Below are 57,671 nucleotides of genomic sequence, written 5' to 3' on the forward strand. Positions count from 1 at the left end.
CCACACTTATTTCTTGTTGCAAAGCCTTACAAAAAGAACACACTATAAAAATCTCTATTATTACTATTGCTTACGCGATTTAATTATCATAAAAAATCAGTTTCTTTGTACCAGATATGATGAAAAAAACAGCCGCATTTATTTTATTGATACTCGTAACAAAACTAACGAGTTGTGCAAGAGTTGGAAGTCCTGACGGAGGTCCCAAAGACAGTATTCCTCCCGTTATGGCCTTTGCCAAACCAATGAACAAAACGACATCTTTCAAAGAGAAAAAAATTACCATTCTTTTTGATGAATACATACGTTTTGAAAAATTAACAACACAGCTGATTATCTCTCCTCCTATGGAGAAAAAGCCTCAAATAAGACCTACTACTGAAGTTTCTAAGAAAATTACTATTGAGTTTTTAGAAGAATTGATGCCAAATACTACATATACAATCAATTTTGGAAACAGCATTGTAGACAACAATGAAGGAAATGAGTTGGGTAGATTTTCTTACGTATTTAGCACAGGTCCTGAATTAGATTCTTTAAGCGTTGCAGGAAATATTTTTGATCCTTTGGATGAAAAAGAATTGGAAAGTATTAGCGTAATGGCCTATAAAAATGCTAATGACACTTTGGTTGGGCACTACACACCAAATTACTTAACCAATACGCTAAAAGCAATTGATTATAGCTTGGAGAATTTAGCTGAAGCAACCTACAAAGTAATTGCCCTTGAAGATTTAAATAGCAATTACAAATATGATAAGGGCTTGGAAAGAATTGGTTTTTTAAACGAATCTATTGACTTAAAAAAACCAATTGATTCTATAGATTTTACGATTTTTTTAGAAGACAAAGACCCTAAAATTTTTAGACCTACACAAACCAAAGGAAATCAAATTATTTTTGGGTTTAACGGAAAAAAAGAACCTTTATTAACAGTAGAAGGGCTAAATAAAAACGATTATTACATCAGTAAAGAAGCAGACAAAGATTCACTGTACTTCTGGTTTAAAGAAATTCCCGCAGATACGTTACGTTTGACTTTGGAATTAGACACTCTAAAACAAGAATTTGCTCTAAAGCCTAGAACTTTAGAAAAGGATTCTATTAAGATTTCTAGCAAAATAAACTCAACATTGCACCCAAGAGATACGCTGACCTTATACACAAACATACCTGTAGACTACATTAACAACGACAGTATTGTAATGTTAGAAAAAGATTCTATACCCATTCCTTTCAACATTATTTCGGACAAAAGAAATCATCGTTTGATGGTTAATTTTGAGAGACAAATTAAAACCAACTATTCTTTAATTTTAAAAGAACATGCTTTTACAGATTTCTTAAATTTCAACAGTCACGCTAAGAAAATTTCTTTCAACACCTTGGATCCTGAAGAATATGGAGAAATAATCTTAGCCATTTCCAACCCAAACAACATCAATCTTATTGTAGAATTGATAGAAACTACTAAGAAAGAAAAAATTACCAAGATCATTAAAGGTTCAGACAAAATACACTTTAAAGATTTGGTAGCCAACAAATACCAAATCCGAATTATTAAAGACGAGAACAACAACAACATCTATGACAATGGTGACTTTGAAAAACGCAGACAACCTGAAAAAGTCATCAACTTTAATAAAATTATTACATTAAGAGCCAACTCAGAAATTAACGAAAATATTACCGTTGAATAAAAAAGGAGAATCACTATGATTCTCCTTTTTTATTTTGTTTGTGTCAGTTTACACCTTACACCAATTTTCTCAATGCTAGAATAGCTCCTAAGTGAATTCCTTCATGAAAATTATTGAAATCAATCGCTTTTTCCACGCTATCTAACACAACTCCAACACTTGTTTCGTATTCATTGTAAGAAACAAAAACTCCTTTTCCATAGTCCTCCTCTGTAGAATTTGGCAACTCTAAAAACAGTTTTTTAATTAAATCCCACTCACGCTCTTCTATAACCTGTTCTTTTGGATCTGTTCCCTTTCTATATTTAGAAATCATTTCTTCAGACACTCCATTTTCTAATCCAGAAAACTTGTAACACAACAATTGCTGAGTTACTACCAAATGACCAACATTCCACCCTATATTGTTGTTAAATCCTTCTGGAATCTGATTGATCTGCTCTAAAGAAAAGTTTTCAATCAATCTTAAAATCAATGCTCTTCCTTTTTTTAATATATCAATTTGTTTTTCAATTGCCATCTGTTCGTTTTTTATATTTTTGGTCTTGTAAAGATAGAAAGACATTATACTATGAAAAAAATTTATCATTTAAAAACTTGTGACACTTGCAAACGAATTTTGGCTCAATTAAACCTTGATGGATTTGACATACAAGAAATAAAAAGCAGTCCTGTTACAGAAAATCAACTAGAAGAAATGTATGCTTTTACTCAATCTTACGAAGCTTTGTTTAACAAAAGAGCTAGACTATACAAAGAGCAGGGATTGAAAGATAAAAACTTAAAAGAAGAAGACTACAAACAATTTATTTTATCTGAATACACCTTTTTAAAAAGACCCGTAGCCATTGTTGACAATGAAATTTTTGTTGGAAATAGCAAAAAAACAGTAGTAAATTTGATTGCCAAAACTGCATAAAAAACCGAGACAATTGTCTCGGTTTTTTCTATTTACTTTTCAACTTCCACGTTCTTACCCAATCTACTCTCATCGTATTGATTGAATCGTCCAACAATTCTTCCTTTTCGGGCAAACCTCCAACCCACGGAGAATCTTGCGTCCATAAATCCCAAATTAAAAATTGTTCCAAAGTAAAGGGTTGTGTTGTTGTGATATTACCAGATGGTTCACCATCCAAATAAAATTGAACATTGTAAGCGTCTTTCCACCAAGCACCTACCACATGATAAGCTTCATTCCATTTTACTCCTTTTAAAGTATTTCCTTCCGATAAATTTTTATTACTAGAATTTCCTTTAGCTCTTTCTGTTTCTCCATTTTTCACAATAAAGTATTGTGAATTCATTTGCCACGGGTATTCATCTAACGCAAAACTAGTAGTTGGAGACAACGTTGGTTTAGAGTTGTTTTCTATAATATCAATTTCATCTCTATTATTACTATCTCCGTTATTTAGCCAAAAAGTGTTGAATGCAGAAATATGTGCTGTTTTAATGCTGCACTCTGTATACATCGGGAATTTTATTTTTGCTTTAGAACGTATTCTAGAAGTTTTAAACCACTGCTCTTCACTTGAATCATCCAACGTAGCTTTGATCCATAAATTACCATCAGCAACACCTGAATTGGTGTTTACCATATTTACAGGTGTCCCCCCGTAATTCCAATTTGTTTTTTGCCACTTGGCATCGTTCCAAGTATCAAATTCATCAGACAATTCTACTACCTTTTCCCAAACCATTCCCTCTGGAGTTGTATCTTCAAAAGACACGAACGTAGGAAGATTTGAATCCGCTTGAGTTACATCAATTACTTTTACTTCTTCTACTGTTTCTTTTTCTATAGGATCATCTTCTGTAATTGGAGGATCAAAATTTGCAGAATCACTTCCACAACTTCCTATTACCACAAACAAAGAAAACAACATCACCGATCCTTTTTTCAACACATTAACTCTAGCCATAATTCTCTAATTTTTAATATCCTAAAATTAAATCAAAGGCATTCTATTAGTTACAACATATGTTTAAATCTCTACAACATACAAACCGTTCAGAAAATATCTAGACCTCTAAAACAAAAAAGGCTACACAATGTGTAACCTTTTTGCAAAACTAAAATAGCTCTTATTATAACAAATCTCTTAATCTTTGCGCTGCTCCTTCTGCAGTAATGTCTCTCTGTGGAGTTCCAAACATTTCGTAACCTACCATAAATTTCTTAACGGTTGCACTTCTTAACAACGGTGGATAAAAACTCATATGCCAGTGCCAGTGAGCATTATCACCTCCGTCTGTGGGAGCTTGGTGAATTCCACTAGAATACGGGAAAGAAGTATTGAACAACTTATCGTAAACTTTTGTCAAAACAGAAATTGCCTCTGCATACAACACTTCTTCTTCTTCTGTCATATCCAAAATAGAATTTTGTTGATTTTTTGGAGCAATCATCGCTTCAAAAGGCCAAATAGCCCAAAAAGGAATCAAAACTACAAAAGCATCATTTTCAAAAATGATACGCTCTCTATCTCCATTTAATTCTTGTGCCAAGTAATCACCTAACAAACTAGATTTTTTATCGTCAAAATATGCTTTTTGAGTTCCATCTTTTTTAGATACCTCGTTTGGCAAACTAGACTGAGACCAAATTTGTCCGTGTGGATGAGGATTACTACATCCCATTACTGCTCCTTTGTTTTCAAAAATCTGAACATATTTAATAGCATCGTTTGCACCAATTTCTTTGTACTCACGTTGCCAAGTTTTTACAACTTCTGTAATTCCAGGAACATCCATATCTGCCAAACTTTTAGAGTGGTCTGGACTAAAACAAATTACTTTACAAATACCTGTTTCGCTTTGCGCTTGCAACAAACCGTCGTTTACTTCAAAAGAAGGCGAATCTTTTTGCAATGCAGCAAAATCATTTGTAAAAACATAAGTTCCGGTGTATTTTGGATTTACATCACCAGAAATTCTTGTATTTCCAGCACACAAATAACAAGACTCATCATATTCAGGTCTTTTTTCGTTATTTACAGCTTCGTTTTGTCCTTGCCAAGGACGTTTAGATCTATGAGGAGAAACTAAAACCCATTCTCCTGTTAAAATATTCAGTCTTTTGTGTGAGTAATCTTCTAAATTCTTATCCATTTTATTGAATGTATTTCTAAGTTAAGTTTTAAATTTTGTGAGTTCCGTCAGACAATGCTACTTCATAAGGAGAACATGCATGTCCAAATTTTTCTGTATATGTTGTAACTGCTGTTTTCTTAAATTCTTCTACCGCCGTTTTCTTAATCAAGTTGATGGTACAACCACCAAAACCTCCACCCATCATTCTAGCTCCTAAAATGTCTGAATTTTCTTTTGCCAAGTCTACCAAGAAATCCAACTCTTCACAACTTACTTTGTACTGATGTTGCAACCCGTTATGAGAACCATAAATTAATTGCCCTAATTCAACCAAATCTCCTTCTTTCATAGCTACGGCAGCAGCTTGAGCTCGGTTATTTTCTTGCACTACATACACTACTTTTTGAAAATCTTCTGCTGACAATTGATCTTTTACTTTTTCTAAATCCACTTCTGTAGCATCTCTCAAAGCATCAATCCCTAACAATTCTGCTGTTTTTTCACACACAGCTCTTCTATCATTGTAAGCACTGTCAGACAATTTGTGTTTTACGTTGGTATTGAACAACAACAATTGATAATCTTTAAAATCTATTGCAAAAGGTTCTGCTTTTGCTGTTCTACAATCTAACAACAAAGCACTATTTTCTATTCCAAACATAGATGCATATTGGTCCATAATTCCACATTTCACACCTACATAATTGTGTTCTGCTGCTTGAGAAATTAAAATCATTTCATATTTAGTCAACCCTAAACCAAACAATTCATTGATTCCAAAAACCACACTATTTTCTAATGCTGCAGAAGATGACATTCCAGCTCCATCAGGAATATTCCCTCCAAAAACAATGTCAAAATTTCCTACAGTTTTTCCTAATTTTTGCGTTTCTGCAACCACTCCTACTACATAACTTGCCCAGCCTGACAAATTAGAAGTATCCAAATTATCTGTATCAAACTGAATGGTTTCGTCCATATCTATTGCTGTAGCAGTAGAAACAGACCCTTCTGCTTTTTGAATAGCAGCTACAATTCCTTTATCTATTGCTGCAGGAAACACAAACCCAGCATTGTAATCTGTATGTTCTCCAATAATGTTGATACGTCCTGGTGAAAAAATTAACACAGGCTCTGATGAAAAGCTTTTTGCAAAACTTTCTGAAACTTTTTGAATTAAATTAGTATCCATATGATGAATTTATTTTATGGTTTTTATTAATTAAGAACATAATGACGTTTAAATAGTCACTGTCCATGTGATTTCATAACTAGCTCCAGCAGACAATTCTTGTACACCCATTTGGTTGTTCAAACTATTTGAAACACCTGTTACAGGTTCTAAAGCGATAGTATTTGCTTTTGGTGGAGTATACATTTGAAAGAAATTTTCTTTTGCTGTAGAATCAATTGTCATTTTATATTTAGGTGTTGCAAAAACAACGGCACTTTTATCTAACGCATAACAATTATCCAACTGTTTGTCTTTAATTTCAAGCGGCATAGCCACTTCACCTTCAACAATATTTTTGGTAATCATTCTTTCATCAAATTCCACGGATTTATTACTAGAAAAAATCAAACTACTGTTATACAAATCATCACTTAAAAAATAAGGATGCCACCCCAAAGTAAAAGGAAAACTCGTAACATCATTATTCTCTACCCCTAACTGTAAAGCCAAACCGTTCTGAGTTAACGTATATGTTACTGTTACAGTAAACAAATAAGGAAAACCAACCGCTTTGTTTGTTTCTACATATTCCAGAATTACCGAAGCACTATTCTCTGATGTTTTAGAATTTTTAACGGTAAACAACTTGTCATACACCAAACCATGCAACGCATTGTTTAAATTGGCTTCGTTACAATCTAACTGAAAAGTTTTTCCTTTGTAATCATATTTCCCATCTTTAATTCTATTGGCAAATGGAAACAAAATAGACGAAGCATACGTATCTTTATACTCTAACGGATTTAAATCTACGATAACTGGAATTTGGTTCAATACCAATTCTTCCAAAGCCACACCCCTGTCTAAACAAATTTTTGCGCTAGCATTAGCCCCAACTATTTGAACATAGTTTAAGCCATTTTCTTGTGTTTGATTGATTGTATACAATTGTTTCTATTTTTAACTTATAATGATTTTCGCAAAATAAGATGGTTAGTATTTTCTATTTGTACATGCTCATTTTCATTAATCATTTGAGCCAAACGTTTTCCCATTTCTTTAAAATCGGTTGAAATGGTGGTAATTCCTCCCTCTACAATTTCCTTCAACAAAGTATCGTTGTAAGAAATAATTCCTAAATCTTCTGACAAAACAAAACCTTGTTCTTTGATTTTTTTCACCACACGAATCAAATTTCTATCATCTGGAATCACATAAATTTCACCTTTGGTCAATTCACGATCTTCTACGGAATCTAACACTTCAAAGTCTAAATGATTTTCTTGACAAAACAGTTCAAAACCTTTTTTCATCCCTAAAGGTTGTGTGCGTTCTGAAAACAATAAAACAAGTTTGGCATATTTTTGAATTAGCGACAAACCTTCTGTTAAGTTGGTATAAATGTCTCTTTCAAAATTCTGATAAATGGCCGCGTACGAAGTGAATTCTTCGTGCATTTGATCTAAGATGTATACTTTTTCTTTTGGCAACTTCTCCACCACACCTAATGTGTTTTCCAAATTAGCCGTCATAATAACATAAGAACTATAATTCCCTATATTTTCATAGATCAATTTACTAAACACTGAAGGATTAAAATGATGAAAATAAATATCCACTTCTGTATTCACATCTAAATTCTTTAAAAAAGTATTGTATAAATCCTCTTTAAAAGCATTCAGTTCATCAAATAATAAAAAGACTTTTTTTTCAGTTCCTACATCTTCGCTCAACACATAATATCCTTTTCCAGCAATGGATTGGATAATTCCACGGGTTTTCAATTCACTCAACGCATTTAAAACTGTATCTCTTGAAACCTTATTGTCTTTTTGAATACTACTAATAGAAGGCAACTTATCACCTTTCTTTAATTTTTCATCAACAATAGCCTCCTCCACAGCACTAATAATCTGCTTGTACTTAGGAGTTCCTAGTTTTTTTATGATTGGATTTAAAGTCATACCTCAAATATAAATAAAAAACTAGTACGAACTGGTATGGTTTTGATAAAAATGTATTTTTTAAGACATCAATTAGTTGGTTGATGATTTTTATACCTCATTTTTAAATAATTATAATATTTTAAGCAATTCTCAAAAAAAGGATTGTAAAACAGTCAATTACGATTACTGCAAATTAGACCAAACTAAAAAACCTCAGCAATTGCTGAGGTTTTTTAGTTTGTAAAAGATCAAACCTTTATTCTACTACTGGGTTTTTGATAGCATCAATAATTTTAGCTTCCAATTCATCTGCCAATTCAGGATTGTCTTTAATCAATGCTTTTACAGCATCTCTACCTTGTCCTAACTTGGTATCACCATAGCTAAACCAAGAACCACTCTTTTTTATAATTCCGTAGTTCACACCAATATCTAAAATTTCTCCAACTTTAGAAATTCCTTCACCATACATAATATCAAATTCTGCTTGTTGAAATGGTGGTGCAACTTTGTTTTTAACAATTTTAACTTTGGTAGCGTTACCAATAACTTGGTCACCATCTTTTAACTGAGTTCTTCTTCTGATATCTACACGAATAGATGCATAAAATTTTAAAGCGTTACCTCCTGTTGTAGTCTCTGGGTTCCCAAACATAACTCCAATTTTATCACGCAACTGGTTGATAAATATAACCGTACATTTAGTTTTACTAATAGTTCCTGTTAATTTACGCAGAGCTTGAGACATCAAACGAGCATGCAATCCCATTTTGGAATCTCCCATTTCTCCTTCTATTTCACTTTTTGGAGTCAAAGCAGCAACCGAGTCAATAACAACAATGTCAATTGCACCAGAACGAATCAAGTTTTCGGCAATCTCCAACGCTTGTTCTCCATGATCTGGCTGAGAAATAATTAAATTATCTATATCAACACCTAAGTTTTCAGCATAAAAACGATCAAAAGCATGTTCTGCATCAATAAAAGCAGCAATACCTCCTGCTTTTTGAGCTTCAGCAATAGCATGAAGCGTAAGCGTTGTTTTACCTGAAGATTCAGGTCCAAAAATTTCAATAATACGACCTCTTGGATATCCACCCACACCCAAAGCTAAATCCACACCTAACGATCCTGAAGAAATAACTTCTACATCTTGCACAGCCATATCTCCCATTTTCATTACGGAACCTTTACCATAAGTTTTATCTAATTTATCTAAGGTTAGTTGTAATGCCTTTAACTTATCTTCTTTTTCATTCTTCTCTTTTGCCATATCGAGTTGGTGTTTTTGTGTTTTGATTGAGAGCTAAAATACGAATTTATAGATGATAATTGAGGTTCTTTTATTTTTTGATTCACAGAGCAAAAAAAACAACTAACAGCATCATTACGATGCACTTAACTAACGAATCACTATTGTTTTTTAAATTTTTAAAAAAGTGTGTGTGGAAACAGAACACATATTGACTTCTATTTTGACGAAAACACTTTTAAATACCAAACTTTAGCCCTACAAAAAAAGTTCTAGGTCGTTGAGGTCCGTAAATATAAGTAACATCTCTATCAGCTCCTTGATCAAAATCTTCTTGATACGCATTGAATATATTTTGAATTCCTAGCGCAAGTTCAAAATATGAATGTTCGTGATCGTCCATATAAAACTTATATGCTGATTTCCAATTCAGTTCAAAAAAAGAAGGAGATTTTTCTAGCGTATCTGTAGGAATATACCCTGCTAAATGCTGTACATGCATAGGTCCTGTAAACACTCCAGAAAAATTATTCTGAAAAGCTTTGATCGGAGCATAAGTAACCACAAAATTCGCATATACATTTGGAGTTTTGTTAAACTCTTTAGTAGCTTGATCCAATTCATCTTCTGACCACTCCACTTTGTCATTATACAAAGCACGTTGTAGTGTAGCACCAGCTTGGAATAACCACTTTTCATCAGGTGCATATTTTGTTTCTATGTTTACTCCATACACTTTTGCCCCAGAAGTATTCACCCTAATCCATTCAAAAATACCTGAATCTGGAGCCGTTTCTGTCCCTTGTTCCAAAGCAAAAGCATCGTTTAGTTGGGTATAAAACAATTCTGAAACCAACGAAAAATCTCCATTAGCCAATTCTTTATTCCAATCTAAAGAAGTTAAAAAACTATGAGACGTCTCCGAGGTCAAACCATCCGAATTTCTAATTCTACTAATTTCACCTGCAGCCAACCCCGCATGCACGTCTTCTCCATAAATTTGAGGAGCTCTAAATCCTTTGGCATAACTAGTTCTCCAACGTAAATTCTCACTAATACTATACAAAATGTTTGCTCTTGGATTGACAACAACAAACTCATCAACCAAATTGTGAAAATCTGCCCTAACACCTCCTAAAACCCTAAGTTTATCACTTAACACCCACTCTTGCTGGGCATAAACACCTAAAATATGTGTGGTTTGTAAAATAGGTTCAAAATCTGGATTCTCTTTTCGATCATCAATGTCATTGTATTTGTATTCCAAACCTCCAGTAAATGTTCCTTTATTATTTAAGAATTTCTTAAAGGAATGCACCCATTGTCCACCGGTAACGAAAGTAAGATCTTTTGATTTTCCAAACCCCTTTATGCTTTCTTTAATATTACTTTCAGTCGCTTGGTCTCCTGCCAAACCTCCATAAAAATTTTTATTTTTAGAAACTGAAGTAGAAAAATAACTTGAAAAAGTATTGTTTCTATTTGGATTTATATAATCATAAGTTACCCCTCCAGAAACTACTGTAGATTCAATTTGTTCTGTAACATCTGCTAAAAAAGGCAACAGGTTTAAATTATTCCCACCACGTCTAAATTCATTATTGGCATTAAACTCGGCTGTAATTTTTTTTCTATCATTAACTCTTGTAAAAGCTTTTAAACCAAAAGAAGTATTTTCCATTTTAGTAATTTCGGTAAAACCATCATTATCGGCATCATAATCATCTCTTAAGCGTTTCATTCCAAAAAGAGCAATTCCAGTATCTAAATTTTCGTTAATTACAGTTCCGTTAAAATTGATTGTTTTGTCTTGAGACATTCCATCTATCAATGCCAAATTACTTCCTACACTAAAGCTATTTTTTGTTGGGTCTTTGGTAATGATGTTTATCGTTCCCGCAATAGCATTAGAACCGTACAATGCAGAACCTCCACCTCTAACAACTTCTATTTGCTTGATGATATTCGCTGGAATTTGATCCAAACCATAAACACTATTTAATGCACTAAAAATAGGCCTACTATCAATCAATATTTGTGAATAAGAACCTCCTAGTCCATTCATTTTTACTTCGGAAGTACCACAATTTTGACAATTGGTTTCCATTCTTAATCCTGGCTGAAAATTTAGTCCCTCAGACAAACTCACAGCTTGAGTTGCTTCTAAAACTTTGGCATCTGTAACCGTTACAATTACAGGTGTTTTTTTACGATTTAAATATCCTCTAGTAGCAGTCACAACTACTTTGTCTAATCCTAAAACATCTTCTTTCAATTCAATATTTAAAATTTTAATGTTTTTAGAGTTAAGAATAATATTTATTTCTTTGGGTTTATACCCAACAGCACTAACACTTAAGGTATAATTTCCATCAAACGTTTTTAAAACGTAGTTACCATTTATGTCTGTGCTGGTACTGTTGTTATTTTTTTTAATAACAATATCTGCTAATACAGGAAATCCCTTGCAGGTAATTTGTCCTTTTAACACAGCCTGTTGCGAATACGCAATAAAGTTGATTAATAAGCCAATAGAAAGTAATAAAGTTTTCATAAGAACTAAAATAAGGTTTTGTTAAAAATAATTTTACACAAAGCTACATAATTTTTTAGACAAGTCTAAAAAATATTTTAAAGTTATATTTCAAAAATGTTTACCTTTGACTCAATGGAAATAGATTTATCACAAGCAGAAGAAAATTACCTAAAAGCTATTTATAGTTTGTTTGTAGTGGCAAACAAAGCGGTAAGCACTAATAAAATTGCAGAAAAATTAAACACCAAAGCTTCATCTGTTACCGATATGGTAAAAAAGCTATCGGAAAAGGAATTGGTGAATTATGTAAAATACCAAGGAGTTTCTCTAACTACTGAGGGAAAAAATTTGGCTGTGCATGTAATTAGAAAACACCGTTTGTGGGAAGTTTTTTTGGTTCGTCATTTGGGTTTTAAATGGGATGAAGTACACGAAGTAGCCGAGCAGTTGGAGCATGTAAAATCTGTAAAACTGACAAATGGTCTAGATGCTTTTTTAGACTTTCCAAAATACGATCCACATGGAGACCCCATTCCGGATAAAGAAGGAAATTTCATCAAAAGAAATATTACAATTTTATCTTCTTTAAAAATAAATGAAGAAAGTAAAATTGTAGGTGTAAAAGATAGCTCTAGCGCTTTTTTAAAATATTTAGACAATGCTGACATCAAATTGGGAGCAGAAATTAAAGTAATACACAAAGAAAATTTTGACAACTCTATGATGTTGTTGATTGAAGGACAAAAAATATCCATTTCACAACAGATTTCTAGCAATTTGTATGTAAAACAAAACGACTAAAAGAACATGAAAAAAATAATTACACTGTTAATGTTGATGGCTTTAGTGGCTTGTAAGCCTTCTGTAAAAAAAGAAAACTCAAAGTTTACAGTAGTTACCACCACCACTATGATTACCGATTTGGTAAAAGTATTAGGAGGTGATGCTATAGAAGTAAAAGGAATTATGGGTGCTGGAGTAGATCCGCATTTGTACAAAGCTTCTGAAGGAGATGTCACCAAATTATCTAGTGCTGATTTGATTATTTACAACGGTTTGCATTTGGAAGGAAAATTGGTTGATGTGTTCGAAAAAATGAACCAAATAGGAAAAGAAACCATTGCCTTGGGAGATTTTTTAGCCCATGACCAGATCATAAATTCTGAATTATTTGCTAGTTCTCACGATCCACATATTTGGTTTTCTATCAACAATTGGCAAACAATTACAGAAAAATTAATGCTGTCATTGATTAAGGCCGATCCAGAAAACACAGCTATTTATCAAAAAAACGGAAAGTCATATTTGGAAGAATTAGAAACATTAAAAATAGAAATGAATACAATAATAACCACACTGCCCAAAGAAAAAAGAATTTTGGTTACTGCACACGATGCTTTTTCTTATTTTGGAAAAGAGTTTGGTTTTGAGGTTGTTGGACTACAAGGCTTGTCAACAGCAACAGAAGCTGGTGTAAAAGATGTACAACGTATTTCTGAATTTATCATAACTAATAAAATTAAAGCCATTTTTGTAGAAAGTTCCGTGCCTAAAAGAACGGTTGAAGCGCTACAGGCTTCGGTACAATCAAAAGGACATCAAGTAAATATTGGAGGACAATTGTTCTCGGATGCTTTGGGAGATCCTTTAAAAGAAACAGGAAAATACATAGGCATGTATCGTTACAATGTAAACACCATTGTACATGCTTTAAAGTAGTCTTTGACTAAAATTAATAAGGATTGAATAATGTTATAAAAGAGACAAGTTTCTCAAAAAAATATGGAACAAAAAATAGCAATATCAATAGATGATTTAACGGTAGCTTACAATTATAAACCTGTATTATGGGACATCGATTTGCAAATTCCAGAAGGAGTTTTAATGGCTATTGTAGGACCTAACGGTGCGGGTAAATCTACACTGTTAAAATCTGTTCTAGACATCATCAAACCATTAGCAGGTTCTGTTACCGTCTACGGAAAACCTTATAAAAAACAAAGACATTTAGTAGCATATGTTCCACAAAAAGGAAGTGTTGATTGGGATTTTCCGACAACAGCTTTGGATGTTGTAATGATGGGAACTTATGGTGCTTTGGGCTGGATTAAAAGACCAGGACAAGCTCAGAAAAAACAAGCATTAGAGGCATTGGAAAAAGTAGGAATGTTGCCTTTCCAAAACCGACAAATTTCTCAATTATCAGGAGGACAACAGCAACGTATTTTTTTAGCCAGAGCTTTGGTGCAAAATGCCGCTATTTATTTTATGGATGAACCTTTCCAAGGAGTAGATGCAACTACAGAAAAAGCAATTATTCAAATTTTAAAAGAATTGAGGAAAGCAGGAAAAACAGTGATTGTAGTACACCACGATTTGCAAACTGTGCCAGAATATTTTGATTGGGTTACTTTTTTAAACGTTAAAAAAATTGCTACAGGTCCTGTTGCCCAGATTTTTAATGATGATAATTTGACCAAAACTTACGGAATTAATTACAAAACAAGTATTGTAGAATAATGATGACACAATATTTAGACTTATTAATGACGGATTACACCTTGCAAATCATCACACTTGGAACTGCTGTTTTGGGTGCCTTGTGTGGTATGTTAGGGAGTTTTGCCGTATTGAGAAAACAAAGTTTGTTAGGAGACGCTATTTCTCATGCATCACTGCCAGGAATTGCAATTGTTTTTCTGGTTTTGGGTGTAAAAGACAATAATGGATTGTTGTTAGGTGCATTGCTAAGCGGTTTGGTAAGTGCTGTGTTTATCAAAGGAATTATTTCCAAAACACACTTAAAATCAGATACGGCTTTAGGAATTGTATTGTCAACTTTTTTTGGTTTTGGAATGTTGTTGTTAACCTATATTCAAAAATTACCCAATGCAAATCAATCGGGTTTAGAAAAATACCTGTTTGGACAAGCTGCAACTTTGCTCGCAAGTGACGTTTGGTTGATGTCTTCCATTGCAGGAATTGCTTTGCTCATTGTTTTGCTTTTTTGGAAAGAATTTAAAATTGTTTTGTTTGATGCGGATTATACTACAACTTTAGGATTTCATGTCAAATTTATAGACACATTAATGACATCGTTCATTGTAATTGCGATTGTCATGGGATTGCAAACCGTAGGAGTGGTTTTAATGAGTGCTATGTTGCTAGCTCCTGCTGCTGCTGCAAGACAATGGACCAATAGCTTATCCATAATGGTTTTTTTGGCCGGAATTTTTGGAGCTGTTTCTGGTATTTTAGGAACTGCTATCAGTGCAAGTGCCAACAATTTATCTACCGGCCCTGTAATTGTTTTGGTAGCTACCTTTTTTGTGATGATTTCATTTGTGTTTTCACCCATTAGAGGTTTGTTGTTTAAGCAAATCAAATTGTGGAAAAATAGAAATGATCTAAAACTGATGAAAACATTGATGTTCATGTACAATATTGTGGAAGATCATGATAACATTTCGCACCCACACAAAATACAATTGTTGAATAATTTTCAGGGATATACCAAAAAAAGCTTAAAAAGTTTACAAGCAGAAGAATTGATTTTATTAGAAAAAGACTCTTGGTCATTGACAGAGAAAGGATTTCAGGTTGCTAAAAATTTATACACCCAACAATCATGAGCAATGCGCAAATAGAAATACAATTAATTTTAAGTTTAGTGGCAGTTGCCTGTGCATTGCCAGGAGTGTTTTTAGTGCTTAGAAAAATGGCTTTGATTAGTGATGCTATCAGTCATTCCATTTTACCAGGAATTGTAGTTGGATTTTTTATAACACATGATTTAGCTTCTCCATTGTTGATTTTGATGGCTACTTTGACAGGAGTTTTAACTGTGGTATTAGTAGAATACATTCAGAAAACAGGTTTGGTAAAAGAAGACACCGCAATTGGGTTGGTTTTTCCATCGCTCTTTAGCTTGGGAGTCATATTAATTGCCCGAAATGCCGGAGACGTACATTTAGATGTTGATGCCGTTTTGTTAGGAGAAGTTGCTTTTGCTCCTTTTGACAGATGGATGTACAACGGAATGGATATGGGGCCAAAATCATTATGGATGATGGGTGGAATTTTAACCATGACCATTACCTTACTGTCTTTATTTTATAAAGAATTAAAAGTAGCAACGTTTGATGCTGGCTTGGCAGCTTCTTTGGGTTTTGCTCCCATGGCTATTCATTATGGATTGATGACAGTTTCGTCTGTTACTACCGTAGGAGCTTTTGATGCTATTGGAGCTATTCTAGTTGTTGCTTTTATGATTGTGCCTGCAGCTTGTGTGTATTTACTGACCAATAATTTAAAAAAGTTATTGATTTTTTCCTCTTTACTGGGGATTTTTGCTTCAATTTCAGGATATTGGTTAGCCCACGCAATGGACACTTCTATTGCAGGAACAATAGCCACCGTGTTAGGGTTGATTTTTTTCTTGGTTTATTTATTTGCTCCCAACAGAGGTTACATCTCTCAATGGTACAAAGAGAAACAACAAAAAACAGAGGTTGCATTGTTAGTCTTTTTATTGCATTTAGCAAATCATGAAGACGAAATGGAAAGGAACAGCAATCATTTGCAAGAGCACATCAATTGGAGCCATCAATTAGCCAGAAAGGTGCTAAAATTGGCAAATCAAAACAATATGATTGAAATAGAAAATGAAATTATCTCACTAACACCTAAAGGACTGGAATTTACAGAACAAGCAATATCTTACATTACAGACAATAAAAACTCAGAGTTAGAAGGGATTAAGCAAAATTACTTTTTGTTTAGAGGTTAAATTTTTCGGTATGTTATTTGAAGTTGTGTATTTGCATCTAAAATATTATATTTAAGTAGCAACCAATAAAATAAAAAGCCTATGTCAATTATGAATGTTTTTTTGAGCGGGACTCAAAGAAAAAATAGAGGTCACTTGGCCAATATTGTTAAAATAGCCCGTTCTAACGGAAAATTAAATAGAGATGAAATTAGATTGTTGAAGAAAATAAAAGAAGAGTTAAATATTAGTGATTTGGCTTTTAGAAAAATCATCAGAACTCCAGAATTATATCCTATCAATCCTCCTTCTAACTACGACGAAAGAATTGAACGTTTGTACATGTTGACTAATATGTTATTAGTAGACAAAGAATCTTTTGAGTTGTCTTTAAAATTATTAGAAAAACTAGCAGTGGGAATTGGTTTCCCTTTAAAAACTCATGAAGAAGTGGTTCGTTTGGCTGTAGAAATGGCACAAAAAAATATAGATCTAGATTCATTCACCAAAGAAATTAAAAGAGCGAATGGTAGTACGAAAGAGTAGCTTTTATTTGGTTCTTTATTAAAAGAGATTGTTTATTTTAGACAATCTCTTTTTTTGTATTATGATTTCAGAAAGTTTTTTTAAAGTTTACAATGCCTCCGCTGGTAGCGGTAAAACCTATACACTTGTTAAGGAGTATTTAAAGGTAGCATTAAGTAATGGCGAATTTGAGTTTCAAAAAATATTGGCGATCACTTTTACCAACAAAGCAGCTGCGGAAATGAAACAACGCGTGCTGAATACGTTGAAAGATGCCTCTAGAAAAAAAGAGAACCCTATAATTATTGATATTGCCACAGAAATAGGACTGAGTATAGAAGAGATTCAAAGGAAATCTCAAAAAGTACTAGAGAATATTTTACACAACTATGCTAGTTTTCACATTATTACTATTGATAGTTTTACCCACAAACTAATTAGAACTTTTTCTTTAGATTTAGGATTACCTTTGGATTTTGACGTAGAAATGGATGTTGATCCTCTTCTAAAAGAAACCATAGATTTGTTGGTCTCAAAAATAGGTGAAGACAAAGAATTGACAAAAGTTTTGGTAGACTATGCACTCCATCAAGTAAATGAAGACAAGTCATGGAACATTAATGATTCTTTGGTAGATGTAGCTAGATTACTGCTGAATGAAGAAAATGAAGTTGAAGTTTCTAAATTAATCAATACAAGTCTTTCAGATTTTCAAGCTTTAGAAAAAAGATTAAGAAAGTATGTAAAAGATACTGAAGAGGCATTTTACAAAGTTGGACACGAAGCATTATCTCTAATTCAAGAACACAATATTGAGCAAAGTACTTTTGCTTATGGAGATTTGCCTAAGTATTTTGAAAAATTGAAAAGCACTTGGTTCTTAAAAGAAGAATTACCCGCTAGTAATAGATTGGTTAAAAATATGGAGCAAGGTGTTTTGTATTCTAAATCCGTTCCTAAAGATGTTAAAAAAAGAGCTGATAGAGATGCAATTGATTCCATAAAAGAAGAGCTAATCACCTATTATCAATTTTCTCAACAAATATGCGATGCACATTTTGGATCGTATTTTTTGGTCAAGAAGATATTAAAATCCATTGTTCCATTAACCGTATTGAGTTATATACACAAAGAGTTTTCCAATTTAAAAGAAGAAAATAATTTTCGTTTGAATGCCGAATTCAATCGTGTGATTAGCAAACAAATTAAAAATGAGCCAGTTCCTTTTATTTACGAACGTTTAGGAGAGAAGTTTCAATACTTTTTCATTGATGAAATGCAAGACACTTCCGAATTACAGTGGCAGAATTTAATTCCACTAATTCACAATGCATTGTCTCAGAACAAAGGTGGTTTGATGTTGGTGGGAGATGCAAAACAGTCTATATATAGATGGAGAGGTGGAAAAGCATCACAATTTGTAGAATTATCAGATGAAAATGCAGAAAACGAATTTTTTATAAACAAAGAGGTTGTGACTCTAGGCACTAATTACAGAAGCTATAGCAATGTCATCAATTTTAACAACGATTTCTTTTCGTATCTCTCTGGTTTTTTAAAAGAACCTGCTTATCAAGAAATTTATGCAAGTGAAAAACATCAAAAAACCAATTCAAAAGAAGGTGGTTATGTATATGTAGACGTACACGAAAGAGACGATGATTTTGATACCTATACTTATTATTCAGAAAAAATCCATCAGCAGATTTTAGAAATAGAAACAAATGGTTTTGACAAAGGAGATATTTGCATATTAACTAGAAATAAAAAAGATGGTATTGCTATTGCCGATTATTTGGTGTCCCAAAAAATAGAAGTGATATCACCAGATAGTTTGTTGTTAAAAAATAATTCAGTAATTCAATTCCTAATTTATTTGTTAAGATGGATAGAAAATCCAGAAGACAAAGAGGTTTTGATGGAGGTGTTACACTTTTTATTCCAACATTTTGATATTCAAATAGATCAACATGAGTTCTATCAGAATTCGTTAGCATGTAAAGATGTAGCATTGTTTACAGATTATTTACAAATAGATTTTTCAGAATCTGAATTTTTCTCATTGTCCTTGTACGATGGATTGGAATATTTGATTAGAGTCTTTAGATTAGAAAAGGTGATGGATGTTTTTGGTCAAACCTTTCTCGATGTCGTACTTCAGTTCCAGTTAAAAGAATCAGGAGGACTACAGGCTTTTCTTGAATTTTGGGATCGAAAAAAAGAAAAGTTAAAAGTAGAAATAGCATCAAACAAAAATGCCGTCCAAATTATGACCATTCACAAGTCTAAAGGATTAGAATTTCCCGTGGTTATTTTTCCTTTTGATTTGAATACAGAAAATATTTCAAGAGAGTCAATCTGGTATCAAACGGACAACAAAAGTTTGTTTGGTAATTTTACTAGCTTTAGAATCAACGCTTCTAGCAAGTTAGATTTGTATGGGGAACAAGGAGGTGTGTATTTAAAAAAGGTAAACGAAGAAATTCAATTAGACAATATAAATTTATTATATGTTGCGTTAACAAGAGCCGAAGAACAATTGTATGTGTTTTCAGACTTTAAGAATTCCAAATCAGATGATTTGAAAAATTATTCTGATTATTTCAAACAATTTATAGCTGACAAAGGAGAAGATTTAATTTATGAAATAGGAACTCCAACAAGATTGTCTGAATACAAGAGACATGAAGATCATTTTGTTTTAGACAACTATTTTAGTGTTAACAAAGAAGATAATAAAATTCACGTAGTTGAGAATTTACAAAGCGATGAGGATCCAAGAATTTTTGGAAATATAATTCATAAAGCATTTGAAAAAATTATAACTTTTGAAGATGTTGCTTTAGCTATTGCATATATCAATCAACAAGGGTTGTCAGAAGAACTGAATCAAAAAGCTGTAAAAACTATAACTAATATCATAAACCATCCACTACTAAAAAAATATTATCAAAAAGAAATAAACGTGTATAATGAAAGATCTTTTTTAACAGAAAAAGGAGATGTTTTAATTTTAGACAGACTTGTTTTTATAGAAAATAAAGCGGTAATAATTGACTACAAAACAGGACATTTCAACAATTCTCACGAGTCACAAATAAGAAGCTACTCTACTCTTATTCAGAATCTAGGACTCAAAGTGTTACATGCTTTTCTAGTATATTGTAATGATGAAATAAATGTGAATTTAGTCACAATCTAACATTCAAAAACTACATTTATTAAAAAGGATGAAAAAAATCATAAAAAAAAAGACGTTTGTTGATAGATATCCAATACATCGACAAAAACATTGCTTTTTTTGAAATAAAAGTCTTCATTTACATTTTTATAACATAAAAATTAAAATGAGGCATGTTAATTTTATATATTTGTCACTAAATTGAATTAAATCTCGAAAAAAAAAAATAAAAAAATGAAAAAATTATTACTACTAGTTCTGGTATTGGTTTTTGTAAACTCCAATGCACAAGATAAAAATCGTCCATGGGCCATAGGAGTTGGTATTAACGGAATTGACTTAACTCACTATGGAATTGACAATGTAGGTCAGCAATTCAAAGACTACATAACTGTAAACGACTTAAATGTAATTCCTGTATTAAGTAGAATTTATGTAGCTAAATACATAGGAAAAGGATTTTCTTTAGACTTAGCAGGTTCTATTAACAAAATTGACAAAGGAGCTCATTATGAACCCTTAGAAGAAAAAACATACTATTCTTTAGATTTAGGTGTTAGATATGATGTAAACAATTTAATTGGAGAAACAGGATGGTTTGATCCTTATGTAAAATTTGCTGCTGGTACTGCATGGTTAGATGGTAACGCTTTGGCAGCTCTTTCTCCTGGTTTAGGTTTTAACACTTGGTTTAATGACAAGATTGGATTGAATTTTGAAACTGCTTACAAGTCAAGTGCTATCTTTAAAAATGATGGAGATAGTGATTTGGTATATGCATTTGATATTAAAAACTACCACTTCCAACACTCTATATCTTTAGTTTACAAGTTTGGAGCAAAAGACGCTGATAAAGATGGTGTTCCTGACAAAGAAGATTTATGTCCTGAGATTGCTGGATCTAAAGAATTCTTTGGTTGTCCTGATACAGATGGTGATGGTATTGTTGATAAAGATGATTCTTGTCCTGAATTAGCTGGAACTGCAAAAACAAAAGGTTGTCCTGATAGTGATGGTGATGGTGTTGCTGACAAAGACGATGCTTGTCCACAACTAGCTGGAAAAGCTACTTTAAAAGGTTGTCCTGATACTGACGGAGACGGTGTTGCTGATAAAGATGATGCTTGTCCTGGTACTGCAGGAGCAATTGACGGAGGAGGTTGCCCTGATAGTGATGGTGATGGTGTTGCTGACAAAGATGACAATTGTCCTAATGAAGTTGGACTTACATCTAACAACGGATGCCCTGAAAACTTATCATTAGACTCTGAAGGAGTAACTAAAGTAAAAGGTGATTTGATTAAAACTGTAGAATTCAACTTTGGAACTTATACTTTCAAAGCTGGTGTTGCAAAAAGATTAGATGAAGTAATTGCTCAATTAAATGAGTCTGACATCATTGGTTTGTTTGTAGAAGGTCATTCTGATAGTACTGGTCCTGCTGCTTACAATGTTAAATTATCTCAACAGAGAGCAGATGCTGTAGCAGATTACTTTATCTCTAAAGGTATCGAGAAATCTCGTTTGGTTATCATGGGATACGGTGAAACAAAACCATTAGAAAGCAACAATACCTCTAAAGGTAGAGCTGAAAATAGAAGAGTTGAAATTTCAATCTTAGAATTGAAAAAATAAAACTTATATAATTCAAAATCAAAACCCGCTCAATGAGCGGGTTTTTTTATACTTCATAATGTCCTGATTCTAAAAACATCATACACAGCTATTTAGGAACTAAAAAATAAACTCTACCAAGTAACATTTAGAGTTTCACAATAAATTTTGAATCAAAAAATAATACAATTGAGAAATCATGTTTTTTTCAAACGTAAAGATTTCACATTTTTCACATACACACATTGTATATTTTTAAAAAAACAATGATTTTATCATGAAATAAGAAGCAAAACTATCATTTAATTATTTTACTGATTTAAGAATTAAAATATAAAAAACAGGTAGTTTGTTTTTTATATTTATACAAGTAGAATCTAACTTTTAACTGAAATGAAACAAAAATTAACACTTCTTTTCTTGGTCATTATTTCTTTGCAAAACTATGCCCAAGACAAATTGAAACCATGGTCTGCTGGTATCGGTATCAACACCGTAGATATATCTCCGTATACTATTTCGCTATTTGGAGATCAGTTTGCTAATGATTATTTAAACCCTTTTACAGACACAAATACCTTCCCGTTTTTTAGTAGAGTCTTTATAACTCGTTATTTAAATAAGAACTTTACTTTAGATTTAGCTTTGGCTTACAATAAGTTAAAAAAACAATATGGAGATTCGGAAGTTTTGGATGATTTGAATTATTTATCTGGAGATCTTGGTGTAAGATATGACATCAACAACATTATAGGAAAAACAGGGTGGTTTGACCCCTATGCAAAGTTAGGTGCTGGTTTGTTATTGGTTGATGGGAATGACATGAGCATACCTTTACTAGGAGGTTTGGGATTCAATATTTGGTTTAATGATGTATTAGGATTAAATATTGAAACAAATTACAAGTCAAGCTCTCTATTTGGAACATCTAGTATTGCTACAGTAAAAGGTGTTGGAGATTACCATTTTCAACACGCTATTTCTTTGGTATACAAATTCGGAGCAAAAGACAAAGACAAAGATGGTGTTCCTGACAAAGAAGATGTATGCCCTGAAGAATCAGGTTCTGAAAAAATGAATGGTTGTCCTGATTTAGATGGCGACGAAGTTATTGATAAAGAAGACAAATGTCCCGAAACACCAGGTACTCAAGAATTATTTGGCTGTCCTGAAGAAAAAGATCAGGACAATGATGGTGTTCCTGATAAAATAGATAAATGCCTTGAGTTGGCAGGTTCTAGCAAAACTTTAGGATGCCCTGATTCAGATAACGATGGAATTGCTGATGACATTGATAAGTGTCCAACAATAGCAGGTCCTAAAGAAAATGAAGGATGCCCTGAACCAGAAGCATTAAGTTTGTCAGATTCTGATGCTGCTAATTATTTAAAATTAAAGGGAAAACAACTTCAAACTATTCAATTTAAATTTGGTGCAATTGCAATAGAACATAGTGTCCAAGAAAAACTAAATGATATTGTTAAAATGTTATTAGAAGATGAATCTAAAGTTGCCGGATTGTATGTAGAAGGACACACTGATAGTGTTGGAGCGGCTAGTTTCAATATGAAATTATCAAAACAAAGAGCTGAATCTATTGCTCAATACATCGTTGATCAAGGAATTGACAGGTCTAGATTATATGTTCTGTGTTTTGGAGAAACTATGCCTATAGCAACAAATACAACTACTGAGGGTAGGGCTAAAAACAGAAGGGTTGAAGTTTCTATACTTGTTCTGAAAAGAAATTAAAGAATCAATCTTACAACAATTAAAAACCCCGCAAAACTAGCGGGGTTTTTTATGCCCTAATGTTACTGTTGTAATAAATAGATAAGTTATATCTTTATCATTGCTATTAATAACCGCTAAAAGAGCAAGCGGTTTTCTTAAAAATCTATGGAAACTTTCTTACAAGAAACAGCACAAGCTATTATAAATAGGAATACAGATTTTAAAAATATTATTTGTGTACTCCCCAGTGAACGAGCTGGAATCTATTTAAAAGAAGCTTTAAAAAACAAGTCAATAGGAAAAGCTATTTTTTTACCTAAAATAATCAGTATTGAGAAGTTCATCAAAGAAATTTCAGAAATAGAAAGCATGGATCAAGTCTCCTTGGTTTTTGAATTGTTTCATGTATATAAAAAGCACTGTAAAAAGAATCAGTTAGATACTTTTGAGAGATTTATAGGCTGGGCAACAATTGCTATTCAAGATTTTAACGAAATAGATAGACACTTAGTAAAGGCTGATGAAATTTTTAGTTATTTAACAGACATCCAAAAAATAAAGGATTGGTCTCCAGAAAAAGATGAGACTACTCCCACCATTAAAAACTATATGAGTTTTGTGGAAGATTTGCACGTGTACTACCAAGAACTAAACAAGGTTTTACAACAAAAGAAATCAGGTTATCAAGGATTGATTTATCGTGAAGCTTATCATAAATGTGAAGAATATCTTAATAATCATGATGATGAAATTTTTTATTTTATAGGTTTCAATGCATTGAACAAAGCTGAAGAGAAGATTTTTAATCTTTTTTTAGACAAGGAACACAACCACATTTATTGGGATATTGATAGTTATTACTTTGACGGCAAACACGAAGCAGGTACTTTTGTTCGAATTTTTTTTAATGAATGGGATTGTTTAAAAAACGAAGACAGAAAAAACTGGATACATTCTAACTTCAAACAAAAAAAGAACATTCGGGTACTGGGTAGTTCCTTAAATGTTACAGGAATTAAGGCAGTTAGCTCTTTTTTAGGGAAAGATTTAGACCCTAAAGAAACTGCAATGGTATTGGCAGAAGAATCTTTGTTGCCTGTGGTGTTAAATTCAATTCCAGAAGAAGTAAAAAAAGTAAACATTACTATGGGGTATTCTCTTAGTAACATTCCACTTTCGGGCTTATTTCAATCTTTATTTGAGCTCCATTTAAACAAACAAAAATTAGGAAAAAATGCATTTTATTACAAAGATGTTTTATCTTTTTTAAGGCACCCTTACCTTAACAAGGTGACTGAAAACAAACTAAACTCTATAATCCAGAATATTGTTAAAAATAATTTGGTTTTTCTTTCTGAAGAAATGATGTCTACTTTTTTTAAAGACTCTAAGATTGAAATTTCTCTTTCAAATTTATTTTTGTTAAAAGATGATGTGTCTACTTTTCTCCAAAAAATTATTGAATTTCTAGATTTTTTAAATAAAAAATTAGAGGGAATTGAGTTATTATATGTTGAAGGATACAGAAAAGTTTTTCAAGAGATTATCAACTTAAACAATCAATATAGTTATATAGATACTTTTAAAGTTTTACACAAAGTATTTAAGAAACTGATTCCTTTAGAAACGGTTGATTTTAGAGGTGAAGCTTTAGAAGGGATGCAATTGATGGGAATGTTAGAAACTCGTTGTCTAGATTTTAAGAACGTAATTTTAACCTCTGTGAATGAGGGAGTTTTACCCTCTGGAAAAAGTGAAAGATCCTTCATCTCTTTTGAAGTAAAAAAACATTTTAAAATGCCTACTTATTTGGCCAAAGATGCTATTTTCTCATATCATTTTTACCGATTGATACAAAGAGCCGAAAACATTTATTTGTTATACAATACACAAACGGATGATTTTGGTGGTGGTGAAATGAGTCGTTTCTTAACCCAGTTGATGCTAGATAAAGAAGACGAAATTACATATCAGAATGTAGTTTCTAACACAAATGAAAATGATCATAGAACTAAAGAAATAGAAAAAACACCCAAAGTGATGGAAGCTCTTTTTACCTATTTTAAAAAAGGAGCCTCCCCTAGTAGAATTACAGAGTACATGAACGATCCCTGGGAATTTTATCAAAAAATGGTATTAAAAATTCGTGAAACAGACAAGGTTGAAGAAGAAGTTGCACACAACACTTTGGGAACTATTGTTCATGATTCTTTAGAGTTTTTATATCAACCCTATTTGAATAAAATATTGATTCCTAACGATATTCTAGACATGAAAACCAATGCTACTAAAATGGTTTCAGAAAAGTTTAGAGAACATTTTAAAGAAGGAGATATAACCACGGGAAAAAACAAATTGATTTTTGAAGTTGCCAAACAATTTGTATTGAACTTTTTAAATAATGAGTTGAATGAAATTCAAGCAGGTAAAGAAATCATCGTTAAAGAACTAGAAACAGATTGTAATGTTCAATTTACAACACCTAACGGACATCAAATAGCTTTGAGAGGAAAGATAGATAGAGTAGATGAAGTAAATGGAGTACGCAGAATTGTTGATTACAAAACAGGAAAAGTAGAAGCAAAAGATTTAAAACTAAGTGATATTTCTTTAGCAACCTCAGATTACAAATACCATAAAATAGTTCAAGTAATGACCTATATGTTGTTGTATAGTACTACTCAAAATTTGGAGGTTGATAAGATGGAGTTACAAGCGGGGATTTATTCCTTCAAAAACTTAAAAGCTGGATTTTTAGCTATGAATTTTTCAGAAACATACAAGAAAGAGCATTCAATCACAAAAGCACATATCGAATCGTTTAAAATGAGTTTGTTGACTATGATTGATGAGATTCTAGACAACAAACTTACTTTTGTAGAAAATATTGATCGAAAATTTAAAAAAGAAGCATAAATATGGTTCATAAAAATATTCAAATAGCAGGACTGCATCAAAAACCTATTTTAACGGACATACATTACACTAAAAATAATCAGAAAAAAGGAATTGTAATTTTTTGCCATGGCTACAAAGGTTACAAAGACTGGGGAGCTTGGAATTTGATGGCTACGGAATTTGCCAAACAAAATTTCTTTTTTGTAAAGTTTAGTTTTTCGCATAGTGGAGGTACCGTAAAACAACCAATAGATTTCCCTGATTTGAAAGCTTTTGGTCAAAATTCATACACCAAAGAACTGGATGATTTACAATCTGTAATAGATTTCATTGTCAACCAAGAAGAATTTGCTGATCAATTGGACACAGAAAATATCACATTGATTGGTCACTCTAGAGGAGGTGGGGTTGTTACACTAAAAACAGGAGAAGATTCCAGAATCAAGAATGTTGTTTCTTGGGCAGGTCTTTCAGATTTAGAAGCAAGATTTCCAAAAGGATTCAAACTTTGGTGGTGGAAAATTAGAGGTGTTGGTTATGTGGTAAATGGAAGGACAAAACAAAAAATGCCTCATTATATTTCATTTTACAAAGATTATGTTCAGAATAAAGAAAGATTCAATATTCAAAAAACAGCACAAAATTTAAATGCAAATCATTTGTTGATTCACGGAACCAATGACGAAGTTGTGCTACCTGTAGAGTCAGAAAATGTACACAAATGGAATCCTAAGAGTACATTGGTTTGGATAGAAAAAATGAATCATTCTTTAGGATGCTCTCAGCCTTATACAGAGAAAGAAATGCCAGAAGATTTGAAAAAAGTGGTTCAAAAAACAATTGATTTTATACATGCGCAATCCTAAGCTATCATTCAAGCATATCAATAGCATTGCTGTGCCTGCAATTATTTCGGGAGTTATAGAGCCCATACTTTCTTTAACGGACACTGCCGTGGTGGGTAATGTCTCTCTTAATGCCAAAGAGGCATTAGCTGCTGTGGGAATTGCAGGGTCTTTTATTGCCACTCTAGGCTGGGTTTTTACACAAAGTAAAGTTGCTATTGCCGCTTTGGTTGCTGAATATTTAGGGAAAAAAGAATTGGATAAGATTATGGGTTTGCCAGCGCAAATGATTGGAATTAACATTGTGCTAGGAACTTTGGTATATGCAATTACCTATTTTGCAACCGTATCTATTTTTAAATGGTACCATGCAGAAGATTTGGTGTTGGAATACACCATTTCGTATTACCGAATTAGGGCCTTAGGTTTTCCTTTTCTCTTGTTTATTGTGTCTGTATTTGCCATTTTCAGAGGCTTACAGAATACATTTTGGCCCATGGTGATTAGTGCTATTGGAGCAGTATTAAATATAGGATTGGATTTTATATTGGTTTACGGAATTGAAGGATGGATTCCAGCAATGCATGTTGAAGGAGCAGCTTGGGCTAGTTTGATAGCTCAACTTGTAATGTCTGTTTTAGCATTGATTTTATTGTTTCTAAAAACACCTTTCAGATTAAAAATTCAATGGAAAATTCATCCCGAATTAAAAAGAATGATCAGCATTTCACTAAACATGTTGGTGAGAACAATTGCGTTGAATACTAGCTTAATTCTATCCAACGCTTATGCAACAAAATACGGATCTAAATACATTGCTGCTTTCACCATTGCGTTCCAAATTTGGTTGTTTTTCGCTTTCTTTATTGATGGTTATGCTAGTGTATCTGCAATTATTGCAGGAAAATTTAAAGGAGAAAAAAACTACAAAGACTTGGCTCTTCTGGTAAAAATCATCACCAAATATGCGCTTGTAGTATCGGTGTCTTTAAGTTTTATCTTTTTCATCATGTACCCATATATAGGGCAAATATTTACAAACGATGTAGAGGTGATTGCTACTTTTGAAATGTTTTTTTGGATGGTTCTAATCATGCAACCACTAAACGCTATTGCTTTTGTTTATGACGATGTGTACAAAGGAATGGCAGAAGCTAAAACATTAAGAAACACACAATTGATCGCTACTTTTATAGGATTTGTTCCCACATTGTTGATCTTAGACTATTTTGATTTTAAAATTTATGCAATTTGGATCGCATTTTTAGTTTGGATGTTATTTAGAGCCTTACTTTTGCGTATAAAGTTTGTGAAATTATTAAAATTGAATCTTTATTAAAAAGAATTTTATGGAATCAGCTTATGTAAATACACGAGTACAAGATAAGATTGCTGAGATTGAATTTTTTAATCCTGCAAGCAATTCTTTAAACAGCTTACAATTGAAAGAATTGACTGTTGCAATTTCAGAATTAGGAAAAAATAAAAATATCGTATTGATTCATTTGAAAAGTAAGGGAGAGCGAGCATTCTGTGCTGGTGCTTCTTTTGACGAGTTGTTACAAATTAACAATTTAGAAAATGGGACTGCCTTCTTTTCTGGATTTGCAAATGTTATCAATGCAATAAGAACTTGTGGAAAATTAGTAATCACTTCTATTCAAGGAAAAACCGTTGGAGGTGGAGTTGGTATTGCAGCTGCAAGTGATTATGTATTTGCTACAAAATCAGCAAGTATCAAATTGTCTGAATTGAGTATTGGAATTGGCCCTTTTGTGATAGAGCCTGCGGTATCTAGAAAGATTGGATTGAATAATTTTTCAGAATTGACCTTAAATCCTACGGAATGGAAAACAGCAGAATGGGCTCAAAAGGCAGGCTTGTTTTATCAGACAGTAGATAGTTTAGAAGAATTATCAACAAAAGTATCTCAACACTTGATACAATTATCGAACTACAACCCAATTGCTTTAAATGAATTAAAAAAGGTATTGTGGAATGGAACAGAATCTTGGGAGCAATTATTGATAGAAAGAGCTAGAATTAGTGGAGAATTGGTACTGTCTGAGGAAACAAAAAAGGCATTGTCACAGTTTAAAAATAAATAAGATGAAGAAGATAAGAATTACTAAAAAGTTTGATTTTGAAACAGGGCATGCATTGCATGGTTACGATGGGAAATGTAGAAACGTACACGGTCATAGTTACAAATTGTACGTAACAGTGATTGGTTCTCCTATTCAAGATATAAATCATGTTAAAAATGGAATGGTGATTGATTTTACCGATTTAAAAAGTATTGTAAAATCAGAGGTGGAAGATGTGTTTGATCATGCGACTGTTTTTAATAAAAACACTCCACACGTAGAGTTGGCTAAAGAATTACAAGACAGAGGTCACAACGTAATTCTGGTAGATTACCAACCAACAAGTGAGATGATGATTTTAGATTTTGCAGAAAAAATTAAAAATAGACTTCCTGAAAATATTGAATTACACTCTTTAAAACTGCAAGAAACCGAAAGCTCTTTTGCAGAATGGTATGCAAGTGATCAATAAATCATTACATTTTTTATATAAAACGGAGAACATTTAAATGTCATCTACTTGTTTTCCGTTAAACTCATTCATGGCATTTCCAATTCCAGCCGTTCCAAAAGAAAGGATGAGTTGTGCAGACTTGTCTAACAATTCAGGAAAATAACGTTCTTCCTCTTTATTCCACTCTCCTAAAACATAATTTACTTGTTTCCCTTTCCCAAACACAGCACTAATTCCAAACCTAAAACGTGCGTAGTTTTGATTCCCCAATTTTTCATTAATATCCTTTAGACCATTGTGCCCTCCTGCACTTCCTTTGGGTTTTAGGCGAAAAGTTCCAAAATCAATATTTAAATCATCCGAAATGACCAAAATATTCTCTTGTGGAATTTTTTCTTTATCCATCCAGTATTTCACAGATTTCCCACTCAAATTCATATACGTAGAAGGTTTTAAAAGAATAAAAGTTCTTCCTTTAAATTTAAATACCGCTACATCACCAAGCTTTTCTGTAGAAAATGAAGACTCTTGCTGTTTGGCCAATTCATCTACAATTTTAAAGCCTATATTGTGTCTAGTGTTTTCGTAATCAGAACCAATATTTCCTAGTCCTACAATTAAAAATTTCTTCATCGGATCTACGTTAGAAAGTTGTTTGGGTTGAAACCATTTGGAAAAGAATCCCATTGTGTTTTTTGAAACAAAGATAAGATTATACCATAAAAAAAGAGCGTTACTTTTTGGTAACGCCCTTTTTAATAATTTTAAATGTCTTATTTTGTAGCTTCAGCAGCAGCTTTAGCAGCGTTACGAGACATTCTTACTTGAGCAACAACAGTATTGTCATTGTGTAAGATTTGGTATTGATCGTTTCTTAATTTAGAAACGTATAATTTGTTACCAATTTGCAATTCTGTAATATTAGCCTCAATAAAATCAGGCAAGTTAGCAGGAATAGCTTTGATTTTTAGTTTACGTAAATTTTGACGTAAAGCTCCACCAGCAATAACACCTTTAGAGTTACCAACCAAATTAACTGGAATATTCATAGAAATTTCCTTATCATCTTGTAATTGATAAAAATCTACGTGTATAATTCTGTCATGAATTGGGTGAAATTGAATATCTTGTAAGATAGCATCAATTGTTTTACCGTCTACTTCAATCTTAGCAGTATATACGTTTGGAGTGTACACTAAGTTTTTGAATTGTTTTTCATCTGCTGAAAAGTGTAAAACTTTGTCCCCTCCGTATATAACGCAAGGTACCTGTCCAGCATTACGTAAGGCTTTAGTCGCTGACTTACCTACGCTTTCTCTTTGAGATCCTTTGATTGTAATTGATTTCATAATATATATTAAATGATAAATTTATCCGTAATTGACTTGAAGTTCTGAACTTTATCCATTACCTCCGCAAATAAGGGAGCGCAAGATAACACTTTTATTTTAGAACTTTCTTTTTTTAATGGAATAGTATCAGAAGTAATAAATTCTAACAGTTTAGAGTTTTCTATCTTCTCATAAGCATCGCCAGAAAGTATAGAATGTGTAACAATAGCTCTAACACTTAAAGCTCCTCTTTCCATCATTAAGTCTGCCGCTTTTGTCAATGTTCCAGCAGTATCTGCCATATCATCAACTAAGACTACATGCTGACCTTCTACTTGACCAATTAATTCCATATGAGAAATCTCATTGGCTTTTATTCTGTGTTTGTAACAGATAACTACATCGCTTTTTAAGTACTTAGCATAAGCATAAGCTCTTTTAGAACCTCCCATATCTGGAGAAGCAATAGTTAAGTTTTCCAAATTCAAACTTTCTAAGTAAGGTAAGAAAATAGTAGAACCATATAAATGATCTACTGGTTTCTCAAAAAACCCTTGAATTTGTCCTGCGTGTAAATCCATAGTCATCACACGAGTTGCACCAGCAGCTTCTAACAAATTGGCAACCATTTTTGCACCAATAGCTACACGAGGTTGATCTTTTCTATCTTGACGTGCCCATCCAAAGTAAGGAATTACTGCAGTAATATGTTTTGCAGAAGCTCTTTTACAAGCATCTAAAATCAATAACAACTCCATCAAGTTGTCTGAGTTAGGAAAAGTAGATCCAATAATGAACACCCTTCTTCCTCTTACTGTTTCGTTAATTACAGGTTGAAATTCACCGTCACTAAATCTAGCTACGGTCAAGTCACCTAGTTCAGTTCCGTAATGTTTTGCAATAGATTTAGCCAATTCAGTACTTTGTGAACAAGCAAAAACCTTTGGAGTTAATTGATTTACAGACATTTGTATTTGTGTTGTTGTTGGTAGAATTTATTTCTTGGCAAAAATAGAATTTTTTTTGGTTGAAAGCTGTGATTATGTTGAATTTTTTTTACATTTGCACCACCAATAATTAATTGCCTAGGTGGCGGAATTGGTAGACGCGCTGGATTCAAAATCCAGTTTCCTCGGAAGTGCGGGTTCGATTCCCGCCCTAGGTACAACATTAAACCTCAACACTTTGACTATCAAGTGATTGAGGTTTTTTTATTAAAATAATCCCCACATAGTCCCCACATACTATTTTTGTGTTTTAAACTTTTAGGTACTGTAAAAACGTCATATTTATACGCTCAATGGGTTGCAAATGGCATTATGCATATGCTTTGCACACATTTAAACCCTGTTATATAAATTGTTACTATATAAAAAAAGCGTTTCAATTAAGAAACGCCTTTTCAAACTAATACAAATAAACAACAAATCTTATTTAACCATTAAAACCGTTAAATAATCATTGAAAACTAATAAACTCCCTTTTACATGAAATCCTTTTTTGGCTTCATCGTTAATTTTATCATGTAAGTCTTGAGCTTTTAACTCTTTTATAATTTTATATTCTTTATCTGGCATTACTCAATTGTTAAGATGTTACTGTAGTCAAAATTAATTTCGTTTAAATCTCTTGATAAACCAACTTGGTTAGTGTTGTACATATCACTTTTTAATAAATATGGCTCTATTGGAGCTTTAATATATTTATAGTCTAAGTTTAAAGATTTAGATACTTCTACAAACTTTTTAACATTATCAATAAATTTTAGTTGAGTATTGTTTACATAAACGTTAAACGGATCTTCAGGAACTTGAATTTTAAAATTATCTTTTTTGATTGTTATAAAGTCAAAGAGGCAATACGTTTTTTTAGCTGGTGCTTTAGATAGTAAATTACCGTATTTAGGATCTTGTTTTCTGTATTCGCAAAAAAAGTAAAACGCATTATTATACTTGTAGAAATCTTTTTTGAAATTTAACCAGCCTTTATAAGTGTTTTCTAATTTTTGCAAACTTACATCTGTCAAACCTCTGTAATCTAAATATTTTTCAAATGTTGGTTTTGCGGGATCGTTTTGTAATTCTTGTTTGTGATAGTTTAAGAATATTTCAACAAAGTTACCCTCTTTTAAAGATTCGTAATTTAGGGGTATTGAAACTCTTTGTTTTTTTAATTCTGTTTTTGCATCGTCTAAAATGTTTTTAACGGTGCTTAAAGAATTTATTAAATTGTTATACTCTGTTGAGTAATTATAAACTTTTGTGTTCATTTTTATGGTGTTATAAATTAAAATTAAATGTGTTTGTTTTGAGTACCATTAAAAAATTAAGGTGCTCGAGGTTTGAAATTGGGAAACATTTTTATGTATGTTGAGTAGATTAAGTAGAAGTAAATCGAAAAACTATTTCTATATATAAATATCTCTCACGTGAGTAACTTTTATAAAATACATCTACTACATCTACAAAGTGTATATAAAGCCTTTTAAATACTGAGTTTGTTTAAGTAGATGTAAATTTTTTTACTTCTTGTTTAGTAGATGTAAATTGTCTTTTGCTTAGTTAGGTTTTAAACAGTTTTATAAAAAACATAAAAAACGTTGTTCTAAAAGCTTGTTACATCTACTACATCTACGATTTTAGTAGATGTAATTTAAACTTTGTGATGCCCGAACTTAAACGTTTTTCAAGTGTTAATCCTTTGTATGTAGCCCATACGTTTAACCATTTAACAATTGTTTTACTTTTGGTTCTAGTTTCCATACTTACAACCTCATCAACAAATTTTGCAAGCTCTTTTATGTTGTAATACTCATCTGTTTTGTTAAAATGTGTTTCCATGGCATTAACAAAACTTTTAGATGTGTTGTTCTCAATACTCTTTTTTTCTAATTCAGGACTGTTATACTCAACTAAACCATGGTTTAAATATGTTTGTATACAGTATATCATAAAAGCATCAAAACACTCATATTCTTTGTGATCCCATTCACTAAAAAAAAGATTCTTAAAATGTTGCTCGGGTTTATGTAAGCTGTTAAAATAATTGTTAATAAATACCAAATGTTTACGGTCTGTAAAGCTTCCGCCTGTGTTGTTAATGGTGTAGTTTGTAGTTAGGGCAATTTTGGGACTATCAATAAAATCTAAGATTATTTTGACTTGATGTTTACGTTCAATACTCATTTTGTCTGTAAGAACTGCAAATAAATCCTCAAAATTAAAAGACTGTTGTACGTCCTGAAGTAGAAATAAATTTGTTAATAATGTTATTGACTGGAAAACAAATTTATCTTTTGACAAATCAACGTTTTTGCCGTTGTATTCTGCAATGTTTAAAAATTGGTGCAATGCCTGTATTAATATTCCTTTTCCGCTTCTACCTTGAGCGGTGTTACTTGCTTGACTAAGTATATCACTTAAAATAATGGCTTTTGCAATGCTAGGATTTTTATACTTGTGTAGCAAATAACCCAATGCAGTAACAACGTTTAAAAAATGTTTTTCGCTGTTTGTTATTAGTTTTGTAAACTCATAAAATTGAGCCTGTTTATAGTCTGTGTTTTTGTTGTAGTTCCTTTTTATAATTTGACTTTCATATATAAAATAACCTGGTATAAGTTTGTTGAGTTTTGAATAGTTATGAAAATTGATAGTATCATTTAACACTACTGTAAAGCCATTTTTAAAACAAATTAGTGCAACCTCTCTAGTATCTTTAAAAGGTTTTAATTCAAGTGTTTTTAAACTTCCTAGGGTGGCTTTTTTACTAACTATAATACTTTCAACAATCTTTATATATTCGTTTCTTAGAATATCGTTTTTTTGTCTTTTAACATACTCTAAACCAAAATTATAAATTTGTTGAGGTGTGTAAATAGTAACTATGTTGTTTTCAAATTTTACAGTCTCATTGTAGCCTTTTATGGATAGGGTTCTAAAATTATTTAGTTCTAAAAAATCAGTTAATAAACCAGCGTTTATGATAGGCTTTGAGTTTTTAAATACCCAAAACTGTAAAGGTTTTATTTTTGTATCTTTACTTTGCAAGTTTAAATCAACATCATTATTTACAAGGCTTTGAATATGGTTCTCTTTATTATTCATAGCCTTGTTATTTTAGTTTAACAATAGCTTTCATAATATCGGAACGCTTGTAGTATACACGTCCTTGTAAACCATAAGGAATAAGTTTTCCTTGCTTTTGCCAATTCCATAAGGTAGACTTATCCACTTTTAAAAGTGTGGCGGTTTCTTCCCTCGTAAGTAGTTCTTCAGGTTCGGTAAAATATTTTTTAAGTTCCGAAACTTGCTGTTTAACGCTTTCAGTAATTGCGTTTTGTAGTTGTTCAGGGTTTACCTGAATAAATTGAATTTGTTGAGTTGTGCTCATAACTATTGGTTTTAATTATGAGACAAAATTGGGTTTGTTTAAACGGCGTTCTATGGCTGTTTTATGGCGAAATTCGCCGTTTTATTTAAACTGCTATAATACTATTGTAGGTCTTAATTCTACCCTTTGTGAGTATTTTGCTAGGGCTTAAAAAACAACCGTTTGTTTGTAGAATGTCAAAAGTATTTTGTTCGATATATTTTTTATCTAATGCCCAATTTGAAAGCCCTTTAAAGTCTTTAGTTCTAAGTTTGTTTTCAACTTTTAGTTTTTGAAAAATAAAACTAATGTTTTTTATAGGATCGGGTTCAAATTGTTTATTTATCCATGTTTCAAATATTTCAAAAGCACCATCTTCAAAAATTGAGGGATGTAAATTTGTTACTTTCTCTTTAGATGTGTTTTTTTTATCTTCAGAAATACCGTTTAATTCACTTAGTAAATTATCTAATTTTTCTAAGAATGGTTTTTTATGGTAAAGTATACTTTCTTTTAATTCTCCTGTTTTTTTATTTTGTAAAATATATTCATTTACTCTTTTTTCTATTTTATTGTTATTAATATGTCTTATGTATTTGTCATAAAAAAAATCACTCATACAAAGTTTAATAAATTTAGGGTCTGAAAGTTGATTGTTTAAATTTTTATAAATATTATCTGGAAATGGTATTTTATCTATTGTATTTTTATAGTTTAGATATGTATGCTTGTGGTCGTTGAAGTCTATATCATCCATATTATTTACTCAAAAATTGATAAAATTCGGTTAATGGTTTCTTTTATGGTGCTTGTTATAAGTTGTATAAAAACCTCTTTGTTGTTTTGCGTTTGTGCAATTTCTAAGGCATTGTAATAACTTAAACGGCTTTGGTCGTCTCCTTTTAAAATAGCAATAGGATAACCGTTTTGTAATAAAATAAGGTTCATTAACAAACGTGAGGTTCTACCATTTCCATCTATAAAAGGGTGTATGGTTACTAATCTTTCGTGCATTTCTGCGGATAGTTCAATAGGGTGTAACACTTCTTTGTTTTGGTTATACCATACAAACAAATCTTTCATTTGTTGAGGTATTAAAAGCGGTTGCGGTGGTATGTGCTTTGCCCCACTAATAATTACGGGTACTTTTCTGTAAGTTCCTGCATTGGGTTTGTCTATGCCTTGTAATATTAAACTGTGAATTTGTAAAATATCCCTTTCGCTAATATTGTTTTTTTCTTTGGCTAGTTCTTTAATATAGTCAATCGCCTGGGTGTGATTAATGGCTTCTAAGTGTTCGTTTAAAGTTTTTCCCCCAACGGTTAACCCCTTTTCAATTACTAAAGCAGTTTCTTGTAAGGTTAAAGTGTTTCCCTCTATTTTGTTGCTCTCGTATGTATATTCTATTTCTAAAGCCTTTGTAACCTTTGGGTGTTCTGTTTTACGATATTCGTTTAAACGGTCTTTAAGTTGATCTATTTCTTTATATGGGTTCATTGTAATTGTTTATGAATTGATAAAGTTAAATTTTAGTTCCTGTTTTTAATACAGTCATTTGTACTTTATTACTTTTTTGTAGTTCTTCTTTTACTTTTTGCAATTGGTTGTATTCGTTTCTCATTTTTTTAACCTGTGATAGTTTTCGGCTTCTATCTTGATTAACATAGATGTTTACGGTTTCTTCTTTGCTGTGTCCTGTAATGTGTTTTACTTGAGATCCGAAAACTTGATAATAATGCGTTGTTGCTGTTTTTCTTAACGTGTGTGAGGTTATTAATTGCCATTTAGGAAAAACCCCCTCTATTTTACGTTTACATTTTTTACCGTTAATTTCTACAATTTGAGTAATTGCCCCGTCCGTAGGTTTGTTAATTTCAGCCAGTTTACAAATTTCTTTTAAATACTCATTAAATCGTTGTTCGGATAATGGAGTAGGTAAACCGTTTTTTATTATTTGCTCAATAACCTCATCAATTGGGATCACAATTTCTTTTGTGTTTTGTGATTTTTTTTGAGTGAATACAAAACACTTTGTTAGTTCCCCATCTAAATCGGGGTGGTACTTTATATTGTCTTCTGTAAGTGGTAGTAAGTCACTTACTCTTTGTGCCATTTGCAAACCTAATAAGAACCACTTACGAGTATTTAAAAGCCTTTCGTTTGTGATTTCTAGCTTTATTATGCTTTGTATCTCATCGTTTTCTAAAACAATAGGTTTCGGGTTTCTTCTTTTAATTCTTTTGATGTAATCTAATTCCTGTGAAGCTGGTATTTTATAACGTCTTGCGTGTCTACCAATAGCAATTAAATCATCTGAATATTTTTTTGCTGTGTTATGACTATAACCCTCTTTGCTAATTTGCCAATGAATAAAGTTATCGTAAAAGAATTGGTCTATCTCAACAATTTTATAAACGTGGTTTTTTTGATATTTTTTAAAAACATTCAGCAAAGTATTTAATTGCTTAATTCTGTTTTTAGATAAACCTTTTTCGCCTATGCTGTTTTCAAATAAGTGTGGATTGTCAATTACAAATTTAATCCAATAGTCAATACTTGCGTTTTGCTGTTTTTCTTCTTTGTTTGCAAACTTATTAAAAACAGTTTCTAGCCATTTTTTAGAGGGTTCTAAACCCTGTATAGATATATTGTTTAATTCTGCTTGAATGTGGCTAATTAAAGCATCTAAAACAGTTTTAAGGTTTTTTAAATCGGCGGTTGATTCTTTAGGTCTTTTGGTTTTAGGATTCCATTTATTTACATCAATATTTAACCCTGTAGAAATTGTGTAATCGTGTGTTCGTCCGCTTCTTAATCTTACGTAGATTGTTGAGGTTTTTCCTTTGGTTTTTATAAAAGGTGTTATACTAGCCATATTGGGTTACTTTACTGTATTCTAAAGATACAACAGTCCCCACATAATCCCCACATAGTCCCCACATTTTTTAAATCTTATTAAATTGCATTAAATCCAATTAGCTGTTAAGCCTTGTTATTACTGGGGTTGTATGTTTTTTTAGATTTTTTAAGATTGATTAAAATCGCTATTGGTGATTCCCGCCCTAGGTACAACACTAAACCTCAACACTTTAAAAATAAAGTGATTGAGGTTTTTTTAATAAAAAAACCCTCGAAATTTCATCTTAAAACAAGACTTACACACTATACAATCAAAAAACCTCAGCAATTGCTGAGGTTTTTTGATTCAATTCTATTTCGTCTTATCTTCTAATTCTAATTTTTCTGCAAAATACTCACAAAAATCTCGCATGGTAGCGGCCATTTTTTCATCATTAGTTGCTCTTTCAAAAGTATCTGCCATTTGTACCAATGTCTGATGAAAAAACACTTTCATTTCATCTACAGGCATTTTTTTAGTCCACAAAGGCAAGTACAAAGTTTCTTTTTCTTTTCCATCCCAAACAGCAATCATTGTTGACTTTGCCTCATCTTTGGTAACACCTCCATCCGTTGCTGACCAGTGAATTGTTTCTGGAATTTTATTTTCATCCAACCCTATTTCAAATTCTATTTTTGATTTATGTACTATTGCCATATTGTTCTTATTTAGGTTGCAAAGATAGAAATTACAACTGAGCTAACGAATCCTATTTTTGAGGTTTGAAACCTGAATCTCTCAGAATTTTTTCTGCATCCATTTTCATCAACTGATCTATAGATACTTGATGTTTCTTTTGATACGACCTTACAATTTGCAATCCCAAATACTTACCAACACCCCCTGGAGAATCTTTATCTACAGACGTATAAAATTTAGAAAAAGGAGCTACATCTATAAACCGTTGCTTTAACGTAGGTTTGTTACTAAACAACAATTCATTTTTGATAAAATAACTCCAAACTCCAGCTTCGTTTTCTTTAAGCCAATGCATCTTTTTTTCTGAATACCCCATTTTAATTTCGTCTGAAACTTTGGGTAAAAACAAATCCAACAGATATAATTTTTTACCTTCAAAAACCATCTGTCCTAAAAAAGTTCTATTATCATCAAAAGGATATTGCGTTTCAATAATTTTCTGAGCAATGGCCGTTGACAAGTGTTTTGGAGTGAATGTTTCTGCCAAATACATGGCAAAACCACTATAAACCTCATGTTCTTTACCCAAATACATATCCAAAGAAATTAACAACATATTGTTGGCATACAAGACTCGATCTTGATACGAAACCCCAGTAAGATCTGTAACCACTACAGGTGTTTTAAAATCTTTTTCATAATATTTAATATGCCTGAACAAATCATCAATCTCTGATTTTTGAGTTTTAAAATCACCATAAACTTTTTTAACCTCCTTATACAAAAACAACTGTAGCGTGTCTTGCATCCTACCAATCACCAAACTATCAGGCATTTGAACAGGGAACATATAGGGATAATCTTTTTTCAACGCTTTTAAATTATCTGTAGACGACGTAAACAAAGCATCGTGGAATAAGGCAAACTGGGTATCTACCTGAATCTTTTCTATTTCTTGTTCTGTTTTAGAGTTTGATGTACAAGCAAATAGCATGACCAAAACCAACAATAAGCAACTCCACTGTTTCATTCTGTAAGTTATTTTAAGTAAATTTGTGTTAACCACAACAAAAATAAGAAATAAGGAACATGGAAATTCAAAAGATCGCAGAACATATCATTGCTTGGTTAAAAGAATACGCAACACAAGCAGGAGTGAAAGGATTTGTGGTAGGTGTTTCTGGCGGAATAGACTCTGCCGTAACTTCTACACTATGTGCTCGCACAGGCTTGCCAACAGTTTGCGTAGAAATGCCAATTCACCAACATCCAGATCAAGTAAATAGAGCTCAAGAACACATTCTTCAACTAAAAGCAAGATTTACAAACGTAAGCGGAGAACGTGTAGATTTGACAGAAAGTTTTGAAACTTTTAAAACTGCAGTTCCCACTACTGATAACGAAACCATTTTAAATTTGACCTTGGCCAACACTAGAGCTCGTTTAAGAATGACAACACTATATTACATTGCAGGATTGCACAGTAGCTTAGTGGCAGGCACAGGAAACAAGGTAGAAGATTTTGGAGTTGGATTTTATACCAAATACGGAGATGGTGGTGTAGACATTAGCCCAATTGCAGATTTAATGAAAAGTGAAGTATTTGCTTTGGGAGCTTATTTAGAAGTGCCAAATACAATACAAAAAGCAGCCCCTACCGATGGTTTGTTTGGAGACAGCCGTACTGACGAAGACCAATTAGGTGCTAGTTACGATGAATTAGAATGGGCTATGAAACAACAAGACAAAGGTTCTTTATTGAATGATTTTGAAGGAAGAGAAAAAGAAGTGTATGCCATTTATACCAAACTAAACAACGCAAACAAACACAAAATGCTAGAAATTCCTGTTTGCGAAATTCCAGAAACCTGGAAATAAGAATAACAAACACCTAAAAAGCTAAAGCTCTTTATAATTATAAAAATTTTAAAGGGTTTTTATTTTATCTTTAGATTTTCACATCAATACCGTTTCAGACTCGTCAAATTACAAGGATAAAAACGACAATTACACATAGAGACTTTAAATAAATTTAAGAATTACGGCACTTTGGTTTTAGGTCATTCTTTGGGAACTATAGACAAAACCTTATTAGAACATAATTTAACCACAACAAGCGTAACAATATCATGTTGTACAAAAGACAATTTACCGAGGAAAAAGATGCAAAAATAGAGCTTAACAAACTACTTTATGGTATAAGTAGAACTATAGAAGACGAGGCAAAAATCAGACAATTAGTAGTTGATCTTACCAATAGTCCTCGTTTTAAATTAAAAATACCTTACCAAAAACACGACCTAAGTACAAAATAGGTAGACATAGTCATACTTTTGGTATCTTTGCATACAATTGAATACTCAATTAACAATTTTAAACTAGATAGTACATGGCAGACAGCTTTGAAAAAAAAGAAAGAGAAAAGAAAAGAGACAAAAAACGTAAGGATAAAGCGGCACGCAAAGAACAACAAAAATTATCTGGAGAAAAAACTGCTGAATTTATGTACATGGGTGCAGATGGACAGTTGACTACAGAAAAACCAGAATCTTTAATTAGAGAAGAAGTTTCTTTGGATGAAATTCAAATTAGTACTCCTAAAAAAGAAGATTTAGAGCAAGAAGATCCTGTTAAAATTGGAATTGTAAACAACTTTAACAAAGATAAAGGATATGGATTTATCGATCAAAAAGAAACAGGTGAAAGCTTTTTTGTACACATTAACAATGTTGAAGGTACTATTAAAGAAGGAAATAAAGTTTCTTTTGAAACAGAAAAGGGACCTAAGGGTCTTGTGGCTGTAAAAGTAAAATTGTTTGTTGCTTAATTAACTACAAGTCTAATAAATATTTAAAACCTCCAATCTATTTCATATAGATTGGGGGTTTCTTTTTTATGCTTAAACCACATAAAATGAACCAATATTAATGTTGCCTGAAGCACATTTAAAAACTCCTTTATATAATGGGTAAAATTATTTAAGACAATGCAAAGCTCAGACAATTGATTCTTAATTTTTGATGAAAGCTCCGATTTTGGGTTTTGGAACACAACACCAACAGTATTCTATATTCTAAATTTTCAGAAATTCACAAAGATAAAACACTAAAAAAATCACCTCCAATTATCACTTCAAAAACCATCAAAAAAGGAATCTTTGCAAATGTTCAGGTGAAATCGAGTTCTTTAAAAACCGATAGAAGTCTATCAAAAACATCTTTTTAATTTTAGAAAGACAGCTTATTCTGTTAAAAAACTAACCAAAAGTCACTTATCACCCATATTTCTCTAATTTGACAAACCTTTCCTAAAAACAGATTCAACCACTACTTGAATTTAACAAACAATATCAAATTTTATCTCGTTACAACATCATCTAGTTTTTGTCTAGCTATAATTTCACGTTAATTCTCATGCTCAAAGTAGCTTCGTGACTCACTGTTTTAGCTCAATTATTTAGCACCTAACAACAATCACTTAAAATCACTTCATGAAAAAAATTAAAAATGTATTTATAGCCCTTTTTACACTGATGAGTTTTTTGAAAACCAATGCTCAAACTATTGTTAATTTTGACACCGAACGCAACACATCAGCAACAATTGCTAGCGAAATAACCCGACTAGTAAAAGCAAATCCTGAAGCCATTATCCAATTCAATTCACCAGAATACGATTTAGAAGATAAGGTAGTAAATCTCCCAAGAGCCATTACTTTACAAGGAACAACTAACAGCAATGTAGTAAATCTTTCAGGTCACGGAGCAGACAATAGCAATATTGCGACTAAGTTTATAAATTGTCGTCAAATTAATTTTGCGTCTAACGATATTAAAATTAAAAACCTATCCTTAACAAGAATCAACGGAGCTAAATATAGCGTGTTTTTAAATATGATTCATGGTAGTTACAACAATGTAAACAAACCTGATAAGATAATTTATACAGGAATTGAATTCAACAACGTAGAAGTTTCTGGAGGAGGCTATCAAGTAAGAGTAGGAAACGGTATTGAAGGAAAGTTCACCAACGTTTCGTTTTTAAACTTTAACACTATTGGTTTTTGGTTTGATCGTAAAGGAAACGTAGATTCTCATCCTAAAGTAGAATGGACAAATTGTACTTTTTCTGTAAGAAATACTCCAGGTGGTACTCCCGCTTCTGGAACCAATATTGAATTTAATGACAGAGCCATTTCTTTTGATGCAGGAAACACATCGTATCCAATGATTTGGGACCATAGCGGTTCTACCGTAGAAAAGTGTCATTTTATAAATACCGGATTAGGAGCATCTTCTCGTGGTGCCAACCTAATTTTAAACAATAATTTATTTGATGACAATGTTGGAATCGTAGATCTTATACACATAGAAGAATTCTCTAGCAATTTTACCATTACCAATAATATTTTTAACAGCATAGGAGACGCAACCAGCAAAGTCTTAGTTTTTGATAGAGAACTACAAATTGTAAACGATATTTTAATTGCCAACAACACCATCAATGGAGAAATTCAATTTTTTTTATCCGCTTACGCTCCTAACAATATCACCATTGAAAACAACAATTTTACAAATGCTTCTACACAATTAGGAAGTCCATTTATAAATTTAACCTATTATGAAAACGCTACAGACGAACCCATAACCCCAAGAAGTAATCCTGATAGAACTGGAGAATTTTACTCAAAAAACATAATTGTAAGAAACAACACAGGATTAGACAGAGCTGAAACTGGAACTTTTGAAGTAAATTTAAAACAAGGAGACTCCGAAAGCGTTATTGATTTCCCTAGCGCAAGAAGAACTATTAATTATGTAGAAGAACCAAAACAACTATTAGCAAATGGTATTTATGAAATTGTAAACATTGAAACAGGTGGAAATATAATTCCTTCTGATATTGATGGTGGATTAATTACATCAAACACAATAGAAAACAATTCAAGTTGGGAAATTACTTTTGTGCCTCCTTTTACTTACAACATTCAAAATGTAACAACAGGTAATTATCTAGAACTAGCAATTCCCTTTACAGAAAGCAATCTTTTTGGAAACCTAAACAACCTACCTGATTTATATCCTTTTGCAAAAAATAACTATAGCGGACTAGTTTTATCAGAAATTAAAAAGCTACCCTTTTGGAATCTCCTAAAAGAAAACGACAACTATGTTATATTACCTGGTGGAAACGAGAGACAATCAGCAATTGCCGTTACAGATACCATTGCTATTAAAATGATTCCCGGAAAATTTGTTGATCCAAACACAGGCAGAAGAGCACCCGTAGTCTTAGGCAACAATGCCAAATGGAAATTTAGAGCTTTAGATGAAAATTACATTTCATGGAACACAAACCAATGCAAAGAATTCAACACAGGACAAGCTACTCAACAAACTATTAATTATGGAGTCCGTGCAGACAATGAAACAATTAGTTATACACAATTTGGTTTGGCTATTTTAAACACAAGCACCAACGTAGTTACAGAAGTAGGACCGCAAAGCAATCCTTCAGACTCTAGTTCTCCAGCCATAGCTTCGGAAACATTTGACTTTGATATTCCAACAACTATTGCTCCATCAAACGAATTACCTGAAGGACAACAATACATTATACAGGTAAAATTAGCGACACGTTTATCTGGTAATTCATCGGATACTTTTACAACCATCCAAAGCCCTGTAACCATCTACAAAACCATTACAGAAAATGAAATTAGCTGGGACACCAATAGCAATACCATATTTAGTATTGGAGAAACTACAAATCAAACTCTTACTTACAATGTTCTTCCTAGTCAAACCCCAGAATACACTCAATTTGGATTGTTCATCACCAACATTACCAATCATACTATTGTAGAAGTGATAAAACCACAAGCATTTCCTTCTGATGCAAAAAACATCTTACAGAGAGAAACAAAAGAATTTCAATACACGATCCCTACAGGAATTAAAACCTCCGAAGATTTACCCGAAGGACAGCAATACGTAATCAGAACTATTCTTTCTGCAAAAGAAGGAGAATCCGCTAGCAATTACACTGTAGAAACTACTCCTGTTACCGTTGTTGCTCCCAACAACATTACTTGGGACACGAATAGGGATACACAATTTGAAGAAGAAGAAACTTCTTCTCAAACCATTTCATACAACCTTCAAACTACAGACCAAGTTCAGTTTATTCAATTTGGTTTGTTAATTGTAAACGCAACCAACAACAGCTACATAAGCGCTGTAGCCCCACAAACAGACGTAGTAGGAAATAATTCTTTAACAACCGACACTAGAAATTTTAACTTTACCATACCTTCAGGAATTAAAACCTCTGCCAATTTACCAGCCAATCAAAAATATCAGATAAGAGCAAGAGTTTCTTACAAAGATGCTTCAGGAACAGATCATTTTGCACTAGAATTTACAGATGTTATCATTGTTGAGGCAGGAAGTAATTTTGTTACCTGGGATACAAATTCCGACACAGAATTTGAACTTAATGAAACAACTTCTCAAACTATCTCATATCGCGTACAACCTACAGAAACTATTCAATCTGTTCAGTACGGATTGATTATTACCACAGAAACAACAAACGCATACATTAGTGCAGTTGCACCTGGAGCAAATGTAAACGCAAACTACTCTTTAAAAGAAGCTACTAATACATTTAACTTTACCATTCCCAGTGGAATTGTAACTTCAGAAAACTTGCCCAACAATCAAAAATATAGAATCCGCACAAGAATAGATTCCAAAGATGCAGCTAACACTCCTATTGTCACTTTAGAATTTACAGACGTTACTATTGTTGAATCATCATTAGCTGTGGATAATATTAAACAAAACTCATTAACAATCTACCCTAACCCTGTGGCCAACACTTTGTTTTTATCTAAAAACATTAAAGATGAATATACTGTTTACGATATGTTAGGTCAGAAATTATTAAACATCAATACAAGTACTTCTATAGATGTATCAAGCCTAAAAAAAGGACTTTACATACTAGTAAACTCAAAAGGTAGCTATGTTAAGTTTATAAAAAACTAGAGACTTAATAAAAACCCCTTACTAAAATATAGTAAGGGGTTTTATTTCTAAAGAAAACATCTTTAATACATCAATAAATAATTTCGTGTTTTTCCTTTTTTTAAATAGTCTGGTATAGGTGTGTTAAAATAATCTAAACCTTGCTTAGATAAATAGTTTACCAACCTCATCTTTTCTTGATATTTTTCTGAATCTAGCGAAAAAGTCATCGTTCTTAAGTACCCTAGTATCTGAAAACCTCCTGGATTATATTTAACTAATATCACCTTTGTTTTAGCTTTATTATTTTTTTCTTTTGGAAGAGTAAAAACAAATAAACTAGCTAGTTATCGACCGGTTATCGACCAATCGTTAATTATTTACAGCATTTTGGTCGATAAAGTATTTCGTCCCCCTTTTTTCACCTTCTAAACTAATAAGCTTATTATCAATCATTTCATCAAGCTTTCGTTTTACTTTTCGTCTATTAATTTCTAATCCTATCCTTTGATGGATATCACCAATAGAACAAGGTGCGTATATTTTTAAATCTTCTAAAATGAGGTGCTCTAAACGATGTGGCTCTATTTTCTTTAAATCTGTTTTTCCTTTGAAATCTACATTTTTTAAGAGTTCTGGATTTAAATAATATTCGGTAGCCTTTGTTTTTCCTTTACTTAAGACAATTTCATTTTTAAGTAAATCACCCATCCAATACTTTAAAGAATCATTATTTCTTAAGCACAATTTATTTGATAACGCTATAGATGTTAACATACCACTTTGAGCAATTAAACCTAATGCTATAATCTCTTTTTGGTTTAAATTAAACTCATCATTAACATTAGACATCAACCTAACAACCTCTTTGCTAATTATTTGTTTCTTTAAAGTCACAATAACTCTATCATCCCACTCTTCTACAACAGGTTCTGGCTTTCCATTAAACAATTGTATTTCAAAAACCTTATCATAACCACTACCTTCTTTTTCAATCAATTTTAAATCGTGAAAAATTTTAGATAAATGCTGATTACGTTGTACAGATTTAGAAATAATATTTGATGGTGTAACTCCCAAAGGTAATCTACCGGGTGAATGCACTTCTAGTCTATCGTGATATAAGTTTATAAAAATATCTCCTCGCATTGTATAGACTTTATGCACCAAAGCATTTGCTATAATTTCTCTAATCACTTCAATATCATAATTAGGAATTGTTTTTCTAAAAATCCCATCTGATATTTCTATCGATTCTTTCCAATCTGGTAGAGCTATAATTTCATTTAATAATTCTTTTGGGTTTTTCGTAAAATCATCCCAAAGCTTTTTATTTATTTTATTACCTCTTTCATCATATTTAATAAACTGAATCGTAGGAGCATAATGTAATAACGCTCTATCTTTTCTAGTACCAAACCACAGGACACCTAAGTTTGTTACATGCTCATTTGAGGTTAATAGATAATATTCCAAAAGCTCCTCTCTAGACATTTCTCTTACAAAACTACTTATACGCTCTGAATTAATAATATCTAACAACAATGAATCTCTTTTTTGATAATCTATATTTTCTAAAGTAATTTTACGCACTACTTTTTCTTCCCAAACAAAGGCTTGTTTTTCCGAAGCAACTCTTGTCATGTCTTCAGGTAAAAGAGGCCTACACTCATCTGCAACATGCATATAATACTTTCCACTCGAGGTACAAGCAATAGTTTGACTACTTCTTAGTACTTTTAGATTGATATATTCACCTCCATTTTCTGCTATTTCTATAGAAGGAACAATTCCAACATTTAAAGTCAATTGTGGTATGGTCTTACTTATTTTATCTACTAATTCGGGTTTTATTTTTTGAGAAGCCTCTGGCAATTCTTCTTCATCTTCTATACCAATATGTATTTCTCCACCAACACCATTAGCAAAACAAACACAATCTTTAGCTAACTCCGCCCAATCAGCAGTTTTACCTTGTACAAGTTTTAATGACTTTCTATCAAAATGAGAATTCTCTTCCATAAATTTTTAACCTAAAAATAAACATTATTTTCAAGCGTAAATTAAAACTTAGTCAAAAAATTGACCCCCATAAAAAAGCCCCTTACTAAAATAGTAAGGGGCTTTTATTCTTTTGTGGAGACGCCGAGAATACAAAAACACAAAACAACGTACTTCACAAATCCGCCTTATATCACAAAAATACTAATAAACTCAACAATACAAAGGGTTTAATAATAAAATTAACTTTTAAACAGATTGTAACAGTTTTCATTAATTTGCAAACAGCCGTACAAATACCGTACAATAATTTATATTTGTATTGTACAAGCAATATCAGTCATGGCAACAATCAACTATTTATATCGTTCAACAAGGGAAAAATCAACCCTAATTTTGAGACTATTATTTCGCCATAACAACGTTGACTATGCTATTGGAGAAAAAACAAAATTAGAAGTTGAAAAACACTACTGGAGCAAGCAACATAAAAAGAAATCAAAAGATATTGAAATCACTAATAAACAAACTGAAATCAATAACGAACTCAATAAGCTTGACAATCATATTATAAACGCTTTTAACCTTGTTAGTCCTGATACAATAAATAAAGAATGGTTAAAAACTCAAATTGACTATTACTACACCCCACCTCAACAAGAAAAAAACATACCTGTCAATTTAGTTGATTACATAGATTTTTACAATGAATACAGAAAACATGAGGTAAAAGAAGCTTCTAAAAAAAAGTTTAATGTTATTAAACACAAACTGCAAAGATTTGAAAGCTATCGTAAAAAACAAATATTGATTAAAGATGTAAACGATAAATTTAAAAATGAGTTTGTAAACTATCTTAAAAAAGAATTGTACGCACAAAACACAATACAAAGAGAATTAGCCATTATTAAAACATTTTGTAAACACGCACGATTTTTAGGACTTGAAACACACCCACAATTAGACAGTTTAAGACTTGACAAAGTAAAAGTTGAAAAAATATACTTAACTATTGAAGAACTAAATAAAATAGAATTAATAAAAAAAGAAAAACTTACTGATAGTTTAGACAATGCAAAAGATTGGTTAATTATTAGTTGCTACATGGGGCAAAGAATTTCAGACTTCATGAAATTTACACACGAACAAATAAGAATTGAAAACGATAAACAGTTATTAGAATTTACTCAAAAGAAAACTGGTAAAAATATGACCATACCACTACACCCCAAAGTACTAGAAATACTAAACAAAAGAAACGGTAAATTTCCTTATTCCATTTCAGACCAAAAGTATAACGACTACATAAAAGAGGTGTGTAAAATTGCAGAAATTAATTATTTGGTAAATGGTAGTAAAAAAACAGAAACAAAACCTGATAGTGGTATTTATAGAAAAAAAACAGATACTTATCCAAAACACAAACTAATAACCTCCCATATTGGAAGACGTAGTTTTGCTACTAACTTTTACGGTAAAATACCTACTACTTATTTAATATACATTACAGGACATAGTACGGAATCTATGTTTTTAAATTACATAGGTAAAAGCAACAAAGATTTGGCACTAGAAATAACTAAATACTTTTAACTTCCTTTTAAAATATCATTTACTTCACTTCTTAAAAGCAATAAACAATGTCAACATACTTTGGTAAAGAAAACCCTCAAAACTTAGAAAATAAATTAAAAGAACTAAAAAAAAGTAAAGTTGATACTCCACTTCAATACAACAATAAGTTTTTTTATTTTTCTGTATCTGAACAAAAAATATTTGAAGAAAAAGAAGCCTACAGAAGAAATTACCTAAACAAAAAAAAACCTATGTTTCCTTTCAACTGTATTGATTTAGCACCCGAATATTACCAAATAAAACTTGAAGTTTATTTAAAAGAAAGTAAACAAACTTTAAGTACTCTTTACAATGAAAAAGAAGAAACAAAAGAATTTTTAACAAAAGAAATAAATAAAACAAACGAGATTATAGAATATAATATTGATTATATCAAACAACACCCAAACTCAAAGTCATTATCACAACACAGAACAAATAAAATCTACAAAGGGTATTTAATGTTTTTAGAAAAAGAAAAACTAGAACTACAAACCCCAAAAATAAACGAATCCATAAACAATAATCAAAATCTAAATAATTTCAAAAGCAATTATTACTCTGACAGTTGGTATAAATACGAAAATGAAGTCAAAAAAATCAACTCTATTGATGATAAAATCAACTACTGGGAAACTAAAATATATTATTATAAAAAAGAAGAATTAGAACTAGAAATAGACGGATTACAATCATTGATATTAAGTATAGATTTTGAGTTTAGAAACCCAAAAAACTTATTTGGAATAGGTTTTAAAGTCTTTTGCCTAAATAAAATAGAAAAATTAAAGCTAGAAAAAGAGTATAATCCTACACTAAAACCTCAACAAAATACAATTAACGAGAACCTTACAAAACCTGACATCAAAATCAATAAAAGTGATGAGGTTAAAAAAGATTTACATAGTCATATTTTCGTAGGAAAAGCTTTTTATGTTTGGCAAGGAATGTTTGACAAATTTAAAATTGATAAGAAAAAAAGAACTGATATTGATTTTATGTTTTCAGTAATGAAACATCATAAATTAATTCATGATAATATTCGATACGTAGATATACAAAACTGGATCAATGATACTTATGAAATTGCATTTGAAAAAATAAAATTCACAGACTACAAAGCACAATCAAATGAAAAAAGACTAGTTATTTTCAACCAAATAAAATCCATTTAAAAACAAAGGTATGAAGCGTACCCAAAAAGGTACAAAACGCGGTCTTTAAGGGTACAACCCAAAACCAATATTTGCAATGTTAATCACTTAAAAACATTGTAAATGACACAGTCAATTTTATTGCAAAATGTAAGTCCCGAAACATTAACTCAGTTAATTAAAGAGGGAGTTAAAAGTCAATTAGAAGACTTTAAAAAAACTTTAAACACTCATAACCCTAATGAGTTGTTAACACGTGAAGAAACGTGTAAATTCCTACAAATAGACTCAAGTACGCTTTGGCACTGGACTAACAAAGGTAAAGTCAAAGCTTATGGTATTGCAAACCGCCGATACTATAAAAAAGCGGAGTTGTTAGAATGTTTAACACCATTAAAAAAATAAGGCTATGAGTACTACCAATACACAAAGCCTTAAAGATAATAGTTATAAGCAAGGCAAAAATACACAAAGAGCAAATCAAAAGAAAACCATATTTCTGTATTTAAAAGAAAACATTGCAACAGCTTCAATGGTTTCAGATGCAACAGGTATTCCCCAAAAATCTATTTGTAGATACAAAAGAGATTTAGAAAAAAAAAGGTTACTCTATGAGGTTGAAAAAAGAACCTGTAAAAAGACAGGGTTCAAAGCATGGTATTTAACTACAAATCCTGAATTGTTTCCTCCGTCAAACCAATTAGATATTCCATTTAACTATTAAATGTGTAGGTTAAATTATATTCCAATTGATTTTATAAAAGCTGAGGTTATAGGTTTAAGTAAAACAGTTTTTGAAACCAACTCTCTACTAGATTTTATTTGTAAAGTAAGCACAAGCACTGGAGAAATTTTTGAGTACAAAGAAGCTCGTTTTAAGAATTTTAAAATACAAATATTTAATAGTGGGAGAGTTTGGATTTCAGGAAGCATTCATATCTATTCTAATGACGGTAAACACAATTATAACGATATGAATCAAAGTTGTTTTCTAAACACCTTAAAACTGCTAAAAAAAGAGTTATTAATAGAGCCATTTAATTTAAAAATCCTAAATCTTGAATGGGGTTATAACATCATACCATTATTACTAATGAGTAATTATGTTATAGATAGATGCGTACAACATTTATCCGTAGACAAAACCGTAGGAATTGATTGTAAAATAGAGGGTAAATACATTCAATTTAAACACTCTAATTATATTTTAAAAATCTACAATAAAGGTTTACAGTATAAATTAAATAAAGAGGTTTTAAGGATTGAAGTAAAGCAAATGAATTGGTCTAAATACAGAGCAAAAGGAATCTATACACTTGAAGACTTTATAAACTGTGATAAAAAGGTATTTTTTGATGAATTAATTACTCAATGGAACAATATTATTTTTTATGATATTGATAATACAATAACTAAAAAGTATATCGAATACCAAACCAATACATTTTGGAACGAGAGAAACAATTTGTATTCAAGAAAAAACAAAAAATATCATTTAGACAAACTAAAAAAGTTAAACAAAACTATAGGTTACAACACACAAAACAAAATAGTAGAATTATTAATAAAAAAGGGTAACGAATTACAAGTTTAGATTTGGGTAACATATTACATCTTTAATTATAGATACAATTCGTTACCCATAACAAACAAATAATCTTCTCTAATTATTTAGGTTTAAAAAATAATAATATGGCTAAAAATTACACGTTCCCTTTCTTATTTGATGAGGTTAAAAGTTTATCTATTACAGATTTAAAGAAACTTAAATACCTACAACAAAACTACTTAATTAAGGGAACTGTTAACTGGGTTAGACAAGGAGAAAACTCAGGAAGTATAAATATCAAAACTTCATTAAATAAAAATGATAATTATGTTGAATTTAATTACATCTGTAATGATATACAACACAATTACAAAGTTAATTTAGTGTTTACAAAATCAAATCTAAACAAAGGTGATATTTGGTATTTTAAATGCAAATACACTGGAGTAAGATGTAGAAAATTACATTTAATTAATGGCATATTTCAACATAGAAGTATTTTAAAAACTGGAATGTACTCAACACAAACCACAAGTAAAAGCTATAGAGAATTAGAAAAAACACATGGAGCGTATTTTAAATTTGACATTTACTATACAGAGCTACGTAGTAAATATTTTAAAAAATACTATAGAGGGAAACCAACAAAAAGATATTTACGCTTAATGAAATTAACCAGTCAAATACACTAAAAGAACACCGACCGTACATAAATCGTACAATTAAAAAAATAAAAAAACCTAAACACCTACAAGTAAGTTGTTTAGGTTTTTTAATTGTGGAGACGCCGAGAATCGAACTCGGGTCCAAACGAGCAATCGCGTAGCTTTCTACATGCATAGTTTCTATCCAATTGTCGGCAGTGGGCTGGCTAAAAACGACCTACCCAAAACTTAACTTATTGAGTTTCGAAAACGCAGCTAAGTTATACGTTTTCTATCTAGACTTTTACGACACCTCTAAATTGCACGCGGTCTATCAGCGCTGGCATGAGATGCATAGCTTGCTCACCTTGTGAGCCTAGGCCTTATCGTACTATTAATTCAGATAATTAGGCAGCCATGGCGAAAGATTCTTCACCGTTTGTTGTTTTAGAACCTCGATTTACGAGAATGAGTTCCATCTCTCGGCATGCTTACTAGTTAACTGACCTCGCTGTCAAAACCAGTCGTCCCCATATTGTCAAAGAAGTTTGCAAATGTATATATTTATACGCTCAAAACATATACCAATATACAAATAATGAACAATTTGTCAGATAAAGAATATTTAATCAAACTAGCAAACACTAAAATGCCTTTTGGAAAGTACAAAGGCTATGATTTGATTAATTTGCCCGAACATTATATTGTATGGTATAGAACCAAGGGATTTCCAGCAGGAACCTTAGGTAAAATGATGGCTGAGGTGTATGAGCTAAAGCTAAATGGATTAGAAGAGTTGATTAGAAAACTAAAAAACAGACAAACTCCATAACATTCCTAAAGAAGAGTCCAGAAAGATAAAACATCAAATTTCTTTCTTCTGGACTCTAAAATAACAATCTCGAAAAGTTATTTTTTATTGTACAACATCGGGTTCAATTCATCGTCATTGTACATTTTCATTTGCTTGTACACTTTCATGTATTTGTCACCACTCTCAATATCCGTAACCAAATCATCAATAGCCGTAGACAAATCTATTCTTTGCTCTAACAAAATATCTAATTTTTTCTGACACGCTGCTCGGTGACTTTCAGAAGCAGACTCTCTATTTACCTCTTCTGCCATGTGATATATTTTCAATGCCAAAATAGACAATCTGTCAATAGCCCATGCAGGACTTTCAGAATTGATTTTTGCATTGTTCTTAGGCTGTACGTCTGCGTACTTTTGTAAAAAATAACTATCCACATACTCCACCATGTCTGTTCTGTCTTGATTAGAAGCATCTATTCTTCTTTTCAAAGCCAAAGCTTCTATAGGATCTATTTCTGGCAAACGAATAATATCTTCAAAATGCCACTGAACCGTATCTATCCAACATTTTCTGTACAACAAATGCTCCAAAGTACTTGCCTTATAAATATTTTCAAAAGGCTGATCTACATCATCTACTACGTGATATTTCGCAATCACAGCATCAAATATTTTATTAAAATCTTGTGCTTTTAAACTCATCTTAATTAAATTTTCTATCGATTAACAAAAGTAGTCTTTCTTCGTATACTTCTTTTCCGCTCCAATTATACTCCTTTTTTATCATTTTCAAGAAAGATAAAGCTTCTTTTTGCGATTCCATTGTGTTTAATTGCGAAACCACTCTATTAAAATCTTCTTGACTATTGGCAAACAAATGTTTCACAAAAGCAATTCTATCATTCAAGTCTATCTGCAAACTCTTTTGTTGCATCATTGCATCATTGATAGATTTTTTAGGAGCTAATCTTTGTGCATTTTCAAACAAATCTGTCGTTACATCTAAAGAAACTGTAGTTCCAAACTCTCGTTCTAATGTAGATTGCAAAGAAGGTGTTGATTCTTCTATCTTTTCAAATTCTTGTATTTCTTCTTTTTCATGAAACAAATCAACAATAGGTTCAGGCATTTCTTCAAGCTCTTCTACTACTCCATTTTCCACAATTGTTTCTTCAGTTTCAATCTTTATTTCTTCTACAACCACTGTCTCTACTATCTCCGTATTCTCTTCTGCAGTCATTTCTTGCTCCACTACTTCTTCCTCCAACACCTCAACAGTATTTTTTTCCTCAGTGATTTCCACAAAAGTTTCAGTCACCAATTCCTCCATCGTTTTGGTATTTTGAGGAGTTTCTCTTACATATCTCTCCAAAAAAGACAACACAGACAACTGCTCATACAACTTATGAGCTTTATTTTTTAAAGCTTCTACATCTCCTCCATTTTTCATTTTCAGAATACTATGAGCGAGACTCATCAATTCTGCTTCTATTTTTTTTTGCATAAATACTTTGATAAATTTAGGTTAGAGAGGTTGATTTTTATTTGATAAATTTGTGCCACTTATCACTTTGCTAAAAACTTGCAAAATGGATAATACTAACACTGATAAAATTACAAAATGTTTCTGGAAAACACCGTAAACCCAAAAGAACAATTTGGATGGATTGAAGTTATTTGTGGATCTATGTTTTCGGGTAAAACCGAAGAGTTGATCCGTAGATTGAAACGCGCTCAGATTGCCAAACAACGAATTGAAATTTTCAAACCCACTATAGACACCAGATACAACGATGAAGATGTAGTATCTCACGATGCCAATCAAATTCGCTCTACTCCTGTTCCTGCAGCAGCAAACATTCGTTTGTTAGCCAATGATGTTGATGTAGTTGGAATTGATGAAGCTCAATTTTTTGATGACGAAATTGTAAATGTGTGCAACGATTTAGCCAACAAAGGAATTAGAGTTATTGTAGCTGGATTGGATATGGATTTTAAAGGAAAACCCTTTGGTCCCATGCCTTACTTAATGGCAACAGCAGAATATGTAACCAAAGTACACGCTATTTGCACCAAAACAGGAAACCTAGCACACTACAGCCACCGAAAAACTAGCGATGAAAAACAAGTAATGTTGGGTGAGAATGATGCCTACGAACCTTTGAGTCGAGCAGCTTTTTACAAAGAAAATGTAAAAAACAATTAGAATGGAAAACCACCATGTTACGCAGTTAGAAATTGATTTATCTGCTCTAAAACACAATTTTCACTACTTAAAAAACAAAACAAAACGCGGAACCAAAACATTGGCCGTTGTAAAAGCTTTTTCTTATGGTTTGGAACCTGTTGGAATAGCTAACGAACTTGAAAAACAAGGTGTTGATTATTTTGGTGTTGCTTACGCTGATGAGGGGATTAAGCTACGTGAACAAGGAATTACAAAGCCAATCTTGGTTTTGCATGCTCAAACATTCAACTATCCTTTGTTGGTAAAATATTGTTTAGAACCGAACATCTATTCTCTACACACTTTAAAAGAATTTAGCTCTTTTGCCAAACAAGAAAATTTAACGAACTATCCTATTCATTTAAAATTCAATTCAGGCCTAAACAGATTGGGATTCAATTTAGAAGAAGTTGATGAACTTTTGAAACTTGTAACAAAGAACCAAAACATTAAAGTGGTTTCAGCTTTTTCACACATTGCCGCCAGTGAAGATTTGAATGAAAAAGAATTTACCGAAGGTCAGATACATACGTTTGATAAAATCACCACAAAGTTACGTTCAAAATTAACGGATCCTTTTACGGTGCACATGAGCAACACTTCTGGTGTTATCAATTACCCTAACGCTCATTTTGATATGGTTAGATTGGGAATTGGTCTGTACGGTTTTGGAAACGATGCCAAAGAGACATCCAATCTTAAAAACGTAGCTACTTTAAAATCTATTATTTCACAAATCAGAAAAGTACCCAAAGGCAGTAGCGTTAGTTACAACAGAGGACTTATTACTGAAAAAGAAGAGAAAATTGCCATTATTCCTATTGGTCATGCGGATGGGTTTTCTAGACCACTGGGTTGTGGAAACGGATATGTAACCATCAACGGACAAAAAGCATACACTGCAGGAAATATTTGTATGGACATGATTTTAGTAAATGTAACAGAGATTGACTGCAAAGAAGGTGATGAAGTAATTATTTTTAACAATCAACAAACTGTAGAAGAATTTGCTACCATTTGTAACACCATTTCTTACGAAATTTTAACTGCTATTGCTCAGCGAATCAAACGTGTTTTCATCGACTAAATTCACTTTAAAATGGAACCAATAAAAACTAAAACCATCACTTTTTTTAAGGACTTTAAAGCTTTTCTAATGAAAGGCGATATTGTTAGTTTAGCAACCGCTGTTATTATTGGTAGTGCTTTTAAAACCATTGTTAGTTCTTTAGCTGCAGATATCTTAATGCCCATAGTGGGTCTTTTTCTAGGGAACAAAAACGTAAGTAATCTATTTATTGTATTAGGAAAAGGACATTATGAAACCTTGACTGAAGCAAAACAAGCTGATGCTGCTGTGTTGACTTATGGAAATTTTATCCAAGCTATTATAGATTTTATAATCATTGGTTTTGTCATCTTTATATTTATCAAAGCATACGAAAAAACAAAAAAGAAAGAAGTTCCAAAACCTAAAGCCCCTACACAAGAACAATTGCTAACAGAAATCAGAGATTTATTAGCTAAAAAATAATCAAAATCCACTTAGAAATTCTAAGTGGATTTTCGCTTTTTATTAAGAAACT

Annotated in this window: 54 protein-coding genes, 1 tRNA gene and 1 other RNA gene (1 of these 56 cut by a window edge); 31 read left to right on the top strand and 25 right to left on the bottom strand. The window is 31.8% G+C overall.

The genetic code is table 11. The features are described from left to right. Both Q4548_RS01235 and Q4548_RS01240 read left to right on the top strand, forming a co-directional pair. Positions 1–83 carry the 3' end of a ComF family protein gene (locus Q4548_RS01235; protein WP_303450475.1) on the top strand. 604 nt of this gene lie to the left of the window's left edge, so 83 of the gene's 687 nt are visible here — the last part of the coding sequence; its start codon lies beyond the left edge, outside the window; it ends in the stop codon at positions 81–83. 33 nt (positions 84–116) lie between these two features. Then, complete coding sequence (locus tag Q4548_RS01240) at positions 117–1,700, top strand: Ig-like domain-containing protein (protein ID WP_303450477.1); 1,584 nt, start codon at positions 117–119, stop codon at positions 1,698–1,700. A gap of 55 nt (positions 1,701–1,755) precedes the next feature. Here Q4548_RS01240 and Q4548_RS01245 read toward each other — a convergent pair whose 3' ends face one another. Continuing rightward, the gene (locus Q4548_RS01245; protein ID WP_303450479.1) at positions 1,756–2,220 is read right to left on the bottom strand and encodes a DinB family protein; all 465 of its coding nucleotides are present in this window, start codon (positions 2,218–2,220) and stop codon (positions 1,756–1,758) included. A 51-nt stretch (positions 2,221–2,271) separates the two neighbouring features. Here Q4548_RS01245 and Q4548_RS01250 point away from each other — a divergent pair, with 51 nt between their 5' ends. Next, entirely contained in the window at positions 2,272–2,619 is a 348-nt protein-coding gene (locus tag Q4548_RS01250) for an arsenate reductase family protein (protein WP_303450481.1), read from the top strand. Positions 2,620–2,647: 28 nt separating this feature from the next. Here the strand turns inward: Q4548_RS01250 and Q4548_RS01255 are convergent, their stop codons facing one another. The 7 genes from Q4548_RS01255 to Q4548_RS01285 form a co-directional block, all read right to left on the bottom strand. Next, a complete protein-coding gene (locus Q4548_RS01255; protein WP_303450484.1) occupies positions 2,648–3,625 on the bottom strand; it encodes a family 16 glycosylhydrolase in 978 nt (325 codons plus the stop codon). 166 nt (positions 3,626–3,791) lie between these two features. Next, the gene (locus tag Q4548_RS01260; protein ID WP_303450486.1) at positions 3,792–4,814 is read right to left on the bottom strand and encodes a UDP-glucose--hexose-1-phosphate uridylyltransferase; all 1,023 of its coding nucleotides are present in this window, start codon (positions 4,812–4,814) and stop codon (positions 3,792–3,794) included. A gap of 28 nt (positions 4,815–4,842) precedes the next feature. Further along, positions 4,843–5,988 carry a galactokinase gene (galK, locus tag Q4548_RS01265; RefSeq protein WP_303450488.1) on the bottom strand — a complete coding sequence of 382 codons (1,146 nt, stop codon included), beginning with the start codon at positions 5,986–5,988 and terminating at the stop codon, positions 4,843–4,845. A 48-nt stretch (positions 5,989–6,036) separates the two neighbouring features. Beyond that, positions 6,037–6,918, bottom strand: a complete 882-nt coding sequence (locus tag Q4548_RS01270; protein ID WP_303450491.1) for an aldose 1-epimerase — start codon at positions 6,916–6,918, stop codon at positions 6,037–6,039. 17 nt (positions 6,919–6,935) lie between these two features. Continuing rightward, entirely contained in the window at positions 6,936–7,934 is a 999-nt protein-coding gene (locus Q4548_RS01275) for a GntR family transcriptional regulator (RefSeq protein WP_303450493.1), read from the bottom strand. Positions 7,935–8,172: 238 nt separating this feature from the next. Beyond that, positions 8,173–9,189 (bottom strand): recombinase RecA, encoded by a 1,017-nt coding sequence (gene recA / locus Q4548_RS01280; protein WP_303450495.1) that lies wholly within the window; start codon positions 9,187–9,189, stop codon positions 8,173–8,175. 217 nt (positions 9,190–9,406) lie between these two features. Next, on the bottom strand, positions 9,407–11,722 hold the full coding sequence (locus tag Q4548_RS01285) for a TonB-dependent receptor (protein ID WP_303450498.1): 2,316 nt from the start codon (positions 11,720–11,722) through the stop codon (positions 9,407–9,409). A gap of 114 nt (positions 11,723–11,836) precedes the next feature. Here Q4548_RS01285 and Q4548_RS01290 point away from each other — a divergent pair, with 114 nt between their 5' ends. The 14 genes from Q4548_RS01290 (at position 11,837) to Q4548_RS01355 (ending at position 29,828) form a co-directional block, all read left to right on the top strand. Further along, positions 11,837–12,505: a metal-dependent transcriptional regulator gene (locus tag Q4548_RS01290; RefSeq protein WP_303450500.1), complete on the top strand. Its 669-nt coding sequence runs from the start codon at positions 11,837–11,839 to the stop codon at positions 12,503–12,505. A gap of 6 nt (positions 12,506–12,511) precedes the next feature. Then, a complete protein-coding gene (locus Q4548_RS01295) occupies positions 12,512–13,423 on the top strand; it encodes a metal ABC transporter solute-binding protein, Zn/Mn family (protein ID WP_303450503.1) in 912 nt (303 codons plus the stop codon). A gap of 63 nt (positions 13,424–13,486) precedes the next feature. Beyond that, positions 13,487–14,224 carry a metal ABC transporter ATP-binding protein gene (locus Q4548_RS01300; RefSeq protein ID WP_303450506.1) on the top strand — a complete coding sequence of 246 codons (738 nt, stop codon included), beginning with the start codon at positions 13,487–13,489 and terminating at the stop codon, positions 14,222–14,224. A 2-nt stretch (positions 14,225–14,226) separates the two neighbouring features. Then, complete coding sequence (locus tag Q4548_RS01305; RefSeq protein ID WP_303451545.1) at positions 14,227–15,336, top strand: metal ABC transporter permease; 1,110 nt, start codon at positions 14,227–14,229, stop codon at positions 15,334–15,336. Beyond that, positions 15,333–16,493 (top strand): metal ABC transporter permease, encoded by a 1,161-nt coding sequence (locus Q4548_RS01310; RefSeq protein WP_303450508.1) that lies wholly within the window; start codon positions 15,333–15,335, stop codon positions 16,491–16,493. The genes Q4548_RS01305 and Q4548_RS01310 overlap by 4 nt, the downstream gene beginning before the upstream one ends. Positions 16,494–16,583: 90 nt before the next feature. Next, positions 16,584–17,018 carry a hypothetical protein gene (locus Q4548_RS01315; protein ID WP_303450511.1) on the top strand — a complete coding sequence of 145 codons (435 nt, stop codon included), beginning with the start codon at positions 16,584–16,586 and terminating at the stop codon, positions 17,016–17,018. A gap of 61 nt (positions 17,019–17,079) precedes the next feature. Continuing rightward, the gene (locus tag Q4548_RS01320; protein ID WP_303450514.1) at positions 17,080–20,199 is read left to right on the top strand and encodes an exodeoxyribonuclease V subunit beta; all 3,120 of its coding nucleotides are present in this window, start codon (positions 17,080–17,082) and stop codon (positions 20,197–20,199) included. 213 nt (positions 20,200–20,412) lie between these two features. Next, entirely contained in the window at positions 20,413–21,813 is a 1,401-nt protein-coding gene (locus Q4548_RS01325) for an OmpA family protein (protein WP_303450517.1), read from the top strand. A 372-nt stretch (positions 21,814–22,185) separates the two neighbouring features. Then, positions 22,186–23,544 carry an OmpA family protein gene (locus tag Q4548_RS01330; protein WP_303450519.1) on the top strand — a complete coding sequence of 453 codons (1,359 nt, stop codon included), beginning with the start codon at positions 22,186–22,188 and terminating at the stop codon, positions 23,542–23,544. Positions 23,545–23,691: 147 nt separating this feature from the next. Further along, positions 23,692–26,442, top strand: a complete 2,751-nt coding sequence (locus Q4548_RS01335; RefSeq protein ID WP_303450521.1) for a PD-(D/E)XK nuclease family protein — start codon at positions 23,692–23,694, stop codon at positions 26,440–26,442. A 2-nt stretch (positions 26,443–26,444) separates the two neighbouring features. Then, positions 26,445–27,290 (top strand): S9 family peptidase, encoded by an 846-nt coding sequence (locus tag Q4548_RS01340; protein WP_303450524.1) that lies wholly within the window; start codon positions 26,445–26,447, stop codon positions 27,288–27,290. Continuing rightward, positions 27,277–28,608, top strand: a complete 1,332-nt coding sequence (locus tag Q4548_RS01345) for an MATE family efflux transporter (RefSeq protein WP_303450527.1) — start codon at positions 27,277–27,279, stop codon at positions 28,606–28,608. Before Q4548_RS01340 ends, Q4548_RS01345 begins: the two co-directional genes overlap by 14 nt. Positions 28,609–28,618: 10 nt before the next feature. Next, positions 28,619–29,377: an enoyl-CoA hydratase/isomerase family protein gene (locus Q4548_RS01350; RefSeq protein WP_303450529.1), complete on the top strand. Its 759-nt coding sequence runs from the start codon at positions 28,619–28,621 to the stop codon at positions 29,375–29,377. Position 29,378: 1 nt separating this feature from the next. Further along, a complete protein-coding gene (locus tag Q4548_RS01355) occupies positions 29,379–29,828 on the top strand; it encodes a 6-carboxytetrahydropterin synthase (protein WP_303450531.1) in 450 nt (149 codons plus the stop codon). A gap of 33 nt (positions 29,829–29,861) precedes the next feature. Here Q4548_RS01355 and pth read toward each other — a convergent pair whose 3' ends face one another. The 3 genes from pth to Q4548_RS01370 all read right to left on the bottom strand — a co-directional run bounded on the left by pth (position 29,862) and on the right by Q4548_RS01370 (position 32,109). Continuing rightward, positions 29,862–30,443 carry an aminoacyl-tRNA hydrolase gene (gene pth / locus Q4548_RS01360; RefSeq protein ID WP_408068622.1) on the bottom strand — a complete coding sequence of 194 codons (582 nt, stop codon included), beginning with the start codon at positions 30,441–30,443 and terminating at the stop codon, positions 29,862–29,864. Positions 30,444–30,583: 140 nt separating this feature from the next. Further along, on the bottom strand, positions 30,584–31,159 hold the full coding sequence (locus Q4548_RS01365) for a 50S ribosomal protein L25/general stress protein Ctc (protein WP_303450536.1): 576 nt from the start codon (positions 31,157–31,159) through the stop codon (positions 30,584–30,586). Positions 31,160–31,167: 8 nt separating this feature from the next. Then, positions 31,168–32,109, bottom strand: coding sequence for a ribose-phosphate pyrophosphokinase (locus Q4548_RS01370; RefSeq protein ID WP_303450542.1), 942 nt, complete (start codon positions 32,107–32,109; stop codon positions 31,168–31,170). Positions 32,110–32,224: 115 nt separating this feature from the next. Here Q4548_RS01370 and Q4548_RS01375 point away from each other — a divergent pair. Next, positions 32,225–32,306 (top strand) — tRNA-Leu (locus tag Q4548_RS01375). Positions 32,307–32,571: 265 nt separating this feature from the next. On the opposite strand, the gene Q4548_RS01380 is transcribed toward Q4548_RS01375, so the two are convergent. From Q4548_RS01380 to gldB, 9 genes are all read right to left on the bottom strand, one after another. Beyond that, positions 32,572–32,718: a hypothetical protein gene (locus Q4548_RS01380; RefSeq protein WP_303450545.1), complete on the bottom strand. Its 147-nt coding sequence runs from the start codon at positions 32,716–32,718 to the stop codon at positions 32,572–32,574. After that, positions 32,718–33,410, bottom strand: coding sequence for a hypothetical protein (locus Q4548_RS01385; protein WP_303450547.1), 693 nt, complete (start codon positions 33,408–33,410; stop codon positions 32,718–32,720). The genes Q4548_RS01380 and Q4548_RS01385 overlap by 1 nt, the downstream gene beginning before the upstream one ends. Positions 33,411–33,771: 361 nt before the next feature. Next, positions 33,772–35,247 (bottom strand): hypothetical protein, encoded by a 1,476-nt coding sequence (locus Q4548_RS01390; RefSeq protein ID WP_303450550.1) that lies wholly within the window; start codon positions 35,245–35,247, stop codon positions 33,772–33,774. 7 nt (positions 35,248–35,254) lie between these two features. Further along, positions 35,255–35,533 (bottom strand): helix-turn-helix domain-containing protein, encoded by a 279-nt coding sequence (locus Q4548_RS01395; protein ID WP_303450552.1) that lies wholly within the window; start codon positions 35,531–35,533, stop codon positions 35,255–35,257. An 85-nt stretch (positions 35,534–35,618) separates the two neighbouring features. Continuing rightward, complete coding sequence (locus Q4548_RS01400; RefSeq protein ID WP_303450554.1) at positions 35,619–36,269, bottom strand: hypothetical protein; 651 nt, start codon at positions 36,267–36,269, stop codon at positions 35,619–35,621. Positions 36,270–36,274: 5 nt separating this feature from the next. Beyond that, positions 36,275–37,009 (bottom strand): Fic family protein, encoded by a 735-nt coding sequence (locus tag Q4548_RS01405; protein ID WP_303450556.1) that lies wholly within the window; start codon positions 37,007–37,009, stop codon positions 36,275–36,277. A gap of 25 nt (positions 37,010–37,034) precedes the next feature. After that, positions 37,035–38,387 (bottom strand): tyrosine-type recombinase/integrase, encoded by a 1,353-nt coding sequence (locus Q4548_RS01410; protein WP_303450558.1) that lies wholly within the window; start codon positions 38,385–38,387, stop codon positions 37,035–37,037. A 336-nt stretch (positions 38,388–38,723) separates the two neighbouring features. After that, positions 38,724–39,068 (bottom strand): gliding motility protein GldC, encoded by a 345-nt coding sequence (gene gldC, locus Q4548_RS01415; protein ID WP_303450561.1) that lies wholly within the window; start codon positions 39,066–39,068, stop codon positions 38,724–38,726. A 52-nt stretch (positions 39,069–39,120) separates the two neighbouring features. Continuing rightward, positions 39,121–40,080 (bottom strand): gliding motility lipoprotein GldB, encoded by a 960-nt coding sequence (gene gldB / locus Q4548_RS01420; RefSeq protein ID WP_303450564.1) that lies wholly within the window; start codon positions 40,078–40,080, stop codon positions 39,121–39,123. Positions 40,081–40,139: 59 nt separating this feature from the next. Between gldB and nadE the strand changes: the two genes are divergently transcribed. The 3 genes from nadE to Q4548_RS01435 all read left to right on the top strand — a co-directional run bounded on the left by nadE (position 40,140) and on the right by Q4548_RS01435 (position 46,101). Continuing rightward, positions 40,140–40,928 (top strand): NAD(+) synthase, encoded by a 789-nt coding sequence (gene nadE / locus Q4548_RS01425; protein WP_303450568.1) that lies wholly within the window; start codon positions 40,140–40,142, stop codon positions 40,926–40,928. Positions 40,929–41,439: 511 nt separating this feature from the next. Continuing rightward, the gene (locus tag Q4548_RS01430; protein WP_303450570.1) at positions 41,440–41,877 is read left to right on the top strand and encodes a cold-shock protein; all 438 of its coding nucleotides are present in this window, start codon (positions 41,440–41,442) and stop codon (positions 41,875–41,877) included. Between the two features lie 663 nt (positions 41,878–42,540). Further along, positions 42,541–46,101, top strand: a complete 3,561-nt coding sequence (locus Q4548_RS01435; RefSeq protein ID WP_303450573.1) for a T9SS type A sorting domain-containing protein — start codon at positions 42,541–42,543, stop codon at positions 46,099–46,101. Between the two features lie 62 nt (positions 46,102–46,163). On the opposite strand, the gene Q4548_RS01440 is transcribed toward Q4548_RS01435, so the two are convergent. Then, positions 46,164–46,367 (bottom strand): hypothetical protein, encoded by a 204-nt coding sequence (locus Q4548_RS01440; protein WP_303450576.1) that lies wholly within the window; start codon positions 46,365–46,367, stop codon positions 46,164–46,166. 85 nt (positions 46,368–46,452) lie between these two features. Further along, positions 46,453–48,102, bottom strand: coding sequence for an ATP-binding protein (locus Q4548_RS01445; RefSeq protein ID WP_303450579.1), 1,650 nt, complete (start codon positions 48,100–48,102; stop codon positions 46,453–46,455). Positions 48,103–48,477: 375 nt separating this feature from the next. Here Q4548_RS01445 and Q4548_RS01450 point away from each other — a divergent pair, with 375 nt between their 5' ends. From Q4548_RS01450 to Q4548_RS01475, 6 genes are all read left to right on the top strand, one after another. Then, positions 48,478–49,674 carry a phage integrase SAM-like domain-containing protein gene (locus Q4548_RS01450; protein WP_303450582.1) on the top strand — a complete coding sequence of 399 codons (1,197 nt, stop codon included), beginning with the start codon at positions 48,478–48,480 and terminating at the stop codon, positions 49,672–49,674. Between the two features lie 47 nt (positions 49,675–49,721). Then, complete coding sequence (locus Q4548_RS01455) at positions 49,722–50,870, top strand: hypothetical protein (protein WP_303450585.1); 1,149 nt, start codon at positions 49,722–49,724, stop codon at positions 50,868–50,870. 102 nt (positions 50,871–50,972) lie between these two features. After that, complete coding sequence (locus tag Q4548_RS01460) at positions 50,973–51,254, top strand: AlpA family transcriptional regulator (RefSeq protein ID WP_303450587.1); 282 nt, start codon at positions 50,973–50,975, stop codon at positions 51,252–51,254. Positions 51,255–51,258: 4 nt separating this feature from the next. Further along, the gene (locus Q4548_RS01465; RefSeq protein WP_303450590.1) at positions 51,259–51,573 is read left to right on the top strand and encodes a hypothetical protein; all 315 of its coding nucleotides are present in this window, start codon (positions 51,259–51,261) and stop codon (positions 51,571–51,573) included. Further along, positions 51,574–52,443 carry a hypothetical protein gene (locus tag Q4548_RS01470; protein WP_303450593.1) on the top strand — a complete coding sequence of 290 codons (870 nt, stop codon included), beginning with the start codon at positions 51,574–51,576 and terminating at the stop codon, positions 52,441–52,443. A 98-nt stretch (positions 52,444–52,541) separates the two neighbouring features. Next, the gene (locus Q4548_RS01475; protein ID WP_303450596.1) at positions 52,542–53,090 is read left to right on the top strand and encodes a hypothetical protein; all 549 of its coding nucleotides are present in this window, start codon (positions 52,542–52,544) and stop codon (positions 53,088–53,090) included. 84 nt (positions 53,091–53,174) lie between these two features. Here the strand turns inward: Q4548_RS01475 and ssrA are convergent. Beyond that, positions 53,175–53,574, bottom strand: a transfer-messenger RNA (tmRNA) gene (gene ssrA / locus Q4548_RS01480). A 66-nt stretch (positions 53,575–53,640) separates the two neighbouring features. Here ssrA and Q4548_RS01485 point away from each other — a divergent pair. Continuing rightward, a complete protein-coding gene (locus Q4548_RS01485; RefSeq protein ID WP_303450599.1) occupies positions 53,641–53,874 on the top strand; it encodes a DUF3820 family protein in 234 nt (77 codons plus the stop codon). Between the two features lie 77 nt (positions 53,875–53,951). Here the strand turns inward: Q4548_RS01485 and Q4548_RS01490 are convergent, their stop codons facing one another. Further along, complete coding sequence (locus Q4548_RS01490) at positions 53,952–54,560, bottom strand: DUF4254 domain-containing protein (protein WP_303450601.1); 609 nt, start codon at positions 54,558–54,560, stop codon at positions 53,952–53,954. A 1-nt stretch (position 54,561) separates the two neighbouring features. Further along, complete coding sequence (locus Q4548_RS01495; RefSeq protein ID WP_303450603.1) at positions 54,562–55,362, bottom strand: hypothetical protein; 801 nt, start codon at positions 55,360–55,362, stop codon at positions 54,562–54,564. 117 nt (positions 55,363–55,479) lie between these two features. Between Q4548_RS01495 and Q4548_RS01500 the strand changes: the two genes are divergently transcribed. From Q4548_RS01500 to mscL, 3 genes are read left to right on the top strand one after another with little or no spacing between them, the layout of a single operon-like run. Then, positions 55,480–56,064, top strand: a complete 585-nt coding sequence (locus Q4548_RS01500) for a thymidine kinase (RefSeq protein WP_303450606.1) — start codon at positions 55,480–55,482, stop codon at positions 56,062–56,064. A gap of 1 nt (position 56,065) precedes the next feature. Then, complete coding sequence (gene alr, locus Q4548_RS01505; protein ID WP_303450608.1) at positions 56,066–57,172, top strand: alanine racemase; 1,107 nt, start codon at positions 56,066–56,068, stop codon at positions 57,170–57,172. 12 nt (positions 57,173–57,184) lie between these two features. Further along, on the top strand, positions 57,185–57,619 hold the full coding sequence (gene mscL / locus Q4548_RS01510; protein ID WP_408068623.1) for a large conductance mechanosensitive channel protein MscL: 435 nt from the start codon (positions 57,185–57,187) through the stop codon (positions 57,617–57,619). The last annotated feature ends 52 nt before the right edge of the window (positions 57,620–57,671 follow it).

The organism is Wenyingzhuangia sp. 2_MG-2023, assembly GCF_030548295.1.
Taxonomy (GTDB): Bacteria; Bacteroidota; Bacteroidia; order Flavobacteriales; family Flavobacteriaceae; genus Wenyingzhuangia.

Excerpts from the sequence above, each read along its gene's own strand:
- Q4548_RS01240 (WP_303450477.1), top strand. The coding sequence starts at position 117 with ATGATGAAAAAAACAGCCGCATTTATTTTATTGATACTCGTAACAAAA.
- Q4548_RS01245 (WP_303450479.1), bottom strand. The coding sequence starts at position 2,220 with ATGGCAATTGAAAAACAAATTGATATATTAAAAAAAGGAAGAGCATTG.
- Q4548_RS01250 (WP_303450481.1), top strand. The coding sequence starts at position 2,272 with ATGAAAAAAATTTATCATTTAAAAACTTGTGACACTTGCAAACGAATT.
- Q4548_RS01255 (WP_303450484.1), bottom strand. The coding sequence starts at position 3,625 with ATGGCTAGAGTTAATGTGTTGAAAAAAGGATCGGTGATGTTGTTTTCT.
- Q4548_RS01260 (WP_303450486.1), bottom strand. The coding sequence starts at position 4,814 with ATGGATAAGAATTTAGAAGATTACTCACACAAAAGACTGAATATTTTA.
- galK (WP_303450488.1), bottom strand. The coding sequence starts at position 5,988 with ATGGATACTAATTTAATTCAAAAAGTTTCAGAAAGTTTTGCAAAAAGC.
- Q4548_RS01275 (WP_303450493.1), bottom strand. The coding sequence starts at position 7,934 with ATGACTTTAAATCCAATCATAAAAAAACTAGGAACTCCTAAGTACAAG.
- recA (WP_303450495.1), bottom strand. The coding sequence starts at position 9,189 with ATGGCAAAAGAGAAGAATGAAAAAGAAGATAAGTTAAAGGCATTACAA.
- Q4548_RS01285 (WP_303450498.1), bottom strand. The coding sequence starts at position 11,722 with ATGAAAACTTTATTACTTTCTATTGGCTTATTAATCAACTTTATTGCG.
- Q4548_RS01290 (WP_303450500.1), top strand. The coding sequence starts at position 11,837 with ATGGAAATAGATTTATCACAAGCAGAAGAAAATTACCTAAAAGCTATT.
- Q4548_RS01295 (WP_303450503.1), top strand. The coding sequence starts at position 12,512 with ATGAAAAAAATAATTACACTGTTAATGTTGATGGCTTTAGTGGCTTGT.
- Q4548_RS01300 (WP_303450506.1), top strand. The coding sequence starts at position 13,487 with ATGGAACAAAAAATAGCAATATCAATAGATGATTTAACGGTAGCTTAC.
- Q4548_RS01305 (WP_303451545.1), top strand. The coding sequence starts at position 14,227 with ATGACACAATATTTAGACTTATTAATGACGGATTACACCTTGCAAATC.
- Q4548_RS01310 (WP_303450508.1), top strand. The coding sequence starts at position 15,333 with ATGAGCAATGCGCAAATAGAAATACAATTAATTTTAAGTTTAGTGGCA.
- Q4548_RS01315 (WP_303450511.1), top strand. The coding sequence starts at position 16,584 with ATGAATGTTTTTTTGAGCGGGACTCAAAGAAAAAATAGAGGTCACTTG.
- Q4548_RS01320 (WP_303450514.1), top strand. The coding sequence starts at position 17,080 with ATGATTTCAGAAAGTTTTTTTAAAGTTTACAATGCCTCCGCTGGTAGC.
- Q4548_RS01325 (WP_303450517.1), top strand. The coding sequence starts at position 20,413 with ATGAAAAAATTATTACTACTAGTTCTGGTATTGGTTTTTGTAAACTCC.
- Q4548_RS01330 (WP_303450519.1), top strand. The coding sequence starts at position 22,186 with ATGAAACAAAAATTAACACTTCTTTTCTTGGTCATTATTTCTTTGCAA.
- Q4548_RS01335 (WP_303450521.1), top strand. The coding sequence starts at position 23,692 with ATGGAAACTTTCTTACAAGAAACAGCACAAGCTATTATAAATAGGAAT.
- Q4548_RS01340 (WP_303450524.1), top strand. The coding sequence starts at position 26,445 with ATGGTTCATAAAAATATTCAAATAGCAGGACTGCATCAAAAACCTATT.
- Q4548_RS01345 (WP_303450527.1), top strand. The coding sequence starts at position 27,277 with ATGCGCAATCCTAAGCTATCATTCAAGCATATCAATAGCATTGCTGTG.
- Q4548_RS01350 (WP_303450529.1), top strand. The coding sequence starts at position 28,619 with ATGGAATCAGCTTATGTAAATACACGAGTACAAGATAAGATTGCTGAG.
- Q4548_RS01355 (WP_303450531.1), top strand. The coding sequence starts at position 29,379 with ATGAAGAAGATAAGAATTACTAAAAAGTTTGATTTTGAAACAGGGCAT.
- pth (WP_408068622.1), bottom strand. The coding sequence starts at position 30,443 with ATGAAGAAATTTTTAATTGTAGGACTAGGAAATATTGGTTCTGATTAC.
- Q4548_RS01365 (WP_303450536.1), bottom strand. The coding sequence starts at position 31,159 with ATGAAATCAATTACAATCAAAGGATCTCAAAGAGAAAGCGTAGGTAAG.
- Q4548_RS01370 (WP_303450542.1), bottom strand. The coding sequence starts at position 32,109 with ATGTCTGTAAATCAATTAACTCCAAAGGTTTTTGCTTGTTCACAAAGT.
- Q4548_RS01380 (WP_303450545.1), bottom strand. The coding sequence starts at position 32,718 with ATGCCAGATAAAGAATATAAAATTATAAAAGAGTTAAAAGCTCAAGAC.
- Q4548_RS01385 (WP_303450547.1), bottom strand. The coding sequence starts at position 33,410 with ATGAACACAAAAGTTTATAATTACTCAACAGAGTATAACAATTTAATA.
- Q4548_RS01390 (WP_303450550.1), bottom strand. The coding sequence starts at position 35,247 with ATGAATAATAAAGAGAACCATATTCAAAGCCTTGTAAATAATGATGTT.
- Q4548_RS01395 (WP_303450552.1), bottom strand. The coding sequence starts at position 35,533 with ATGAGCACAACTCAACAAATTCAATTTATTCAGGTAAACCCTGAACAA.
- Q4548_RS01400 (WP_303450554.1), bottom strand. The coding sequence starts at position 36,269 with ATGGATGATATAGACTTCAACGACCACAAGCATACATATCTAAACTAT.
- Q4548_RS01405 (WP_303450556.1), bottom strand. The coding sequence starts at position 37,009 with ATGAACCCATATAAAGAAATAGATCAACTTAAAGACCGTTTAAACGAA.
- Q4548_RS01410 (WP_303450558.1), bottom strand. The coding sequence starts at position 38,387 with ATGGCTAGTATAACACCTTTTATAAAAACCAAAGGAAAAACCTCAACA.
- gldC (WP_303450561.1), bottom strand. The coding sequence starts at position 39,068 with ATGGCAATAGTACATAAATCAAAAATAGAATTTGAAATAGGGTTGGAT.
- gldB (WP_303450564.1), bottom strand. The coding sequence starts at position 40,080 with ATGAAACAGTGGAGTTGCTTATTGTTGGTTTTGGTCATGCTATTTGCT.
- nadE (WP_303450568.1), top strand. The coding sequence starts at position 40,140 with ATGGAAATTCAAAAGATCGCAGAACATATCATTGCTTGGTTAAAAGAA.
- Q4548_RS01430 (WP_303450570.1), top strand. The coding sequence starts at position 41,440 with ATGGCAGACAGCTTTGAAAAAAAAGAAAGAGAAAAGAAAAGAGACAAA.
- Q4548_RS01435 (WP_303450573.1), top strand. The coding sequence starts at position 42,541 with ATGAAAAAAATTAAAAATGTATTTATAGCCCTTTTTACACTGATGAGT.
- Q4548_RS01445 (WP_303450579.1), bottom strand. The coding sequence starts at position 48,102 with ATGGAAGAGAATTCTCATTTTGATAGAAAGTCATTAAAACTTGTACAA.
- Q4548_RS01455 (WP_303450585.1), top strand. The coding sequence starts at position 49,722 with ATGTCAACATACTTTGGTAAAGAAAACCCTCAAAACTTAGAAAATAAA.
- Q4548_RS01460 (WP_303450587.1), top strand. The coding sequence starts at position 50,973 with ATGACACAGTCAATTTTATTGCAAAATGTAAGTCCCGAAACATTAACT.
- Q4548_RS01465 (WP_303450590.1), top strand. The coding sequence starts at position 51,259 with ATGAGTACTACCAATACACAAAGCCTTAAAGATAATAGTTATAAGCAA.
- Q4548_RS01470 (WP_303450593.1), top strand. The coding sequence starts at position 51,574 with ATGTGTAGGTTAAATTATATTCCAATTGATTTTATAAAAGCTGAGGTT.
- Q4548_RS01475 (WP_303450596.1), top strand. The coding sequence starts at position 52,542 with ATGGCTAAAAATTACACGTTCCCTTTCTTATTTGATGAGGTTAAAAGT.
- Q4548_RS01485 (WP_303450599.1), top strand. The coding sequence starts at position 53,641 with ATGAACAATTTGTCAGATAAAGAATATTTAATCAAACTAGCAAACACT.
- Q4548_RS01490 (WP_303450601.1), bottom strand. The coding sequence starts at position 54,560 with ATGAGTTTAAAAGCACAAGATTTTAATAAAATATTTGATGCTGTGATT.
- Q4548_RS01495 (WP_303450603.1), bottom strand. The coding sequence starts at position 55,362 with ATGCAAAAAAAAATAGAAGCAGAATTGATGAGTCTCGCTCATAGTATT.
- Q4548_RS01500 (WP_303450606.1), top strand. The coding sequence starts at position 55,480 with ATGTTTCTGGAAAACACCGTAAACCCAAAAGAACAATTTGGATGGATT.
- alr (WP_303450608.1), top strand. The coding sequence starts at position 56,066 with ATGGAAAACCACCATGTTACGCAGTTAGAAATTGATTTATCTGCTCTA.
- mscL (WP_408068623.1), top strand. The coding sequence starts at position 57,185 with ATGGAACCAATAAAAACTAAAACCATCACTTTTTTTAAGGACTTTAAA.